General features: G+C 46.5%; 73 protein-coding genes and 2 pseudogenes (2 of these 75 running past the window's edge). 57 read left to right on the forward strand and 18 right to left on the reverse strand.

Going from position 1 to position 54,004, the window contains the following annotated elements; genetic code table 11:
* The 37 genes in view from rpsG to CTN_RS05070 are tightly spaced (at most 59 nt apart) and all read left to right on the forward strand, a layout consistent with a single transcriptional unit that may run on beyond the window.
* Positions 1-366, forward strand: partial view of a 30S ribosomal protein S7 gene (gene rpsG / locus CTN_RS04890; protein WP_015919482.1) — the 3' portion only. Its footprint begins 102 nt before the window's first position; 366 of the gene's 468 nt are visible here — the last part of the coding sequence; its start codon lies beyond the left edge, outside the window; the stop codon is at positions 364-366.
* A gap of 4 nt (positions 367-370) precedes the next feature.
* Positions 371-2,458, forward strand: a complete 2,088-nt coding sequence (fusA, locus tag CTN_RS04895) for an elongation factor G (protein WP_015919483.1) — start codon at positions 371-373, stop codon at positions 2,456-2,458.
* Between the two features lie 11 nt (positions 2,459-2,469).
* Positions 2,470-3,672, forward strand: a complete 1,203-nt coding sequence (gene tuf, locus CTN_RS04900; protein WP_015919484.1) for an elongation factor Tu — start codon at positions 2,470-2,472, stop codon at positions 3,670-3,672.
* 53 nt (positions 3,673-3,725) lie between these two features.
* Positions 3,726-4,034, forward strand: coding sequence for a 30S ribosomal protein S10 (gene rpsJ / locus CTN_RS04905; RefSeq protein ID WP_015919485.1), 309 nt, complete (start codon positions 3,726-3,728; stop codon positions 4,032-4,034).
* Positions 4,035-4,052: 18 nt separating this feature from the next.
* Positions 4,053-4,676, forward strand: coding sequence for a 50S ribosomal protein L3 (gene rplC, locus CTN_RS04910; protein WP_038067423.1), 624 nt, complete (start codon positions 4,053-4,055; stop codon positions 4,674-4,676).
* A gap of 20 nt (positions 4,677-4,696) precedes the next feature.
* Positions 4,697-5,404, forward strand: coding sequence for a 50S ribosomal protein L4 (gene rplD / locus CTN_RS04915; protein WP_015919487.1), 708 nt, complete (start codon positions 4,697-4,699; stop codon positions 5,402-5,404).
* Positions 5,376-5,678 carry a 50S ribosomal protein L23 gene (gene rplW, locus CTN_RS04920; RefSeq protein ID WP_015919488.1) on the forward strand — a complete coding sequence of 101 codons (303 nt, stop codon included), beginning with the start codon at positions 5,376-5,378 and terminating at the stop codon, positions 5,676-5,678. Before rplD ends, rplW begins: the two co-directional genes overlap by 29 nt.
* 13 nt (positions 5,679-5,691) lie before the next feature.
* Positions 5,692-6,522 carry a 50S ribosomal protein L2 gene (gene rplB / locus CTN_RS04925; RefSeq protein WP_015919489.1) on the forward strand — a complete coding sequence of 277 codons (831 nt, stop codon included), beginning with the start codon at positions 5,692-5,694 and terminating at the stop codon, positions 6,520-6,522.
* A gap of 13 nt (positions 6,523-6,535) precedes the next feature.
* The gene (gene rpsS, locus CTN_RS04930) at positions 6,536-6,823 is read left to right on the forward strand and encodes a 30S ribosomal protein S19 (RefSeq protein ID WP_015919490.1); all 288 of its coding nucleotides are present in this window, start codon (positions 6,536-6,538) and stop codon (positions 6,821-6,823) included.
* 11 nt (positions 6,824-6,834) lie between these two features.
* The gene (gene rplV / locus CTN_RS04935; RefSeq protein ID WP_038067426.1) at positions 6,835-7,314 is read left to right on the forward strand and encodes a 50S ribosomal protein L22; all 480 of its coding nucleotides are present in this window, start codon (positions 6,835-6,837) and stop codon (positions 7,312-7,314) included.
* 9 nt (positions 7,315-7,323) lie between these two features.
* Positions 7,324-7,953, forward strand: a complete 630-nt coding sequence (rpsC, locus tag CTN_RS04940; RefSeq protein WP_015919492.1) for a 30S ribosomal protein S3 — start codon at positions 7,324-7,326, stop codon at positions 7,951-7,953.
* 14 nt (positions 7,954-7,967) lie between these two features.
* Positions 7,968-8,396, forward strand: coding sequence for a 50S ribosomal protein L16 (gene rplP, locus CTN_RS04945; protein WP_015919493.1), 429 nt, complete (start codon positions 7,968-7,970; stop codon positions 8,394-8,396).
* Positions 8,393-8,593: a 50S ribosomal protein L29 gene (rpmC, locus tag CTN_RS04950; RefSeq protein WP_015919494.1), complete on the forward strand. Its 201-nt coding sequence runs from the start codon at positions 8,393-8,395 to the stop codon at positions 8,591-8,593. The genes rplP and rpmC overlap by 4 nt, the downstream gene beginning before the upstream one ends.
* Positions 8,594-8,597: 4 nt before the next feature.
* Positions 8,598-8,936 (forward strand): 30S ribosomal protein S17, encoded by a 339-nt coding sequence (rpsQ, locus tag CTN_RS04955; RefSeq protein ID WP_015919495.1) that lies wholly within the window; start codon positions 8,598-8,600, stop codon positions 8,934-8,936.
* Entirely contained in the window at positions 8,933-9,301 is a 369-nt protein-coding gene (gene rplN / locus CTN_RS04960) for a 50S ribosomal protein L14 (RefSeq protein WP_015919496.1), read from the forward strand. Before rpsQ ends, rplN begins: the two co-directional genes overlap by 4 nt.
* 6 nt (positions 9,302-9,307) lie before the next feature.
* Entirely contained in the window at positions 9,308-9,631 is a 324-nt protein-coding gene (gene rplX / locus CTN_RS04965; RefSeq protein ID WP_015919497.1) for a 50S ribosomal protein L24, read from the forward strand.
* 13 nt (positions 9,632-9,644) lie between these two features.
* Entirely contained in the window at positions 9,645-10,199 is a 555-nt protein-coding gene (gene rplE, locus CTN_RS04970) for a 50S ribosomal protein L5 (protein WP_038067434.1), read from the forward strand.
* A 14-nt stretch (positions 10,200-10,213) separates the two neighbouring features.
* Entirely contained in the window at positions 10,214-10,399 is a 186-nt protein-coding gene (locus tag CTN_RS04975; protein ID WP_008195018.1) for a type Z 30S ribosomal protein S14, read from the forward strand.
* A gap of 15 nt (positions 10,400-10,414) precedes the next feature.
* Positions 10,415-10,819 carry a 30S ribosomal protein S8 gene (gene rpsH / locus CTN_RS04980; RefSeq protein ID WP_015919499.1) on the forward strand — a complete coding sequence of 135 codons (405 nt, stop codon included), beginning with the start codon at positions 10,415-10,417 and terminating at the stop codon, positions 10,817-10,819.
* A gap of 13 nt (positions 10,820-10,832) precedes the next feature.
* Complete coding sequence (gene rplF / locus CTN_RS04985; RefSeq protein ID WP_015919500.1) at positions 10,833-11,387, forward strand: 50S ribosomal protein L6; 555 nt, start codon at positions 10,833-10,835, stop codon at positions 11,385-11,387.
* A 14-nt stretch (positions 11,388-11,401) separates the two neighbouring features.
* Positions 11,402-11,770 (forward strand): 50S ribosomal protein L18, encoded by a 369-nt coding sequence (gene rplR / locus CTN_RS04990; protein ID WP_015919501.1) that lies wholly within the window; start codon positions 11,402-11,404, stop codon positions 11,768-11,770.
* 32 nt (positions 11,771-11,802) lie between these two features.
* Positions 11,803-12,321, forward strand: a complete 519-nt coding sequence (gene rpsE / locus CTN_RS04995) for a 30S ribosomal protein S5 (RefSeq protein WP_038067547.1) — start codon at positions 11,803-11,805, stop codon at positions 12,319-12,321.
* Positions 12,314-12,517: a 50S ribosomal protein L30 gene (gene rpmD / locus CTN_RS05000; RefSeq protein WP_015919503.1), complete on the forward strand. Its 204-nt coding sequence runs from the start codon at positions 12,314-12,316 to the stop codon at positions 12,515-12,517. The genes rpsE and rpmD overlap by 8 nt, the downstream gene beginning before the upstream one ends.
* Positions 12,514-12,957, forward strand: a complete 444-nt coding sequence (gene rplO, locus CTN_RS05005) for a 50S ribosomal protein L15 (RefSeq protein WP_015919504.1) — start codon at positions 12,514-12,516, stop codon at positions 12,955-12,957. Before rpmD ends, rplO begins: the two co-directional genes overlap by 4 nt.
* Complete coding sequence (gene secY, locus CTN_RS05010; protein ID WP_015919505.1) at positions 12,958-14,253, forward strand: preprotein translocase subunit SecY; 1,296 nt, start codon at positions 12,958-12,960, stop codon at positions 14,251-14,253.
* On the forward strand, positions 14,250-14,912 hold the full coding sequence (locus CTN_RS05015; RefSeq protein ID WP_015919506.1) for an adenylate kinase: 663 nt from the start codon (positions 14,250-14,252) through the stop codon (positions 14,910-14,912). The genes secY and CTN_RS05015 overlap by 4 nt, the downstream gene beginning before the upstream one ends.
* Positions 14,909-15,661, forward strand: a complete 753-nt coding sequence (map, locus tag CTN_RS05020; RefSeq protein ID WP_015919507.1) for a type I methionyl aminopeptidase — start codon at positions 14,909-14,911, stop codon at positions 15,659-15,661. Before CTN_RS05015 ends, map begins: the two co-directional genes overlap by 4 nt.
* Position 15,662: 1 nt before the next feature.
* Entirely contained in the window at positions 15,663-15,887 is a 225-nt protein-coding gene (infA, locus tag CTN_RS05025; RefSeq protein ID WP_015919508.1) for a translation initiation factor IF-1, read from the forward strand.
* A gap of 18 nt (positions 15,888-15,905) precedes the next feature.
* Positions 15,906-16,022, forward strand: coding sequence for a 50S ribosomal protein L36 (gene rpmJ / locus CTN_RS05030; protein ID WP_038067439.1), 117 nt, complete (start codon positions 15,906-15,908; stop codon positions 16,020-16,022).
* A 15-nt stretch (positions 16,023-16,037) separates the two neighbouring features.
* Positions 16,038-16,415 (forward strand): 30S ribosomal protein S13, encoded by a 378-nt coding sequence (rpsM, locus tag CTN_RS05035; protein ID WP_015919510.1) that lies wholly within the window; start codon positions 16,038-16,040, stop codon positions 16,413-16,415.
* Between the two features lie 13 nt (positions 16,416-16,428).
* Positions 16,429-16,824: a 30S ribosomal protein S11 gene (gene rpsK / locus CTN_RS05040; protein WP_015919511.1), complete on the forward strand. Its 396-nt coding sequence runs from the start codon at positions 16,429-16,431 to the stop codon at positions 16,822-16,824.
* 12 nt (positions 16,825-16,836) lie between these two features.
* A complete protein-coding gene (gene rpsD / locus CTN_RS05045; RefSeq protein ID WP_015919512.1) occupies positions 16,837-17,466 on the forward strand; it encodes a 30S ribosomal protein S4 in 630 nt (209 codons plus the stop codon).
* 5 nt (positions 17,467-17,471) lie between these two features.
* Positions 17,472-18,485: a DNA-directed RNA polymerase subunit alpha gene (locus CTN_RS05050; protein WP_038067442.1), complete on the forward strand. Its 1,014-nt coding sequence runs from the start codon at positions 17,472-17,474 to the stop codon at positions 18,483-18,485.
* Between the two features lie 3 nt (positions 18,486-18,488).
* Positions 18,489-18,884: a 50S ribosomal protein L17 gene (gene rplQ, locus CTN_RS05055; RefSeq protein WP_015919514.1), complete on the forward strand. Its 396-nt coding sequence runs from the start codon at positions 18,489-18,491 to the stop codon at positions 18,882-18,884.
* A gap of 59 nt (positions 18,885-18,943) precedes the next feature.
* A complete protein-coding gene (gene rho, locus CTN_RS05060) occupies positions 18,944-20,227 on the forward strand; it encodes a transcription termination factor Rho (protein WP_038067549.1) in 1,284 nt (427 codons plus the stop codon).
* Positions 20,228-20,239: 12 nt separating this feature from the next.
* On the forward strand, positions 20,240-21,193 hold the full coding sequence (locus CTN_RS05065; RefSeq protein WP_015919516.1) for a glucokinase: 954 nt from the start codon (positions 20,240-20,242) through the stop codon (positions 21,191-21,193).
* Positions 21,194-21,196: 3 nt separating this feature from the next.
* A complete protein-coding gene (locus CTN_RS05070) occupies positions 21,197-22,063 on the forward strand; it encodes a DegV family protein (RefSeq protein ID WP_015919517.1) in 867 nt (288 codons plus the stop codon).
* On the opposite strand, the gene CTN_RS05075 is transcribed toward CTN_RS05070, so the two are convergent.
* The 3 genes from CTN_RS05075 to yihA form a co-directional block, all read right to left on the reverse strand.
* A complete protein-coding gene (locus tag CTN_RS05075; protein ID WP_038067446.1) occupies positions 21,999-22,505 on the reverse strand; it encodes a DUF5317 domain-containing protein in 507 nt (168 codons plus the stop codon). The two genes, CTN_RS05070 and CTN_RS05075, sit on opposite strands and share 65 nt — an antisense overlap.
* Entirely contained in the window at positions 22,502-23,776 is a 1,275-nt protein-coding gene (locus CTN_RS10260; RefSeq protein ID WP_015919518.1) for an HD domain-containing phosphohydrolase, read from the reverse strand. The genes CTN_RS05075 and CTN_RS10260 overlap by 4 nt, the downstream gene beginning before the upstream one ends.
* A 279-nt stretch (positions 23,777-24,055) precedes the next feature.
* Positions 24,056-24,643 carry a ribosome biogenesis GTP-binding protein YihA/YsxC gene (gene yihA, locus CTN_RS05085; protein ID WP_015919520.1) on the reverse strand — a complete coding sequence of 196 codons (588 nt, stop codon included), beginning with the start codon at positions 24,641-24,643 and terminating at the stop codon, positions 24,056-24,058.
* Positions 24,644-24,692: 49 nt separating this feature from the next.
* Here yihA and cobO point away from each other — a divergent pair, with 49 nt between their 5' ends.
* From cobO to rpoD, 16 genes are all read left to right on the forward strand, one after another.
* Positions 24,693-25,205 carry a cob(I)yrinic acid a,c-diamide adenosyltransferase gene (gene cobO, locus CTN_RS05090; protein ID WP_038067449.1) on the forward strand — a complete coding sequence of 171 codons (513 nt, stop codon included), beginning with the start codon at positions 24,693-24,695 and terminating at the stop codon, positions 25,203-25,205.
* Positions 25,206-25,216: 11 nt separating this feature from the next.
* On the forward strand, positions 25,217-26,071 hold the full coding sequence (psuG, locus tag CTN_RS05095) for a pseudouridine-5'-phosphate glycosidase (protein ID WP_015919521.1): 855 nt from the start codon (positions 25,217-25,219) through the stop codon (positions 26,069-26,071).
* 62 nt (positions 26,072-26,133) lie between these two features.
* Positions 26,134-26,268 carry a 50S ribosomal protein L34 gene (gene rpmH / locus CTN_RS05100; RefSeq protein ID WP_038067454.1) on the forward strand — a complete coding sequence of 45 codons (135 nt, stop codon included), beginning with the start codon at positions 26,134-26,136 and terminating at the stop codon, positions 26,266-26,268.
* Positions 26,265-26,618: a ribonuclease P protein component gene (gene rnpA / locus CTN_RS05105; protein WP_038067457.1), complete on the forward strand. Its 354-nt coding sequence runs from the start codon at positions 26,265-26,267 to the stop codon at positions 26,616-26,618. The genes rpmH and rnpA overlap by 4 nt, the downstream gene beginning before the upstream one ends.
* Positions 26,615-26,854 (forward strand): membrane protein insertion efficiency factor YidD, encoded by a 240-nt coding sequence (gene yidD, locus CTN_RS05110; RefSeq protein ID WP_015919523.1) that lies wholly within the window; start codon positions 26,615-26,617, stop codon positions 26,852-26,854. The genes rnpA and yidD overlap by 4 nt, the downstream gene beginning before the upstream one ends.
* Complete coding sequence (gene yidC / locus CTN_RS05115) at positions 26,851-28,188, forward strand: membrane protein insertase YidC (RefSeq protein ID WP_015919524.1); 1,338 nt, start codon at positions 26,851-26,853, stop codon at positions 28,186-28,188. The genes yidD and yidC overlap by 4 nt, the downstream gene beginning before the upstream one ends.
* Before the next feature lie 17 nt (positions 28,189-28,205).
* Positions 28,206-28,871: an RNA-binding cell elongation regulator Jag/EloR gene (jag, locus tag CTN_RS05120; protein ID WP_015919525.1), complete on the forward strand. Its 666-nt coding sequence runs from the start codon at positions 28,206-28,208 to the stop codon at positions 28,869-28,871.
* Positions 28,849-29,193, forward strand: coding sequence for a cupin domain-containing protein (locus CTN_RS05125; protein WP_015919526.1), 345 nt, complete (start codon positions 28,849-28,851; stop codon positions 29,191-29,193). Before jag ends, CTN_RS05125 begins: the two co-directional genes overlap by 23 nt.
* Before the next feature lie 126 nt (positions 29,194-29,319).
* Positions 29,320-29,634: a 50S ribosomal protein L21 gene (gene rplU / locus CTN_RS05130; RefSeq protein WP_038067462.1), complete on the forward strand. Its 315-nt coding sequence runs from the start codon at positions 29,320-29,322 to the stop codon at positions 29,632-29,634.
* The gene (locus CTN_RS05135; protein WP_015919528.1) at positions 29,631-29,915 is read left to right on the forward strand and encodes a ribosomal-processing cysteine protease Prp; all 285 of its coding nucleotides are present in this window, start codon (positions 29,631-29,633) and stop codon (positions 29,913-29,915) included. Before rplU ends, CTN_RS05135 begins: the two co-directional genes overlap by 4 nt.
* Complete coding sequence (rpmA, locus tag CTN_RS05140; RefSeq protein WP_015919529.1) at positions 29,905-30,156, forward strand: 50S ribosomal protein L27; 252 nt, start codon at positions 29,905-29,907, stop codon at positions 30,154-30,156. Before CTN_RS05135 ends, rpmA begins: the two co-directional genes overlap by 11 nt.
* Positions 30,146-30,712, forward strand: a complete 567-nt coding sequence (locus tag CTN_RS05145) for an ECF transporter S component (RefSeq protein ID WP_015919530.1) — start codon at positions 30,146-30,148, stop codon at positions 30,710-30,712. Before rpmA ends, CTN_RS05145 begins: the two co-directional genes overlap by 11 nt.
* A complete protein-coding gene (gene rplM, locus CTN_RS05150; RefSeq protein WP_038067470.1) occupies positions 30,705-31,154 on the forward strand; it encodes a 50S ribosomal protein L13 in 450 nt (149 codons plus the stop codon). Before CTN_RS05145 ends, rplM begins: the two co-directional genes overlap by 8 nt.
* 15 nt (positions 31,155-31,169) lie before the next feature.
* Positions 31,170-31,574 (forward strand): 30S ribosomal protein S9, encoded by a 405-nt coding sequence (rpsI, locus tag CTN_RS05155; protein WP_015919532.1) that lies wholly within the window; start codon positions 31,170-31,172, stop codon positions 31,572-31,574.
* 79 nt (positions 31,575-31,653) lie between these two features.
* Positions 31,654-33,351 (forward strand): DNA primase, encoded by a 1,698-nt coding sequence (gene dnaG / locus CTN_RS05160; protein WP_038067551.1) that lies wholly within the window; start codon positions 31,654-31,656, stop codon positions 33,349-33,351.
* 4 nt (positions 33,352-33,355) lie between these two features.
* Positions 33,356-34,534: an RNA polymerase sigma factor RpoD gene (gene rpoD / locus CTN_RS05165; RefSeq protein WP_015919534.1), complete on the forward strand. Its 1,179-nt coding sequence runs from the start codon at positions 33,356-33,358 to the stop codon at positions 34,532-34,534.
* Positions 34,535-34,542: 8 nt separating this feature from the next.
* Here rpoD and mfd read toward each other — a convergent pair whose 3' ends face one another.
* From mfd to CTN_RS05220, 11 genes are read right to left on the reverse strand one after another with little or no spacing between them, the layout of a single operon-like run.
* Positions 34,543-37,230, reverse strand: coding sequence for a transcription-repair coupling factor (mfd, locus tag CTN_RS05170; RefSeq protein ID WP_015919535.1), 2,688 nt, complete (start codon positions 37,228-37,230; stop codon positions 34,543-34,545).
* Complete coding sequence (locus CTN_RS05175) at positions 37,223-37,645, reverse strand: tetratricopeptide repeat protein (RefSeq protein ID WP_015919536.1); 423 nt, start codon at positions 37,643-37,645, stop codon at positions 37,223-37,225. Before CTN_RS05175 ends, mfd begins: the two co-directional genes overlap by 8 nt.
* Entirely contained in the window at positions 37,632-39,218 is a 1,587-nt protein-coding gene (locus CTN_RS05180; RefSeq protein WP_015919537.1) for an NHL repeat-containing protein, read from the reverse strand. Before CTN_RS05180 ends, CTN_RS05175 begins: the two co-directional genes overlap by 14 nt.
* A 4-nt stretch (positions 39,219-39,222) precedes the next feature.
* Positions 39,223-39,813, reverse strand: a complete 591-nt coding sequence (plsY, locus tag CTN_RS05185) for a glycerol-3-phosphate 1-O-acyltransferase PlsY (RefSeq protein WP_015919538.1) — start codon at positions 39,811-39,813, stop codon at positions 39,223-39,225.
* A gap of 4 nt (positions 39,814-39,817) precedes the next feature.
* Positions 39,818-41,137, reverse strand: a complete 1,320-nt coding sequence (der, locus tag CTN_RS05190; RefSeq protein ID WP_015919539.1) for a ribosome biogenesis GTPase Der — start codon at positions 41,135-41,137, stop codon at positions 39,818-39,820.
* Positions 41,138-41,140: 3 nt separating this feature from the next.
* Positions 41,141-42,769 (reverse strand): 30S ribosomal protein S1, encoded by a 1,629-nt coding sequence (locus CTN_RS05195; RefSeq protein ID WP_038067475.1) that lies wholly within the window; start codon positions 42,767-42,769, stop codon positions 41,141-41,143.
* Positions 42,744-43,583 (reverse strand): 4-hydroxy-3-methylbut-2-enyl diphosphate reductase, encoded by an 840-nt coding sequence (gene ispH, locus CTN_RS05200; RefSeq protein WP_015919541.1) that lies wholly within the window; start codon positions 43,581-43,583, stop codon positions 42,744-42,746. The genes CTN_RS05195 and ispH overlap by 26 nt, the downstream gene beginning before the upstream one ends.
* Positions 43,580-44,242: a (d)CMP kinase gene (cmk, locus tag CTN_RS05205; RefSeq protein ID WP_015919542.1), complete on the reverse strand. Its 663-nt coding sequence runs from the start codon at positions 44,240-44,242 to the stop codon at positions 43,580-43,582. Before cmk ends, ispH begins: the two co-directional genes overlap by 4 nt.
* Before the next feature lies 1 nt (position 44,243).
* Positions 44,244-44,576 (reverse strand): STAS domain-containing protein, encoded by a 333-nt coding sequence (locus CTN_RS05210; protein ID WP_038067478.1) that lies wholly within the window; start codon positions 44,574-44,576, stop codon positions 44,244-44,246.
* A gap of 1 nt (position 44,577) precedes the next feature.
* Positions 44,578-46,317: an aspartate--tRNA ligase gene (gene aspS, locus CTN_RS05215; protein ID WP_015919544.1), complete on the reverse strand. Its 1,740-nt coding sequence runs from the start codon at positions 46,315-46,317 to the stop codon at positions 44,578-44,580.
* A complete protein-coding gene (locus CTN_RS05220; protein ID WP_015919545.1) occupies positions 46,311-47,021 on the reverse strand; it encodes an eIF2B alpha/beta/delta subunit family protein in 711 nt (236 codons plus the stop codon). The genes aspS and CTN_RS05220 overlap by 7 nt, the downstream gene beginning before the upstream one ends.
* A gap of 205 nt (positions 47,022-47,226) precedes the next feature.
* Here CTN_RS05220 and CTN_RS05225 point away from each other — a divergent pair, with 205 nt between their 5' ends.
* The 4 genes and pseudogenes from CTN_RS05225 (at position 47,227) to CTN_RS05240 (ending at position 50,850) form a co-directional block, all read left to right on the forward strand.
* A complete protein-coding gene (locus tag CTN_RS05225; protein WP_015919546.1) occupies positions 47,227-47,967 on the forward strand; it encodes a DUF4912 domain-containing protein in 741 nt (246 codons plus the stop codon).
* Between the two features lie 4 nt (positions 47,968-47,971).
* Positions 47,972-49,557: pseudogene (locus CTN_RS05230) on the forward strand (glycoside hydrolase family 57 protein).
* Entirely contained in the window at positions 49,554-50,336 is a 783-nt protein-coding gene (rsmA, locus tag CTN_RS05235; RefSeq protein ID WP_015919549.1) for a 16S rRNA (adenine(1518)-N(6)/adenine(1519)-N(6))-dimethyltransferase RsmA, read from the forward strand. The pseudogene CTN_RS05230 and the gene rsmA overlap by 4 nt, the downstream one beginning before the upstream one ends.
* 17 nt (positions 50,337-50,353) lie before the next feature.
* Positions 50,354-50,850, forward strand: a pseudogene (locus tag CTN_RS05240) (glycerol-3-phosphate responsive antiterminator).
* On the opposite strand, the gene CTN_RS05245 reads toward CTN_RS05240, so the two are convergent.
* The 4 genes in view from CTN_RS05245 to CTN_RS05260 are tightly spaced (at most 1 nt apart) and all read right to left on the reverse strand, a layout consistent with a single transcriptional unit that may run on beyond the window.
* Entirely contained in the window at positions 50,807-51,202 is a 396-nt protein-coding gene (locus tag CTN_RS05245; RefSeq protein ID WP_038067491.1) for a CoA-binding protein, read from the reverse strand. The pseudogene CTN_RS05240 and the gene CTN_RS05245 sit on opposite strands and share 44 nt — an antisense overlap.
* Positions 51,153-51,569, reverse strand: a complete 417-nt coding sequence (locus CTN_RS05250; RefSeq protein WP_038067492.1) for a DUF1667 domain-containing protein — start codon at positions 51,567-51,569, stop codon at positions 51,153-51,155. Before CTN_RS05250 ends, CTN_RS05245 begins: the two co-directional genes overlap by 50 nt.
* Before the next feature lies 1 nt (position 51,570).
* Positions 51,571-52,782, reverse strand: a complete 1,212-nt coding sequence (locus CTN_RS05255) for an NAD(P)/FAD-dependent oxidoreductase (RefSeq protein ID WP_015919553.1) — start codon at positions 52,780-52,782, stop codon at positions 51,571-51,573.
* Positions 52,779-54,004: the 3' portion of an NAD(P)/FAD-dependent oxidoreductase gene (locus CTN_RS05260; protein WP_038067493.1), read on the reverse strand. The gene runs 214 nt beyond the window's last position; only the last 1,226 of its 1,440 coding nucleotides appear in the window; its start codon lies off the right edge, out of view — the gene reads right to left on this strand; it ends in the stop codon at positions 52,779-52,781. Before CTN_RS05260 ends, CTN_RS05255 begins: the two co-directional genes overlap by 4 nt.

Below are 54,004 nucleotides of genomic sequence, written 5' to 3' on the forward strand. Positions count from 1 at the left end.
AAGACGATCGCCCAGAAGATCGTCTACGGTGCCTTCGATATCATCAAGGAAAAGATGAAGAAAGATCCCCTTGAAGTCTTCAGACAGGCTGTGGAGAACGTAAAGCCTGTTCTTGAGGTGAGGCCAAGAAGGGTTGGAGGTGCCACGTATCAGGTTCCCATTGAAGTTCAGGAACCAAGAAGAACCTCTCTTGCTATAAGATGGATCGTTGAAGCTGCAAGAGCTAAGAAAGGACGTCCCATGAAAGAAAAACTGGCTGAGGAGATCATGGCAGCCTACAACAACACGGGTACGGCCATCAAGAAAAAGGAAGACACCCACAGGATGGCAGAAGCAAACAGGGCCTTCGCACATTACAGGTGGTGAGAGTATGCAGAGTGTAGAAGCAAGGTATGTTGACCTGGATAAGATTAGGAACATCGGTATAATGGCCCATATCGATGCCGGAAAGACAACCACAACAGAGAGGATCCTCTACTACACGGGAAGGAAACACTTCATCGGAGATGTGGATGAAGGAACAGCAACCACAGACTGGATGCCCCAGGAGAAGGAAAGGGGCATTACGATACAGTCCGCCGCTACAACGTGCTTCTGGAAGGGATACAGGATCAACATAATCGATACACCCGGGCACGTTGACTTCACGGCTGAGGTTGAGAGGGCACTTCGAGTGCTCGACGGAGCGATCGCCGTTTTCGATGCAACGGCAGGTGTTGAACCACAGTCAGAAACCGTCTGGAGACAGGCAGATAAATACAACGTTCCCAGAATAGCCTTCATGAACAAGATGGACAAGGTCGGTGCAGACTTCTACATGGCAGTCGAGACTCTCGTTACAAAACTCAGAGCAAATCCCATACCCATCCAGATGCCGATTGGAAGCGAAAAGGACTTCCAGGGAGTGATAGACCTCATAAAGATGAAAGCGATCTACTGGACCAGCGAGGATGGATCTGTGTACGAAGAAAGAGAAATCCCGGACGAATTGAAAGAAGAAGCAGAACTCAGAAGAGAAGAGATGCTGGAAAAAGTGGCAGAACTGGATGAAACGATACTCGAGAAATACCTCGAGGGTGAGGAAATCACCGAGGAGGAAATCAAGAAAGTTCTGAGGAAGGCCACCATAGAGAACAGAGCAGTTCCCGTTCTATGTGGAGCGGCGAAAATGAACAAGGGAATACAGCCATTACTGGATGCCGTAATAGACTATCTCCCATCTCCTCTGGATCTTCCTCCTGTTAAGGGATGGAGACTCTCAGACGGCGAGGTCGTCTACAGGAAACCAGACGAGAATGAGCCGTTCACGGCCCTTGTTTTCAAGGTTCAGGTGGATCCGTACATAGGAAAGCTGGTGTACTTCAGGGTGTACTCTGGAAGACTGGAAAAGGGAAGTTACGTCTACAACTCTACCAAAGGACAGAGAGAGAGAATCTCGAGAATCGTTTTCATGCACGCAGACAAGCGCGAGGAAGTTGATTACGTAAGACCCGGTGATATAGCCGCAGGAGTTGGATTGAAGGCATCTCAGACGGGAGACACTCTCTGTGATGAGAAAGAGCCAACCGTCCTGGAAAAGATCGACTTCCCGGAACCGGTCATATCTCTTGCCATTGAACCAGCGACGAAGAGCGACGAAGAAAAGCTGGTGAAAGCACTTCTGGCACTTTCTGAAGAGGACCCCACCCTTCAGGTGAAGGTGGACAAAGAAACTGGTGAGACGATCATCTCCGGTATGGGTGAACTCCATCTTGAAATAATCGTCGACAGGTTGAAGAGAGAGTTCGGTGTGAACGTTAGAGTTGGTCAACCTCAGGTTGCCTACAGAGAAACCATTAAGAAAGCCGCTGAAGCAGAAGGTAAGTACATCAGGCAAACCGGTGGTAGAGGTCAGTACGGTCATGTGATACTCAGGATAGAGCCTATTCCAGAAGAGGAAGGTAAAAACTTTGAATTCATCGATAAAACCGTTGGTGGTGTGATACCAAAAGAGTTCATGCCAGCCATAGAAGCGGGAATCAAAGAAGCAATGATGTCTGGTCCTCTTGCTGGCTATCCTGTTGTGAGAATAAGAGCGATTGTGCTCGACGGATCGTATCACGAAGTAGACTCTTCAGAGATGGCGTTCAAAATTGCAGCCTCTCTGGCGTTCAAAGAGGCAATGAAGAAGGCACAGCCAGTTCTTCTTGAGCCGATCATGAAGCTGGAGATCACCACTCCAGAAGAGTACATGGGTAACATCATCGCCGATCTCAATTCCAGAAGGGCAAAAGTAGAAGCTCTTGAAACAAGAGGCCATCTGAAAGTCATAGTGGCAAAAGTTCCACTCTCTGAAACGTTTGGATATGCTACAACACTGAGATCTCTGAGTCAGGGAAGAGCAAGCTACATCATGCAATTCTCTCACTATCAAGAGGTCCCGGAGAAAATCGCCGAGAAGATCATTAAAGTTGTTTAAGGAGGGAGAACATGGCAAAGGAAAAGTTTGTAAGAACAAAACCCCATGTTAATGTTGGAACCATCGGGCATATCGACCACGGAAAATCCACGCTGACAGCCGCTATAACAAAGTACCTTTCTCTCAAGGGTCTTGCGCAATACGTTCCCTACGATCAGATCGACAAGGCTCCTGAGGAAAAGGCAAGAGGTATCACTATCAACATCACGCACGTTGAATACGAAACCGAGAAAAGGCACTACGCACACATTGACTGTCCCGGACACGCTGACTACATCAAGAACATGATCACCGGTGCTGCCCAGATGGATGGAGCCATACTCGTTGTTGCAGCAACGGATGGACCTATGCCACAGACAAGAGAACACGTGCTTCTTGCAAGACAGGTTGAGGTTCCTTACATGATTGTTTTCATCAACAAAACAGATATGGTCGACGATCCCGAACTCATCGAACTCGTCGAGATGGAAGTGAGAGATCTTCTGAGTCAGTACGAATACCCCGGTGACGAAGTGCCTGTTATAAAAGGATCCGCTTTGAAAGCTCTCGAAGCCCCAGACGATCCAAACCACGAGGCTTACAAACCCATTCAGGAACTGCTCGACGCCATGGACAACTACATTCCAGATCCTCAGAGAGACGTTGACAAACCGTTCCTCATGCCCATCGAAGACGTTTTCTCCATCACGGGAAGAGGAACGGTTGTTACAGGAAGAATCGAAAGAGGAAGAATCAGACCCGGTGACGAAGTCGAGATCATAGGACTCAGTTATGAGATCAGAAAGACAGTCGTTACAAGCGTTGAAATGTTCAGAAAAGAACTCGACGAAGGTATCGCTGGTGACAACGTGGGATGTCTGCTCAGGGGAATCGACAAGGACGAAGTCGAAAGAGGTCAGGTTCTTGCAGCTCCTGGTAGCATTAAACCCCACAAGAGGTTCAAAGCAGAGGTCTACGTTCTGAAGAAAGAGGAAGGTGGAAGGCACACACCGTTTACAAAAGGTTACAAACCTCAGTTCTACATAAGAACAGCTGACGTTACTGGTGAAATAGTGGGACTTCCGGAAGGAGTCGAAATGGTTATGCCTGGAGACCACGTTGAGATGGAAATAGAGCTCATCTACCCCGTTGCTATTGAGAAAGGGCAGAGATTCGCTATAAGAGAAGGCGGAAGAACAGTTGGAGCTGGCGTTGTCACAGAAGTTATCGAGTGAGGGGGAGTTATTCTCCCCCTCCTTCTTGAGAGAAGAGGGAGGGTGCTTAGAATATGCCTGGACAGAGGATAAGGATAAAACTCAAAGCTTATGACCACGAACTGCTAGATGAGTCGGCAAAAAAGATCGTCGAAGTTGCAAAATCAACAAACTCCAAGGTGTCCGGTCCAATTCCTCTCCCAACGGAGCGGACGCTTTACTGTGTGTTGAGATCTCCTATGAAGCACAAAGACTCCAGAGAACACTTTGAGAAGAGAGTGCACAAGAGACTCATAGACATTATAGACCCGTCTCCAAAAACCATTGATGCCCTGATGAGGATAAACCTCCCAGCAGGTGTCGACGTTGAGATCAAACTGTAATCCCTGGAGGTGTCTTTGATGAAGATGATAATAGGAAGAAAAATCGGTATGACAAGGGTTTTTATCGGTAATGAAGCGGTCCCGGTTACCGTCATAAAAGCCGGGCCCTGTGTTGTCGTGCAGAAGAAAACAGTTGAAACGGATGGTTACAACGCCGTACAACTTGGATTTGAGAAAGCAAAAAAAGTGAACAAGCCCCTTGCTGGTCACTTCAAAAAATTCGGTGTTGAACCGATGAGAGTGCTCAGAGAATTTAGGGTGGACAACCCCGACGAGTACGAACCTGGTCAGGTTATAAAGGTCGATATATTCGAAAAAGGCGAATACGTGGATGTCACCGGCTGGTCCAAGGGAAGAGGATTCGCGGGAGCAATGAAAAGATGGGGGTTTAGTGGAGGTCCAAAAAGCCATGGTTCCAAATTCCATAGAGAACTCGGTTCTGTAGGTCAGCACACCGAACCTGCGAAGATATGGAAAGGCAAGAAGATGCCGGGAAGATATGGAAACGAAAGGGTAACTGTTAGAAACCTGCAGGTTGTAGATGTCGATCCAGAAAACGATCTGATAGCGGTCAAAGGTGGTGTCCCTGGAGCGAGGGGCGGGCTCGTTTTGATAAGGAGCGCCAAGGCCCCGAAAAAGTAACAGTGGAGGAGGAATAGAAAATGGCTCAGGTGGATCTTCTCAATGTGAAGGGAGAGAAAGTTGGAACTCTTGAAATCAGTGATTTCGTCTTCAACATCGATCCTAACTACGACGTGATGTGGCGATACGTGGACATGCAGCTCTCCAACAGGAGAGCAGGTACCGCTTCCACAAAGACAAGAGGAGAGGTTTCCGGAGGCGGTCGAAAACCATGGCCGCAGAAACACACGGGAAGAGCCAGACACGGATCCATAAGATCTCCTATCTGGAGACACGGAGGAGTTGCCCACGGTCCAAAGCCCAGAGACTGGAGTAAGAAACTCAATAAGAAGATGAAGAGACTCGCTCTCCGTTCTGCGCTGTCTGTCAAGTACAGAGAGAACAAACTTCTGGTGCTCGAAGATCTAAAACTTGAAAGGCCAAAAACAAAATCTTTAAAAGAAATCCTTCAGAACCTTGACCTTGCTGACAAGAAGGCGTTGATCGTTCTACCCTGGAAAGAAGAGGGTTATGTCAATGTGAAACTCTCTGGAAAGAATCTTCCAAACGTAAAAGTGATAATAGCGGACAATCCCAACAACAGTAAAAACGGTGAAAAAGCCGTAAGGATAGATGGTCTCAACGTTTTTGACATGCTCAAGTATGACTATCTGATTCTCACCAGGGATATGGTTGCTAAGATAGAGGAGGTGCTCGGAAATGAAGCAAGAAAAGCTCTCACTGCATGATGTGCTGGTCAGACCCATAATCACAGAAAAGGCTCTCAGACTTCGCGAGCAGAGGAAATATGTCTTTGAGGTGAACCCTCTTGCGAACAAGAACCAGATAAAAGAGGCCGTGGAGAAGATATTCAACGTCAAGGTGGATAAGGTCAACGTCATCAACATGAAGCCCAAACCGAAGAGAAGGGGAATATTCGAAGGAAGGACCCGCAGCTGGAAGAAGGCAGTGGTGACTCTCAAAGAAGGCTATACCATTAAAGAACTGGAAGGCGAACACTGAGAGGGGTGAAGTTATGGGACTCAAAAGATTCAAACCAGTTACCCCGGGCAGGCGTTTCATGGTAATCTCCGATTTTTCTGACATCACGAAAACAGAACCGGAAAAATCTTTGCTTGCGCCTCTCAAAAAGACCGGTGGAAGGAACCACCACGGAAGAATTACGGTAAGACACAGAGGTGGCGGACACAAGAGAAGGTACAGGATCATAGATTTCAAAAGGTACGACAAAGCAGGCATTCCAGCAAAAGTTCTGGCCATCGAATACGATCCAAACAGATCCGCAAGAATTGCCCTTCTCCTCTACGCAGATGGAGAAAAGAGGTACATTCTCGCTCCAAAAGGAATAAAAGTTGGAGATACACTCATGAGTGGTTCTGATGCAGAGATAAAGCCCGGGAACGCTTTGCCACTGGAAAAGATCCCTGTTGGAACACTCGTGCACAATGTTGAGTTCACTCCTGGAAAAGGAGGACAGATCGCAAGAGCAGCCGGGACTTACTGTCAGATCATGGCAAAAGAAGGAGATTACGCTCTTCTTAGAATGCCATCTGGCGAGCTGAGAAAGGTACATATCAAATGTTACGCAACGGTGGGTGTTGTTGGTAACGAAGATCACAAGAACGAAGTCCACGGAAAAGCAGGAAGGGTAAGGTGGCTTGGCAGAAGGCCTCATGTCAGAGGTGTTGCCATGAACCCGGTGGATCATCCACACGGTGGTGGTGAAGGAAGAGGTAAAGGACACCATCCAACCAGTCCATGGGGTCTGCCCACCAAGGGTTACAAGACAAGACGCGGAAAGAGACCTTCTGACAAATTCATTGTCAGAAGAAGAAACGAGGTATAAGGGGGTGAACTGAATGGGTCGTTCCAAGAAAAAGGGCCCCTATGTAGATAGAAAACTTCTGGAAAAGATAAGAAAACTCAACGAAACTGGAGAAAAGAAGGTCATAAAGACCTGGAGCAGAGCTTCAATGATCATTCCAGAAATGGTCGGACATACGATAGCCGTTTACAACGGTATGAAGCACATACCTGTTTACATTACGGAAAACATGATAGGACACAGACTGGGAGAGTTCGCTCCAACCAGAAGGTTTGGGGGTCATGCCGATAAAAAAGCCAAAAAAGGCGAGTTGAAGAAGTGAGGAGGGAAACGATGAAACTCCAGATACCAAGGAACGGACTGAAGCGTTCTCTTTTCCATAAAAAAAGAAAGGAACTTCTGGATTCTCTTCCAAAGATAGAGGCCAGAGCTGTTGCAAAATACATCCGCATTTCTCCAAGAAAGGCGAGGGCTGTTGCGAACACGATAAGAGGAAAGTCCGTTGAAGAGGCGTTCAGAATACTCGCCTTCTCACCGAAGAAGGCTGCCAGGATCATCGAAAAAGTCCTGAGATCGGCTGTTGCGAACGCCGAAAACAACTTCGGACTCGATGCTGCCAATCTTTATGTTGCCGAGTGTTATGTGAACGATGGGCCAAGACTGAAGAGAATCTGGCCCAGGGGACGAGGAAGGGCGGACATAATCAAAAAGAGAATGTCCCATATCACCGTCGTTGTAAGAGACCGCACCAGAGAAGAAGAGTACAGAAAGGCTTTGGAAGAACTGGAAAAAAGGATATCATCAGAAGAGTGAGGTGATAAAGTGGGTCAGAAGGTGCATCCTCGAGGATTCAGGCTCGGGCTGAGCGCCGATTGGCAGGCAAAATGGTTCAACGAAAAAAATTACAAAGAATGGCTTCTTGAGGATGAAGAGATCAGAAAGATAATAAAGAACAAGTACTACCACGCCGGAATCAGTGAAATATACATAGAAAGACCCGACGCTGAAAGGGTCAACATCACGGTGAAAACCGCAAGACCTGGTATCATCATAGGAAGGAAGGGAGCAGAGATTACAAGCCTGAGAGAAGAACTGGAGAAGAGGTTCAACAGAAGGATGGTCATCAACATCGAAGAAATAAAAACGCCCGAGCTCGATGCACAGCTTGTCGCCGAATCCATTGCTTCCCGTATAGAAAAGAGGGCATCGTACAAAGTGGCCATGAAGAGGGCTATCATGAACGCAATGAGGAAGGGTGCCCAGGGAATAAAGGTGATGGTTGCCGGAAGACTTGGTGGGGCGGAAATAGCAAGGAGAGAGTGGTACCTCAGAGGAAGACTGCCCCTTCAGAAGATAAAGGCAATAATAGACTACGGAACGGCTGTTGCCTGGACGAAATACGGAACCATTGGTGTCAAGGTGTGGATTTACAAAGGAGACGCTGATATTTAAAGGAGGTAATCACCATGTTGATGCCAAGAAGGGTCAAATACAGAAAACAACAGAGAGGAAGAATGAAAGGAAAGGCAAAGGGAGGAACGCTCGTTCAGTTTGGTGAGTGGGGCCTCAAGGCGCTTGAGCCGGCCTGGATAACGGCCCAGCAAATAGAAGCCTGCAGAATAGCGATGATGAGGGTTATGAAAAGAGCCGGAAAGATCTGGATAAGAATATTCCCCGACAAACCTTACACGAAGAAACCCGCTGAATCCAGGATGGGTAAAGGAAAGGGTAACGTGGAAGGTTGGGTCGCCGTTGTGAAACCTGGAAAGATTCTCTTTGAAATAGCCGGGGTCGACGAAGAAACAGCCCATGAAGCCCTCAGATACGCTGCCAGCAAGTTGCCGATAGCCACGAAAGTAGTACCCCGTCACCACATTGGGGGTGAGGCAGTATGAAGGCTTCTGAACTCAGAAATTACACAGACGAAGAACTCAGAAATCTTCTCGAAGAGAAGAAGAGACAGTTGATGGAGTTGAGGTTCCAGCTGGCCATGGGGCAGTTAAAAAATACATCTCTCATAAAACTGACAAAAAGGGATATCGCACGGATAAAGACCATACTGAGAGAAAGGGAGCTAGGTATAAGGAGGTGAAATCATGCCCAGGAAACGAATGATAGGTGTAGTTGTGAGCGATAAAATGGATAAAACAGTCGTTGTGGCAGTAGAAAGACACGTGCAGCATCCCCTCTATAAAAAATACATCAAGAGAACCAAAAAGTACCACGCTCACGATGAGAAGAACGAATGCAGAGTAGGGGACGTTGTTGAAATAGAAGAAACCAGACCTCTCAGCAAGACCAAAAGATGGAGAGTTGTGAAGATCATAAAGAGGTTTGAACCTGAGAGAATCCTGAAGGAAGAAGAGGAAGTTCAGGACGAACTTGAAGAAATCGAAGGGGAAGTGGTTGAGGAAAAAGGAGGGGCTGAGTCATGATCCAGCAGGAAACCTATCTCAACGTGGCTGACAACTCCGGGGCCAAAAAACTCAGAGTGATAAGAGTTCTTGGTGGTTTTCACAAGAAGTACGGAACGGTTGGGGACATCGTTGTATGTTCTGTCAGGGACGCTATTCCCAACTCCGATGTGAAGAAGGGAGACGTAGTAAGGGCTGTCATCGTGAGAACAAAGAAAGAGATCAGAAGAAGCGATGGTACCTACATCAGATTCGATGACAACGCTGCTGTTCTGATCGACAAGTTCAATGCCCCAAGGGGAACGAGAATATTCGGACCCGTTGCGAGAGAACTTCGTGAAAAAGGTTTCATGAAAATCGTATCTCTTGCACCAGAAGTTTGGTGAGGTGATATGAGGATGAGGATAAAAAAGGGAGATCTGGTTGAGGTAATCTCCGGGAAAGATAAAGGTAAGAGAGGAAAGGTGCTCAGGGTTTTGCCGAAGGAGGACAAGGTGATAGTCGAGGGTGTGAACATGGTAAAGAGGCACCAGAGACCCATTCCACAGCTTCGAGAAGGTGGAATCATAGAGAGAGAAGCACCAATTTATGCCTGCAAAGTTATGGTTGTCTGTCCCGCCTGTGACAAGAGAACAAGGGTGGGATACAGGTTTACCGAAGATGGAAAAAAGGTGAGATACTGTAAGAAGTGTGGTGAGATCATTGACAAAGACTGAGGGAGGAATCGGTATGAGATTCGAATACGTTCCTCTGAAAGAAAAGTATGAAAAGGAAATTGTTCCGGCTTTGATGAAGGAGTTCAACTACAAGAACATTCATCAGGTGCCCAAACTGGTCAAGATCGTTGTTAACATGGGAATCGGTGAAGGATCCAGAAACTACGATATCATAGAAAGACATGCAAACGAACTTGCAAAGATCACCGGGCAAAAGCCCGTTGTTACCAGGGCAAGAAAAAGCATATCCAACTTCAAGATAAGAAAGGGAATGCCCATAGGTCTCAAGGTTACTCTCAGAAAAGCCATGATGTACAACTTTCTCTACAAACTCATAAACATCGTTCTTCCAAAGGTGAGAGACTTCAGGGGACTGGATCCGAACTCTTTCGATGGAAGAGGAAACTACTCCTTTGGCCTCTCTGAACAGCTGGTGTTTCCAGAACTAAGCCCCGATGAAGTGAGAAGGATTCAGGGAATGGACATAACCATAGTCACAACTGCCAAGACGGACCAGGAAGCCAGAAGACTGCTTGAACTCTTTGGAATGCCTTTCAAGAAAGGATAATGGAGGTGAGATGAATGGCCAAGAAAGCGATGATAGAAAGATGGAAGAAACCCAAAAAATACAAGGTTCGTGAATACACCAGATGCCACATCTGTGGACGTCCAAGGGCAGTTTATCGAGAATTCGGCCTGTGCAGGGTTTGCTTTAGAAAACTTGCTCTGGAAGGAAAGCTCCCTGGTGTTCGGAAGGCAAGCTGGTAAGGGAGGGATGATGCTGTGTGGAGTGACCCAATCGCCGATATGCTAACGAGGATCAGAAATGCAAACATGGTTTTCAAAGAATACACCGACATACCCGCTTCTAATCTCAAAAGGAAGATATGTGAAATCTTGAAGAGGGAAGGTTTCATAGCCGATTACAAATACATCGAAGATGGCAAACAGGGTATACTGAGAGTTTATCTCAAATACAAAGGCGGCAGGAAAAACAGAGAAAGGGTTATCCATGGGATTGTCAGGGTTTCTCATGCAGGAAGAAGAGTCTACGTTGACAAAGACCATATACCCAAGGTGAAGAACGGTCTTGGAATAGCCATACTCACAACTTCTAAGGGTGTTCTCACGGACAAAGAAGCACGTCAGCTTGGAGTCGGTGGAGAAGTAATCGCTTACGTCTGGTGAGGAGGTGTCTTGAATGTCTCGACTCGCAAAAAAGCCTATAAACATTCCCCAGGGTGTCACTGTGGAAGTAAACGATGGTACCGTTAAAGTGAGAGGCCCCAAGGGGGAACTGACACAAGACTTTCTTCCTTATGTGAAGATAGAAATTGAAGATGGAAAGGTATGGATAAGGCCAAACGAAGCTCAAGTCAGGAGAAAGTCCGACTGGAGAAAAGTGAAGATGTTCCAGGGGACTTACTGGTCTCTCATCAGGAACATGGTGATCGGTGTAACAGAAGGTTACAAAAAAGAGCTCGAAATAGTGGGAATAGGTTACAGGGCCCAACTCCAGGGAAATACCCTTGTAATGAACCTTGGTTATGCACACCCTGTCGTCTACGAGATTCCGAGCGATGTGAAGGTAGAAGTTCCGGCACCGAACAGAATCGTTGTCTCCGGCATAGACAAACAGAGGGTAGGACAGGTGGCGGCCGAGATAAGAGCGTTCAGACCACCGAACGTTTACACCGGCAAGGGTATCAGGTACGTTGGTGAAGTGGTGAGACAGAAGGAAGGTAAGAAAGCATAAAAGGGGGTTGTTGTATGATAAAGAAGGAGTCCAGGAACGAGCGAAGAATCAGAAGACACAGGAGAGTCAGAAAGAAGGTCTTTGGCACTCCCGAAAGACCCAGACTCTGTGTGTTCAGAAGTAACAAGCACATATACGCTCAGATCATAGACGACACGATAGGGCATACCCTTGTTTCCGCCTCAACGCTCGACCCTGAACTCAGGGAAAAACTTCAGAAAACATGGAACATCGAGGCAGCAAAAGAGGTTGGGCTTCTCATAGGAAAAAGAGCCATCGAGAAGGGAATAAAGAAAGTCGTGTTTGATCGGGGAGGATACAAGTATCACGGTAGGGTCAAGGCCCTGGCGGATGGTGCCAGAGAAGCTGGACTCGAATTCTAAAGGAGGGTGATACTGTGGAAACACAGGAAGTCATGAGGGAGATCCAATACGAAGAATTTGAAGAAAAGATAATAGAGATCAGAAGAACTTCCAAGGTTACAAAAGGTGGAAAAAATCTCAGTTTCAGAGTGGTTGCTATTGTTGGAAACAAAAACGGTAAAGTTGGTCTTGGTATAGGCAAGGCCCGAGAGGTTCCAGAAGCCATCAGAAAGGCGATTGCCGATGCAAAAAAGAACGTTATAGAAGTTCCCGTTATCAATGGAACGATTCCCCACGAAGTGATCGGAAGACAGGATGCTTCCAGAGTTCTTCTGAAACCCGCTGCGCCGGGTACGGGTATCATAGCGGGTGGAACAGTTCGAGCGGTCGTTGAACTTGCTGGAATTCAAAACATTCTCACGAAGGCACTCGGTTCTACGAATCCGCTGAACCTGGCGATGGCCACGATAAACGGATTGAAAGAACTTCTCGATCCAAGAAAGGTAGCAAAACTCAGAGACATCACAGTCGAAGAGGTGTACAGAGGTGTAAGGAGGGAGGGCAATGCCTAAGAAGTTGAAAATAAAACTTGTGAAAAGTCCCATTGGCTATCCCTGGGATCAAAAAGACACGGTGAAGAGGCTGGGGCTCAGAAGGATGAATCAGGTGGTTATCAAAGACGATTGCCCGCAGATTAGGGGAATGATAAGAAAAGTAAGGCACCTCGTAGAGGTGGAAGAGGTCGAGGAAGGGGGTAACGAAGCATGAGGCTTGAGGATCTGAGGCCAACTCCTGGTTCGATGAAAAAGAGAAAGAGAGTGGGAAGAGGTCCGGGCTCTGGTCACGGAAAAACCAGTGGAAGAGGACACAAAGGACAGAAAGCAAGGGGAACAGGAAAGGTACATCCCTGGTTTGAAGGAGGGCAGACTCCTCTCCAGAGAAGGCTTCCAAAAAGAGGTTTCAAGAATATAAACAAGAAAGTTTACGCTGTTGTGAACGTCAAAGTGCTCGAGGAAAAGTTTGAGGCAAACGAGGAAGTTACTCCCGCAAAACTCCTTGAAAGGAAAATCGTAAAGGATATGAAGGATGGAATAAAGATACTCGGAGACGGAGAACTCACCAAACCTCTCATAGTCAAGGCACACGCCTTCAGCAAGAGTGCACTGGAGAAGATAGAAAGCGTCGGTGGTAAGGCTGAGGTGATATAAATGTGGCAAGCCCTTAGAAACGCTTTCAAAATACCGGAATTGCGAAGCAGGATAATCTTCACCTTTCTCGCTTTGATCGTCTTCAGGATGGGGATCTATATCCCCGTTCCTGGTTTGAATCTGGAAGCGTGGGGGGAAATCTTCAGGAGGATAGCAGAAACAGCTGGTGTTGCCGGGATTCTCAGTTTCTACGATGTGTTCACCGGAGGTGCTCTCAGTCGGTTTTCTGTTTTCACCATGAGCGTCACACCTTACATCACCGCATCGATCATACTTCAACTCCTTGCATCTGTTATGCCTTCATTGAAAGAAATGCTCAGAGAGGGTGAAGAGGGAAGGAAAAAGTTCGCAGCCTACACAAGGCGCCTCACACTTTTGATAGGAGGTTTCCAGGCGTTCTTCATATCATTTTCCCTTGCCAGATCTAACCCGGATATGGTGGCTCCCGGCGTGAATGCGCTTCAGTTCACCATCCTTTCCACCATGTCCATGCTGGCAGGAACGATGTTTTTGCTCTGGCTCGGTGAGAGGATCACTGAAAGAGGAATAGGTAACGGCATATCCATTCTGATCTTCGCTGGGATAGTAGCAAGGTATCCAAGTTACATCAGAAGGGCATATCTTGGTGGTCTCAACATACTGGAATGGATCTTTCTGATAGCGATTGCTCTCATCACCATCTTTGGTATCATCCTTGTTCAGCAGGCAGAAAGGCGTATCACCATCCAGTATGCAAGAAGGGTCACTGGAAGAAGGGTTTATGGAGGAGCGAGCACTTATCTTCCCATAAAGGTGAACCAGGGTGGAGTGATACCGATAATCTTTGCCAGTGCCATTGTTTCGATACCATCGGCAATTGCTTCCATAACGAACAGCGAAACCCTTAAGAGTCTTTTTAGAGCAGGAGGATTCCTTTATCTGCTCATCTACGGTCTGCTCGTTTTCTTCTTCACCTACTTCTACAGTGTTGTGATATTCGATCCCAGAGAAATATCCAGCAACATTCAAAAATACGGAGGATACGTTCCTGGTCTGAGACCGGGAAGACCAACCGAGCAGTACCTCCACAGGGTTCTGAACAGAGTAACGTTCATTGGAGCCATCTTTCTTGTCGCTATAGCGCTTCTTCCGTATCTGGTTCAAGGAGCCATAAAAGTGAATGTCTGGATCGGAGGAACGTCTGCTCTGATCGCTGTTGGAGTTGCCCTGGACATAATTCAGCAGATGGAGACACACATGGTGATGAGACACTACGAAGGTTTCCTCAAAAAAGGTAGAATAAGGGGGAGAAGATGATGGCTTATCTGGTGTTTCTCGGACCTCCAGGGGCCGGAAAAGGTACGTACGCAAAGCGAATCCAAGAAAAGACGGGTATTCCCCATATATCCACCGGCGACATCTTCAGAGATATTGTGAAGAAAGAAAACGATGAACTTGGAAAGAAAATAAAGGAGATAATGGAAAAGGGAGAACTGGTTCCTGATGAACTGGTGAACGAGGTTGTGAAAAGAAGACTTTCAGAGAAAGATTGTGAAAAGGGGTTCATTCTGGATGGGTATCCAAGGACCGTAGCCCAGGCGGAGTTTCTCGACTCTTTCCTGGAATCCCAAAACAAGCAACTCACAGCTGCCGTGCTTTTTGATGTTCCAGAGGACGTGGTTGTCCAGAGGCTCACCTCGAGAAGAATCTGCCCAAAGTGCGGTAGAATCTACAACATGATTTCACTTCCACCAAAAGAAGACGAACTGTGCGATGACTGTAAAGTAAAACTCGTTCAGCGAGACGACGACAAAGAGGAAACGGTCAGACACAGATACAAGGTTTACCTCGAAAAAACTCAACCCGTGATAGACTATTACGGGAAAAAGGGTATCCTCAAAAGAGTGGACGGCACGATAGGGATCGACAACGTGGTTGCCGAGGTACTCAAAATAATAGGGTGGAGTGATAAATGATAAGGATAAAGACACCCTCAGAGATCGAGAAAATGAAACGTGCCGGAGAAGCAGTAGCGGTTGCCCTGCGAGAGGCAAAAAGAGTGGTCCTTCCTGGAAAGACAGCGTGGGATGTTGAAAAGGTTGTTCTGGAGGTCTTCAAAAAGTACAGGGTGAAACCGGCTTTCAAAGGATACAACGGATACGAATATGCAACCTGTGTTTCGGTGAACGAAGAGGTCGTCCATGGTTTACCGTTGAAGGAAAAAGTTTTCAAAGAAGGAGACATCGTGTCGATCGATGTAGGAGCAGCGTATCAGGGACTTTACGGAGATGCAGCAATCACCTACATAGTCGGCGAGACTGATGAAAGAGGAAAGGAACTGGTGAGGGTGACAAAAGAAGCCCTCGAAAGAGCCATAAAGATCATAAAACCTGGAATCAGACTGGGAGATGTATCTCACTGTATACAGGAATTCGTCGAATCAGCAGGCTTCAACGTTATAAGGGACTATGTGGGACATGGAATAGGCAGAGAACTCCACGAAGATCCTCAGGTTCCAAATTACGGCACACCGGGAACGGGAATCGCTCTTCGAAAAGGAATGACACTGGCCATAGAACCCATGGTGAGTGAGGGAGACTGGAGGGTTGTAGTGAAAGATGATGGATGGACCGCGGTGACTGTGGATGGTTCAAGATGTGCTCATTTTGAACATACCGTGCTGATCACAGAAGATGGGGCAGAGATATTGACCAGGGAGGGATGAAATGGGAAAAGAAGATGTCATTCGGATGGAAGGTACGATAATAGAGGCTTTACCAAATGCCATGTTTAGAGTAGAATTAGACAATGGTCATAAGGTTTTGGCCCACGTGTCCGGCAGGATGAGAAAGCATTTCATAAGGCTGGTACCGGGTGATCGTGTTGTTGTCGAACTCTCTGTGTACGATCTCACCAGAGGGAGAATCGTTTATAGAAAAAAACCAGAGTAACGAAAGGAGTGGAGTGATATGAAAGTGAGAGCTTCTGTGAAGAAAAGATGTGAGCACTGCAAGATAATCAGAAGGAAAAAGAGAGTTTATGTTGTCTGCAAGGTTAATCCAAAACACAATCAAAAGCAGGGTTGAGAAGGAGGGAAATGAATGGCTCGTATCGTTGGTGTCGAGCTACCCAACAACAAGAAAGTCTGGGTTGCACTGACCTACATTTACGGAATCGGCAGGAGCAGATCCTTTGAGATATTGAAGAATACCGGTGTGGATCCAGACAAAAGAGTTGGTGAACTCACCGATGAAGAAATAAGCAAGATAACCAAGTACATACAGGACCACTTCAAGGTCGAAGGTGAGCTGAGAAGCGAGGTAGAGAGAAACATCAGAAGGCTCATAGAAATAGGATGCTACAGAGGCATAAGACACAAACTCGGTCTTCCGGTTAGAGGTCAAAAGACCCGTTCCAATGCAAGAACCAGAAAGGGCCCAAGGCCCAGCAGGATAAAGACCAAAAAGAAGTCTTCATGAGGGAGGGAAATGAATGGCCAGAAAGAAAGGGACATCGACCAGGAAAAAACAGAAAAAACTCAGTTTCGATTATGGCGTTGTCCACATAAAGTCCACTTTCAACAACACCATCATCACTCTCACAGACAAGGATGGAAACACTCTGACATGGGCCAGTGGAGGCACCGTCGGTTTCGAGGGGACCAGAAAGGGAACACCGTATGCCGCTCAGCTGGCCGCTGATAAGGTGGCAAGAGAAGCCCTCAGAATGGGAATAAAGAGGGTGGATGTTCTGGTCAAGGGACCCGGTCCGGGAAGGGAACCTGCCATCAGAACACTTCAAGGAGCGGGCCTTGAAATCAACCAGATAAAAGACGTTACCCCTATTCCCTTCAACGGTTGCAGACCCAAAAAGAGGAGAAGAGTGTAAGGAGGGAAGAAAATGGCAAGGTACACAGGACCTGTTTGCAGGCTTTGCAGAAGGGAAGGCATGAAACTCTACCTCAAAGGTGAAAGATGCTACACGGACAAGTGTGCTTTCGATAGAAGACCCTACGCTCCTGGACAGCACGGCCAGAGGAGAAGTAAGCTCACTCAGTATGGAATACAGCTCAGAGCCAAGCAAACGGTCAAGAGAATATACGGCATCCTCGAAAGGCAGTTCGAAAGGTACGTTGAAAAAGCTATGAAGAGAGCAGGCGACACGCGAGAAAACCTGATTCAACTTCTCGAGGCAAGGCTCGACAACGTCGTGTACAGGATGGGCTTTGCTATCAACAGAAGACAGGCAAGACAGCTCGTCAACCATGGACACTTCCTCGTAAACGGGAAAAAGGTTGACATTCCAAGCTATCTTCTGAGACCGAACGATGTGGTGGAGGTCAGGGAAAAGAGCAGGGACATAGAAGTGATCAAGAAAGCCATAGAGTTCAACAGGGAAAGAAACACGGTGCCATGGATAGAGGTTGATTTCGACAACTACAAAGGAACCTTCCTGAGGTATCCACGTCTTGAAGAAGTCACAGATCTTCCGGTCGATCTGCAGACTGTTATCGAATTCTACTCGAGGTGATGAAAATGGTAGAGTTTGTAATGCCGAAGAAGTTGAAGGTGGAAGAAGAGCGGGAAGAAAAAGATTATTACTACACCAGGTTCTCGCTTTCTCCACTTGAGAGAGGGTACGCCATTACCATAGGAAACGCATTGAGGAGGGTTCTTCTTTCTTCCATACCCTCCCTTGCAATCGTCGGAGTAAGGTTTATAAAGCCTGAAAAATATCACGAGTACGATTACATCGAAGGAGTAAAGGAGGATATACTCGATATCATATTGAACCTGAAAAAGGTTCAGTTCCGTGTGAACGTGACCGTCAAGGACAGAATCAAAATGGAAGTGGAAAAGAAAGGTCCAGGAGAACTCGTGGCCGGTGACATAAAGACACCCGCCGGTATAGAGGTGGCGAATCCAGACCTCCACATAGCAACTTTGAATTCGAAGGCAGATCTCTTTTTTGAAATCTACGCTGAGGTCGGAAAAGGCTTCGTTCCGGTCTCAGAAAGGGATGAAAGGCCTGAAGTGGGATGGATACCGATCGATGGTGTCTTCAGTCCGGTTATGAAAGTGAATTTCTTAACGGAGAATGTGCGTGTGGGAAAGAGGACGGACTACGACAAACTCATACTCGAAGTGTGGACGAAAAAGTCGATAAGACCCGAAGAAGCGTTACGGAAAGCAGCCGACATTTTGATAAACCACTTCAGGATCGTTATGGAAGGCCTTCCGGAAATGAAGATATCCGAAGAGTACATAATCACGGAAGAGGATGAGGAAGAAGCCTTGACCGCTGTCGAGGGCGAGGATCAGGAAAGCGTCGAAAACCTCGATGTGTACAGCAAGAAAATAGACGAACTTGAGCTGTCTGTCAGATCTCTGAACTGCCTCAAGAGGGCAAAGATAGAAACAATAGGCGATTTGATGAGCAAGACAGAGGATGAACTCTTGAAGATCAAAAACTTCGGTCAGAAGTCTCTTGATGAGGTTAAAAAGAAGTTAAAGGAAAAATTCGGACTCGAGCTCAGGAAGGGGGAATGAAAGATGAGGCACAGAATGAAGAGACACAAACTGGGAAGGTACGGTAGTCACAGAAGAAGTCTTTTGAGGAATCTTTCAAGAGAGATTGTTGAGCACGGGTCCATCGTGACCACCACGGCCAAGGCAAAGGCATTGAAGACGTTCATGGACAAACTTGTCAGCAAAGCCATAGAAGCTGCCACGACTGAAGACAGAGCAAGAAGTGTTCATCTGAGAAGGCAGATCAACGCAGTGCTTGGAGATAGAAGACTCACGAACAAACTGGTGGACGAGATAGCGAAAAACTACGTTGGAAGGAGAGGCGGCTACGTGAGAGTTCTCCGAATAGGTTTCAGAAGGGGAGACGCCGCCGAGATGTCACTCGTTCAGCTGGTGGAGGCATCCAGTCAGGAGGGCTGATGCCTCCTTTTTTCTTTCCCGCCTTTTCCTCCTTCCACCAGTTTCCAGGGGGTGAAAAGTTGTCAGAAGAACAGAAAACCATCAGTATATCGGAACTGGAGTCGATGAACATAAAGCAGCTTTACGAGATAGCAAAATCACTGGGTATTCCTCGGTACACCTCTCTGAGAAAGAGAGATCTCATATTCGCAATTCTGAAAGCCCAGACTGAATCTTCCGGTTACTTCTTCGGTGAGGGTGTTCTGGAGATACATCCAGAGGGTTTTGGTTTTCTCAGACGCATCGAAGACAACCTGCTTCCAAGCAACGATGACATATACATCTCTCCCTCTCAGATCAGAAAGTTCAACCTGAACACGGGAGACATCATCTCGGGTGTCATAAGAAAACCGAAAGAGGGAGAAAAGTATTTTGCCATGATAAAAATCGAAGCCATAAACTACCGTCCAGTTGAAACTGCAAGCGAGAGGGTGAACTTTGACAATCTCACACCAGACTATCCGAGGGAGAGATTCATTCTTGAAACGAATCCGAAGATATTCTCCACAAGACTCATCGATCTTTTCGCACCCATTGGAAAAGGCCAGAGGGGGATGATCGTTGCACCACCCAAAGCGGGAAAGACCACCATCCTGAAGGAGATAGCAAATGGCATAGCAGAGAACCATCCAGATACCATAAGAATAATTCTCCTTATCGATGAAAGACCCGAGGAAGTGACAGACATAAAGGAATCCACGAATGCCATAGTCATAGCAGCTCCTTTTGATATGCCTCCTGACAAGCAGGTGAAGGTTGCAGAGCTCACCCTGGAGATGGCAAAGCGCCTGGTTGAGTTCAACTACGATGTGGTTATTCTACTTGACAGTTTGACAAGGCTTGCAAGGGTTTACAACATAGTCGTTCCCCCGAGCGGAAAGCTTCTGACCGGTGGTGTGGATCCTGCGGCACTCTACAAGCCAAAGAGGTTCTTTGGAGCAGCAAGAAACACAAGAGAAGGTGGAAGTCTCACGATAATCGCCACTGCCCTGGTGGAGACCGGGTCGAAGATGGACGAGGTTATATTCGAAGAGTTCAAGGGAACGGGTAATATGGAACTCGTTCTTTCCAGGCAGCTGGCGAACAAGAGAATATTCCCTGCCATCAATCTTCTCCTCTCTGGAACCAGGCGGGAAGAGCTTCTCCTGGACGAGGAGACATTGAAGAAAGTCTGGCTTCTTCGAAGAATGCTCTCTGCAATGACAGAGGAAGAGGGATTGACATTGATCCTTAACAAACTTGCTGAGACATCCTCAAACGAGGAATTCTTAAAATTGATAGACAAGGAAAAAGCAAGGTATTGATCATGCCAGGAGGTGCTGGAGTTGAAACTGATAGGTGTTGATCTCGGTGGAACAACATTCTCTGTGGGTCTGGTCACCGAAGACGGAAAGATCCTGAAGAAAATCACCCGCGATACGCTTGTTGACAACGGAAAAGACGATGTGATCAGAAGGATTGCAGAGGCAATTCTTGAGGTATCTGACGGTGAGGATGCTCCTTATGTTGGAATAGGTTCTCCCGGATCGATAGACAGAGAAAACGGAGTTGTAAGGTTCTCTCCGAACTTTCCAGACTGGCACAACGTTCCCCTAACCCAGGAGATATCAAAACTCACAAAAAAGAAAGCTTTCCTCGAAAACGACGCAAACGCTTTCGTTCTCGGTGAGAAATGGTTCGGTGCTGGAAAAGGCCATGACCACATAGTTGCCCTGACACTTGGAACGGGAATCGGAGGAGGCGTCATCACTCACGGCCAGCTTCTTACAGGAAAAGACGGAATAGGAGCAGAACTGGGACACGTTGTTGTGGAACCAAACGGTCCCATGTGCAACTGCGGAACACGGGGATGTCTTGAAGCGGTAGCCTCTGCAACGGCGATAAGAAGATTCCTCAGGGAAGGCTACAAGAAATACCGCGATTCTCTGGTTTACAAACTGGCAGGCTCTCCAGAGAAGGCAGACGCCAAGCATCTTTTCGACGCTGCAAGGCAGGGAGATCGTTTTGCCCTCATGATAAGAGACAGGGTGGTGGACGCACTGGCGCGAGCTGTGGCTGGATACATTCATATATTCAACCCGGAAATAGTGATCATAGGTGGGGGTATTTCCAGGGCAGGAAGCGTTTTGTTCGATCCTTTGAAGGAGAAGGTAATAGATTACATCATGCCCTCTTTCGTGGGAACCTATGAAATAGTGGCAAGTCCTTTGGTGGAGGACGCTGGGATCCTCGGTGCAGCCTCGATAATAAAGGAAAGGACGGGGGGCTAAACCATGAAGGTAAAGATTCTCGTTGACAGCACTGCTGACATTCCCTTTTCCTGGATGGAAAAGTACGACATGGACAGCATACCTCTCTACGTGGTATGGGAGGATGGAACGTCCGAGCCAGACGAAAGAACCCCTGAAGAAATAGAGAACTTCTACAGGAGGATAAAAGAAGCAAGCAGTGTTCCAAAGACCTCTCAGCCGAGCGTGGAGGATTTCAAGAAAAAGTACCTTAAATATCAGGAAGAAGGATACGATACTGTACTGGTTTTCACCATATCCTCTAAACTTTCTGGAACGTATAACTCCGCTGTTCTTGCAGCCAGAGAAGTTGATATACCTGTACACGTCGTTGACACTCGGCTTGCATCCGGTGCCATTCCCCTTCCGGCACGGGTGGCAAGGGAAATGCTGGAGAAAGGAGTAACTGTTGAGGAAGTTTTGAAAAGGATCGATGAGAGAATGAAAAGCAGTGATTTCAAAGCGATCTTTTATGTTTCGGATTTCAACTACCTGGTCAAAGGGGGAAGGGTGAGCAAATTCCAGGGATTTGTTGGGAATCTTCTGAAAATAAGAGTGTGTCTTCATATCGAAGACGGAGAACTCATACCTTACAGGAAGGTAAGGGGTGACAGGAAGGCCATTGAGGCTCTCATCGAAAAACTCAGAGAAGATACACCGGAAGGCTCAAAACTTCGGGTGATAGGTGTTCATGCAGACAACGAAGCAGGGGTCATGGAACTTCTGAACACTCTCAGGAAAAAGTATGAGGTTGTGGATGAGATAATCTCACCCATGGGAAAAGTCATCACGACCCATGTGGGACCTGGGACGGTTGGTTTTGGAATCGAGGTTTTAGAACGAAGAAAATGAAAACACCGATGAACACCAGGATGTCTCCCAGACTTATCACAAACCTTCTTCCCCACGGAAGATAAACGGGGATGTAATCTGCCAGTATCGTTTTCCAGGAAAACTCGGTGAACACACTGTGTTTGAAATCCAGGCCGAGATTGAGGAGTCTGAGTGTTGGTTCCCAAACCGGCATCTTTCCACCGTTGACACTCATGGTGAATCCGTTCAAAACAGCACCTGCTGCCATGAGTTTAAAGCCAGGCAGGTTTCTGTTCCATACAAAGAAAAGAAACAGCATGAAAAAGGAAACAGGAACGGTGATCTCTTTCCAGGGGAGAAACTGAAGGAAAAACGGAACGGCAAAAAGATAAAGCCCTCTGTAGTTGTACTTCAGGATGTTTTTGATGTTGCCAGTTATCAGTGAAAGGATCAATGCAATGATGAACACGTCAACCATCATTTTTCTTTTTCCTCCTCTCCTTCCTCGTCGAGTATTTCAAAAAGAAGTTTGACGAGATCTGGGTCGAGTACCGTGCCACTCATCTGTTTCATCATGATCTCTCTTGCCTCTTCTTTCGTGAGCGCTTTTCTGTACGGTCTGTCACTTGTGAGGGCCTCGTACACATCTGCAACTGCTATGATTCTTGAGGGAAGGGGTATCTCTTCTCCTTTCAATCTGTCGGGATATCCTGTGCCATCCCATCTTTCGTGGTGGTGTCTCACCCACTTGCTTTCTCTGTTGTTGAATATGTCCACCTCCCTCAGTATGTCTTCACCCATGACCGGATGGTTCTTCACTATGTCCATTTCCTCCTTTGAAAGGATGGTTGGTTTTTTCAGTACGTGATCTGGTATTCCGATCTTTCCTATATCGTGCAGAAATGCTGCGTTGTAGATTCGCTCTACCATTTTGGGAGAAAATCCGAGTTTTCTTGCCATTTTTCTTGCAAGTTCTGCTACCCGTTCACTGTGTCCACGGGTGTACTTATCCTTTTCTTCCAGGCTTTTTGCAAGAAGTTTCAGGTGTTCCAGTTTTGCCTCGTAGTATTTGTACCTGTAGTAGTTTCCTATCTGAATGGAAAGAACGGCAGCAAGAGAGACGGGAATGGCGATGAAGCCCATATATTGATAAAGAATGTAAACGATGATGACCACAGGAATAAATAATGCCATGCTTAAAACAGGTCCTGATATTACCTTTGAAAGAACTTCACGGAGATCTTGTTTAGAAAGCGTGTAAACACCAAAAAATATAAACAGGTTATTCAAGATGAAATAGACCATTGTACATATCATTACAGCAAGAATATTCCACACAAAATTTTGACCAACTATGGAGTGAAATACAATACTAGAGACATATGAAGATACGGCAACTTGTGAAAAATTGAATATATACCGACTCACTGGATATCGTTCTTTGGGTATTTTGATCAGCTTGTATAGAATACCCGAAGAAGCGTTGATCAAAGAGGCTTCCAGAGGCATAAGAAGAAACACCACTGTGATGTGGACGACCATGCTGGCAGAAGTTTCTATTTTTCCTCCTGTAAACTCCAAAGTCTTTATACTTGCGATCTCGAAAATAGAACTGATCAGAAAAAGAAAAAGAACAAATTCCGTGTTTTGCATTCTGGAAAAAGTGTTCTTGAAAATGAAAATTAGAGCAACATAGATAACAAGAACAAACAAAGAATAAATCAGAAATGACTTTTCTCTTTGATTTATCACACTCTCACTCCTTAAGGGAAGTATAATGAGTTACACACTGGGGCAGGGGAATGCCAGATAAAAGAATACTACATTACCAGAGCCTGTTGGTCCCAACCACTGCCATCAGAGCTCCAAAGAGGCTTCCAAGAACGAGGATTATTTTCACGAGTTTTCTCATGGCTTCCCCCCCTTTCATTGCCCAGTCTCAGTGCTTCGCTTGTTACCGGATCTTCGCTGACCACATTTCTTTCTGCGAAACTCCGCTTTTGAAAGATCCCCTGCCCCCATACTATTTTATCAATTTTCTTTCAGGAGTGTTGATATCAGATTCAAAAGATCATCTATTCCCTCACCCGTCACAGAAGAAGTTGGTATAATCGTGTACTCCCCATACTTTGAAAATGCCTTTTTGTGTTCGTCCAGTTTTTTCTTTCTTTCAGACATCTTGACCTTGTCCATCTTGGTGAGGACGATGGTGAAGGGAACGTTCAGGCTTTTCAACCACTCCACCATCATGAGGTCTGTTTCCTGAGGTGGTATCCTACCATCAACAAGCAAAAACACCATCTGAAGGGACCATCTGTTCGTGAAGTAGTCTTCCACCAGTTTTTTCCATTGTACGCGTTCTTTTTTGGAGACTTTTGCGTATCCATATCCCGGAAGGTCCACAAAATAGTACCTGGAATTCACAAGATAGAAGTTTATCGATCTTGTTTTCCCCGGCGTTTTACTCACATAGGCGATTTTTCTGTTGAACAGAGCGTTGAGAAGCGACGACTTTCCTACGTTTGACCTTCCAACGAAGGCGACCTCACCCTTCAAAGGAGGGGGATAATCACCCGGTGTTTTCGCTACCTTGACCAGTTTCACGTCCTTTATGACCATTTTCTCTCACCCTCTTTCTATGCTAGCATACAAAGAAGGAGGGATGAAGTTGAAAGGATACGTGCACGTTTACACAGGAGACGGCAAAGGAAAAACAACCGCCGCCCTTGGACTTTCGGTGAGAGCAGCCTGTGCTGGTTTGAGAGTGTTCATAGGACAGTTCCTGAAGGGAACATCGGTTTCGGAGTTGAAACTGAAGGAGTTCTTCCGTAACATCGAGATCGTCCAATACGGAACTTCCGAATTTGTCGTGGGAAGACCATCTGAAGAACAGATAAAAAAGGCAAAGGAAGGACTTCAAGATGCCAGAGAGAGACTGATTTCTGGAAGATACGACGTCGTCGTGCTGGATGAACTCTGTGTGGCGATTTATTTTGGCTTCTTTTCGAGAGAGGAAATAGAAGACCTGCTGAGTGTCAGACCCGAAAACGTGGAACTCGTAATAACAGGAAGATACGCACCGGAATGGCTGATAGAGAAGGCTGATCTTGTCACGGAAATGAAAGAAGTAAAACATTACTACAGGGAAGGCATCGGAGCGAGAAGGGGCATAGAGTACTAGGAGGGATACCCATGGTTGTGGAAAACAGGCTGGAAAAGGAAAAACCCGCAGTGGGAATGGAAACCACCGTGTTCGTTCACGGTCTGCCCAGAAAAGAGGCAATTGAACTTTTCAGAAAGGCAAAGAAGATCTCCGAAGAAATGGGATTTCAGCTTGCAGTGGTGGGTGTCTTGAAAGGAAAGATCATCTTGGGAATGAATGAAGATGAACTCACCATCATGATGAACGAAGGTTCAGAAAAAATAGGAACAAGGGAGATTCCGATAGCGCTGGCAAAGGGAATGAACGCCGCAACGACCGTGAGTGCCACCATCTTTCTCTGCAAAAGATTTGGGATAGACGTCGTTGTGACGGGTGGTACGGGTGGTGTTCATCCCGGTGGAGTGGACATTTCCCAGGATCTCACGGAGATGGCATCTTCAAGGATCATTCTTGTGTCCAGTGGTATAAAGTCCATCCTCGATGTGGATGCAACGTTCGAGATGCTTGAAACTCTGGAAATACCAGTAGTGGGATTCATGACAGATGAATTTCCCCTCTTTTTCTCAAGAAAAAGTGGGAAAAAGGTGAAGAGAGTAGAGAATGTAGAAGAGATCCTGAGAATCTACAGGACCATGGAGGAACTGAAACTTGAAAAGACTCTCATGGTGCTGAATCCTGTTCCAGAAGAACACGAAGTTCCACGAGAGGAGATCGAACATCTTCTGGAAAACATCGAACTGAAAGTGGAAGGGAAAGACGTAACACCCTACCTTCTCAGAAAGCTTGTTGAGATAACGGGTGGTAGAACTCTGAAGGCAAACCTTTCTCTTCTTGAGGAAAACGTGAAACTTGCCGGAAAGATAGCACTGGCACTTGGAAGGTAACAGATATGGTATACTAAAAATCGATGGTACTCCAGACACCGTGAAGAGGGAGGTCAGGCAAGATGAAGAGAACGTACCAGCCTTCAAGAAGAAAGAGAAAAAGAACACACGGCTTTCTTGCAAGAAAGAGAACCCCAGGAGGAAGAAGAGTTCTCAGGAACAGGAGGAAGAAGGGTCGCTGGAGACTGACTGTATGAACGAGCGTTTCACCAGAAAGGAACGCCTGAGGCTCAGGAAGGATTTTCTTGAGATATTCAAAGAAGGAAAGAGTCTGCAAAACGAGTATTTTGTGGTTCTGTTCTTGAAAAACGGTCTTGATCACTCGAGATTGGGAATAGTGGTGAAGAGAAAGTTCGGAAAAGCGACCAGAAGAAACAAATTGAAAAGATGGGTAAGAGAAACGTTCAGGAAAAACAAGGACAAAATACCGAAAGGTTTCGATATCGTGGTGATCCCCAGGAAGAGATTGTCCGAAGAGTTTGAAAGTATCAACTTCCGGGTGGTTCAGAAAAAGTTGCTCAGTCTCTTAGAGAGGATAGAGGAATGAAAAGATTGCTCATAATGATCGTACGGTTTTATCAGAAATACATCTCTCCTCTGAAACCTCCAACCTGCAGGTTCGAGCCAACCTGTTCGAATTACTTCATACAGGCTCTGGAAAAGCATGGCCTTCTGAAAGGTCTTTTCCTGGGCCTCAGGCGTGTTGTTCGCTGCAATCCCCTTTCAAAAGGTGGATACGACCCGGTTCCCGAAGAATTCTCATTCAAACTGAGGAGGCGATGATCTTGAAAAAGATCGTGGCAGTGTTACTTGTCATCTTGCCTTTCATTCTGTTCGGGATCGAACCCATCAAGGTCACACGCTCTGACGAAGAAATCGTTGTTCTGACCAAGTTCAGGGAGTATCACTTCGATCTTGAAAGAGGCATACTGAAGGATTACTATACGCTCGTTGAAGGCAGAAAACACGTTTTCACATACGGAAACGATGGGTTCGATGTGCTCGATGAGGGAACACCTCTTACTGTCATCGAAGATCCGATAGTAACCGGAAAAGGAAAGACTTCGGAAGGATTTTCAGAAGAAGTGAGTATCGTGTACAACTACGGATACGTGAAGAAGATTTTCACCATAAAAAATGATGAAAATTATCTCTTTTTTGTGGGCATAGAAAGTTCCAGGCCCGTGGAAGTAACGCTTCCCAGAGTTTCATTGGATCCCTCCACAGACAGATACATGGAGAACTACTTTGCCTCTTTCAACTCGAAATCGAGGACACTGGTTCTTGTCAAACATGATGAAGGGCTTCGCTTCGAAGGGACTCTGGAGGTGAACGGTCAAAAAAGGCTCACCGTCTTCATGGGACCGAACAAGAGAACCTTGATCAAGAAGGCATTTCCTGAAGATTATGAATCCCTTATGAAAGCCCTTGGAAACATCCCTGGATTCAACAGATGGTACGATACTGTGTTCTATGGACTTGTCTGGTTTTTCTGGTGGCTAAAAGATCTGACAAAGAGTTTTGGATGGGCGATAGTACTGTTCACACTGATAGTCAGGCTGATACTTTACCCGTTGTACCATGCTCAGACAAAGTCGCTCATAAACATGAGAAAACTCCAGCCGCAGATAGAGGCGATCAAGAAGAAATACAAAGACCCTGCAAAACAGCAGGAAGCTCTCCTGAAACTCTACAAAGAAGCGGGTGTGAACCCTGCCAGCGGATGTTTGATGCTCCTCATACAGCTGCCGATCTTCATTCTTCTGTGGTCTGTTATCAGGTATTACGTGGAGGAGTTTGCCTACAGCGGTGGTTTTCTCATCTGGAAAGATCTTTCAGCTGGTGGTTTTGCCAACAACTGGATTTTCCTTGTGATCACGATAGTGTCAAGTTACTACACCACCCTTCTCACGAGTCAGGATGTGAGAACGGCCTGGCAGGGTCTCATAATGTCCATCATCTTTCCGTTCTTGTTCGTGGGACTTCCAAGCGGTCTGTTCCTTTACTACACAACGAACACGCTGATTCAACTCGCTGTTACCTACTACACTTATAGAAGGTACAAGATCAAGGGAATCACAACCAGGGAACTTCTGGGACTTCCGAAAAAGGCTTGAGGAAGAGGGGGGATTAGATGAAAAAGGTCATCGAAAGAGCTCCTTCTGTAAACGAAGCCATTGAGAAGGTGGTCAAAAGGTACGGACTCGAAGAAAACGAGTACACGGTGAACGTTCTGGAAAAAGGCTTTCAGGGCATATTCGGGCTCTTTTCAAAGGAGGCCGTCGTTGAGGTTTCAATCAAAAAGTCCTATTTTGAAAGGAGATTGAGAGAGTTTTTGGAAGACATACTGAGTGTGGTGGATAATAACGTCAAAGTTTCTGTGAGATCTTCTGGAAGGAGTTTCTTTGTTGACGTGGACAGTGAAAACGTGGGAAGGTTGATAGGAAAACATGGAAAAACACTGGGTGCTCTTCAGCACATCACGATGATTTTTCTGAACAGACTGAGTGATACGAAACTGAACGTGATCCTCGACATGGGAGATTACAGGGAAAAGAGGAGGAAATCGCTTGAAAAGATAGTTGAAGAGGCGGTGAAGAAGGCCCTTTCGGAGAAGACGAAAGTGATGCTCGATCCCATGTTTGCCTTCGAGAGGAGACAGGTTCACAAACTGGTTAAGAAATACAAGGGAGTTACGAGTTACTCGGTGGGAGTGGAGCCTTACAGACGGGTTGTTATAGAGTACGTCGGAACAAAGAGGGAGGGAAGAAGAAGACATGATATTAAAGAGAGCATATGATGTCGCTCCCCAGGAGATCTCCACAGACAGTGTAAAAGGTGTTCAAAAGCGAGTTTTGATAGGTCTTAAGGAAGCGAGAAATTTCGTCATGAGGCTCTTCACAGTGAAGCCATCTGGCGTTATAGAAAGACACACACATCCCTGGGAGCATGAAATATTCGTTCTGAAGGGAAAGTTGACGGTTCTGGATGAGAAAGGTGAAAAAGTGGTGGAAGAAGGGCACTGCATCTATGTGGAACCCAATGAGGTTCATGGATTCAGAAACGACACGGACAGCGATGTGGAGTTTCTCTGTTTGATACCCAAAGAAGGCGGAGAGTAATTCTTTTTTAAAGAACACGAAAAAAAAGAGTAGTAAAATACTCCTCTGGCGCTTGAAGTGCGTCGAAAATCCCTTTTTGGGTACGTACTTCAGCGCCTGTATACCAGCGGATGGGAGGTGAAGGTTTTGTACGCCATCGTGGAGACGGCAGGAAGGCAGTACAAAGTGGAGGAAGGAAAGATCCTTTACACCGAAAAGCAGACGGAGTACGCACCTGGAGACGAGATCGTTTTTGACAGAGTGGTACTTCTCAGAAAGGACAACGAAGTGCTCGTGGGAAAACCCTATGTTGAAGGTGCTAGGGTCGTTGGAAAGGTGCTCGAACACGCCAAAGCCAGAAAGGTGAAAACGGTGAAGTACAGACCCAGGAAAAACAGCAAGGTGGAAAAAGGACACAGGCAGTGGTATACTGCCATCAAGATCGAAAAGATTGAGGTATGATAGAAGTAACCATCACCGATACTTTCTTCGAAGTGAAAGGCCATGCATCGAACGAAGTTGCCTGTGCGTCCGTGAGTGTCCTCACTCAGCATGTGGCGAACTTCTTGAAGGAAGAAAAGGTTGCCAGAATAGAGAAAGGATCGGGTTATCTGAAAGTGGAATTTGAAAAACTGGAACCGTGTGAAGTAAAGGTACTCGCAGCGATGGTGAGATCTTTGAGAGAACTGGAGAAGAAGTTTCCTTCCCAGATTAAAGTGGAGGTGATTCTGAATGGCGCATAAAAAGAGTGGCGGTGTTGCAAAGAACGGCAGAGACAGTCTTCCAAAGTATCTTGGGGTTAAAGTGGGAGACGGGCAATTCGTAAAAGCAGGGAACATACTTGTGAGGCAGAGGGGTACAAGGTTTCACCCAGGAAAGAACGTCGGAATGGGAAGAGATTTCACGCTCTTTGCTCTGAAGGATGGTAGGGTGAAGTTCGAACAGAAAAACAACAAAAAGTATGTGAGCGTCTATGAGGAGTGAAAGGGTGAACAGCATAAAGCGTATCTCCTTTGTTGGGGTGTTTTCTGCCCTTGCAACACTCATGATGTTTCTGGAATTTCCCATATTTCCACAGGCAAGTTTTTTGAAATACGATCCCAGTGAGATCCCAGCACTCATTGTGAGTTTTCTGCTGGGACCAAAGGTGGGTATGCTTGTAATCTTGATCAAGGATATTCTGTTCTTTCTGGTGAAATCCGGTGATCCTGTGGGAATAGCGATGAACGCAGTCTTGGGAATGTCCTTTGTTGGACTGGCTGGACTCATTTACCACAGAAATAAAAGCAAGATAACGGCCATAAAGGGAATGACCATAGCCACTCTATTCACAACAGGATTTGCGCTTGGTTTGAACGCGTTGATCGTTCCACTGTACTTCAAGGCTCCTTTCGATTTGTACTTGAAGTTTTTTCCGTTCATTCTGGCTTTCAATCTCGTGAAGTTCGGGGTTGACTCGATGGTTACTTTCTTCGTCTACAAGAAGGTTTCGAGTATTTTCAAGTTAGAAATAGTAGAAGGGAGGAACAGCAATGGCTAGATACTTTCCCGTTCAAAAAACGACGATGGTGAAACCTGAAGAAGTGGAGAGAAAATGGTACGTCGTCGACGCTTCCGGAAAGGTTCTTGGAAGGTTGGCGACACGTATAGCAAAGATTTTGATGGGGAAACACAAACCAACTTACACTCCCCACGTTGACACAGGAGATTATGTGATCGTTGTGAACGCAGACAAAGTGGTGCTCACAGGCAAGAAGTTGGATCAGAAAGTGTACTACTGGCACTCCGGATACCCTGGTGGTCTCAAATCGATGACCGCAAGGCAGATGCTCCAGAAGCATCCAGAAAGACTCATATGGCTTGCGGTCAAGAGGATGCTTCCAAAGAACAAGATGGGCAGAAGGATGCTCAGAAGGCTCAAAGTGTACGCGTCTTCCGAACATCCTCATCAGGCTCAGAAACCAGAACCCATTGAATTGTGATGAGGAGGGAATAGAATGGCCAGTGTTATCGGATATTACGGAACGGGAAGAAGAAAGACTGCGGTTGCAAGAGTTTACCTGAGGCCTGGTGATGGAAAGGTCAAAGTGAACGGAAAAGAGTACGAAAGTTTGAATGACTATTTCAAAAACATCGCCTGGACGAAGCACGCCATAGAACCTCTTGAGGTGACGAACACCATTGGAAAATTCGATCTTGTGATCAGAGTAAACGGTGGAGGTCTTTCTGGACAGGCCGGTGCTGTGAGACTGGGTATAGCCCGTGCTCTGCTTCAGTACGATGAAAACCTGAAACCTGTTCTCAAAAAGTACAAGATGCTCACAAGAGATCCGAGAGAAGTCGAGAGAAAGAAGTACGGTTTGAAGAAAGCAAGAAGGGCACCACAGTTCTCCAAGAGATGATCTCCTGGAAAAGAAAGCAACTCGGGGGGTCCGGTTGCCCCGGACCTCTCTTTTTCTCTGCATTCCAGGGAGTGAGAGTGTGATTCCTCGAGAGGTGATCGAGGAGATAAAGGAAAAGGTTGACATCGTTGAAGTGGTTTCAGAGTACGTGAATCTCACAAGGGTTGGTTCCTCGTATCGGGCACTCTGTCCCTTTCATGCAGAAACGAATCCTTCCTTTTATGTCCACCCGGGTTTGAAGATATACCATTGTTTTGGATGCGGTGCAAGTGGAGACGTCATCAAGTTCATTCAGGAAATGGAGGGAATAACCTTTCAGGAAGCTCTGGAAAGGCTTGCAAGAAGGGCTGGTGTAGATCTTTCCGCGTACAGATCAACTGGAAGTTCTGATTACGCCAAATACGTTCATCTGTACGAGAGGGTCTGGAAGAGATATGTTGACGAACTCAAAAGATCACACCAGGCAAAGGAGTATCTGTTGTCCAGAGGGTTCACCGAGGAAGAAATGGAGAACTACGGATTCGGTTACGTTCCTGAAGGCTCGGAAATAGCTGTTGAAGTCGGAAAAGAGTTGAATCTGAAGGAAGACGAAGTGGTGAAGTACGGGCTGGCCTTGAAGAAGGGAAACAGGCTGGTCGATAGATTCGAAGGGAGGTTGATCGTTCCAATAAAAAACGACAGGGGACAGATCGTTGCCTTCGGAGGTCGTTTGTTGGGAGACGGTGAACCAAAGTACCTGAACTCTCCAGATACCAGATACTTCTCCAAGAAAAAGACACTGTTTCTCTTCGATGAGGCAAAAAAGGTGGCGAAAGATGTTGGTTTTTTCGTTGTAACTGAGGGATATTTCGATGCCCTGGCGTTCAGAAGAGACGGTATACCAACCGCGGTGGCAGTTCTGGGAGCAAGTCTTTCGCGCGAGGCCATACTGAAAATTTCTGCATATTCAAAGAACGTGATCTTGTGTTTCGACAACGACAGGGCAGGTCTCAGAGCCACTTTGAAATCTCTAGAAGATCTTCTGGAATACGAGTTCAACGTTTTGATAGCAACACCTGATCCCTACAAGGATCCGGATGAGCTCTTTCAAAAAGAAGGAAGAGGGTCTCTCAAAGATATGCTCAAAAAATCTGTTTCTTTTGAGTATTTCCTGACAAAGGCGGGAGAAGTTTTTTTCGATAAGGGTAGTCCTGCAGGTATGAGGTCCTATCTTTCCTTCCTGAAAAGATGGGTCCAGAGGATGAGAAGAAAGGGATACCTCAAGAATATAGACAATCTCGTGAAAGAGGTTTCCAGTTCGACTCAAATACCAGAAAACCAGATCTTGAACTTTTTCGAAAGCGATAGGTCTAATAATGTGCCTGTTCAAGAGGCAAAGGTGCAAAAGGTCTACGACGAAGGAAAAGGGCTTGCCTATCTGTTCTTGAACTACGAGAACTTCAGAGAAAGGATACTAGAACTCGACCTGGATGTTCTGGAAGATCACAATGCAAAAGAGTTCTTCAAGAGAGTATCTTCGATTGAGAACATAAACGAAGCAATAGAGACACTTCCGAAAGAGATGAAGGACTGGATCTTCAGAGTCCTGGAAGAAGTTCCCCCTCCAAAGGATCCGGAAAAGTTCTTTTGCGATCTCTCCGAGAGATTGAAAACTCGTCAGTTGAAGAAACGCCTGGAGGAGATAGAAAAGTTGATAAAACAGAGTGTCGATGAGGAGGAAAAGCGCATCCTCTTGAACATGAAGTTGGACCTTTTGAGAAAGATCAAGGGGAGGTGAAAGTATGGCGGAAAAGAAGGAAGCAATCATGAAAGATGAACAGATCACTGAAAATGAACAGGAAAAGAAGTTCCCACCCCAGATAGAAAAGCGGATAAAGAAACTCATAAACCAGGGAAAGAAGAAAGGATACATCACCTATGAAGACATAGACAAGGCGTTTCCTCCAAATTACGAGGAGTTCGATACGAACCTGATAGAAAAGATATACGAAGAACTTGAAAAGCACGGAATAAACATAGTCGAGAGTGATTCAGAAGAGGAAACAGAAACTTCCACAGAAGAACTTGAAGAACTCCTTGAAAAGGAATCACCCGAAATACACGACGCCAGCAACGTGAGGGATTCCATAAAGATGTACCTCAAAGAAATTGGCAAGATACCGCTTCTCACACCGGCTCAGGAAAGAGAACTTGCAAGACGAGCTCAAATGGGTGACAAGAAGGCCAAGGAAAAGCTCATAACGTCGAATTTGAGGCTAGTTGTCAGCATCGCAAAGCGTTACATGGGTCGTGGACTTTCTTTCCAGGATCTGATACAGGAAGGAAACATCGGACTTCTCAAAGCGGTGGAAAAATTCGACTGGAGGAAGGGTTACAAGTTCAGCACGTACGCTACCTGGTGGATCCGACAGGCTATTACAAGGGCAATAGCAGACCAGGCAAGAACTATCAGAATCCCTGTTCACATGGTTGAAACGATAAACAAGTTGAACAGGCTGAGAAGAGAATACTACCAGAAATACGGAGAGGAACCATCTGTGGAGGAACTTGCCAAGATGATGGGGAAACCACCAGAAAAGATAAAGGAGATACTCGAAGCGGCAAAAGAAACCATTTCGCTCGAGTCTCCGATTGGTGAAGATGAAGACTCCTCTATAGAAGATTTCGTGGCGGACGAATCGGTGCCTTCTCCAAAGAAAGAGGCCATGAGGATGCTCATGCGCGAAGAACTGGAAAAAGTTCTGAAAACCCTCAGTCCAAGAGAAGCCATGGTTCTCAGGATGAGGTATGGTCTGCTCGATGGGAAGCCAAAAACACTGGAAGAAGTGGGACAGTATTTCAACGTCACAAGGGAAAGGATCAGACAGATCGAAGTCAAGGCCCTTCGAAAGTTGAGACATCCTTCAAGAAGCAAATACTTGAAATCTCTGCTTTCATTGATGGATGAAAACGAAGGGTGAGCGAAAGCTCACCCTTCATTTTTCAAAATCTTCAGAAGATACTCTATCGGATCACCCCTTTTGTACAGGACGACAGTACCGGATCTTGGATTGTACCCTGGATGTTTCAAAAGTGGAGAATTTTTACCCGGAAGGAGTTCCACCATGAAGTGGTCGAATCTGATTTTTCTTATACCCAGTTTTGATGCTCTTATTCTTATTCTGAAGTAATCCAGAAGCAGTTTCACCTCTTCTGGCGGCTCTCCGAATCGATCCCTCATTTCTTCCAGTATCTCTTCTATTTCCCCCTCTTCAGAAGCGGACGCAAGTCTTCTGTACATTCTCAGTCTTTCCACGGGGTTTGAAATGTAATCCTCAGGTATGAAGAACCTGCCTGGAGGATTTTCTATCTCAATTTGAACGGTGTGCTTTCTCTCTACCCGTTTTTTCTTCACCTTTGTCACAGTTTCCCTCAGGATTTCGTTGTACAGTTTCAAACCAATGGAGATGATGTTTCCGTGCTGCTCCAGTCCCAGAACATCTCCGATACCCCGCATCTCCATGTCTTTCATGGCAATCTGCAGACCACTGCCTGGACCTGTGTGTGCCTTGAGCACCCTGAGTCTTTCCAGAGCACTTTTTGGAACCCCTTTTGGATACAGAAAGTACGCGAAAGCCCTCCTATCACTCCTTCCCACCCTTCCCCTGAGCTGATAGAGCTGGGCAAGACCGTACCTGTGAGCATCGTCGACGATCAGCGTGTTGGCGTTCGGTATATCAACGCCGTTTTCGATGATCGTTGTACACAAAAGAACGTCGATGTTTCCACTGTAGAACTCATGAACGACCTTTTCCATGACTCTTCTGGACATCTTACCGTGTGCCATTGCTATTCTGAGTTCTGGAAACATCCTCTTCAGGTTTTCGAGCACCTCTGGAAGTTCTTCCACCCTGTTGTGGACGTAGATCACCTGTCCTCCTCTGTTCACCTCTCTCACGACGGCCCCTTTCACCAGTTCTTCGTTGTATTCAGCAATGTAAACGTGCACAGGTTTTCGACCAGGTGGAGGAGCGTTTATCACAGAAAGGTCCTTCATCCCGGAGAGCGCCATGTGGAGCGTTCGCGGAATTGGCGTGGCACTCAGGGAGAGAACGTTCACAGAAAGTCTCATCTTTTTGAATTTTTCTTTCTGTTCAACACCGAACTTTTGTTCCTCGTCGATGATGACGAGTCCAAGATCTGAAAATTCCACTCTTTCGTTCAAAAGAGCATGCGTTCCTATTACGACGTCTATTTCACCCTTTTTCAGTCCTTCCAGTATCTCTTTTCTTTCCCGCAGCGTTCTGGAACTGTCGAGAAGTTCAACTCTAACACCGAAAGGCTCGAGTCTTTCTTTGAAGTTCTCATAGTGCTGTCTGGCAAGCACAGTGGTGGGAACAAGTACTGCCACCTGTTTCCCGGATACCACAGCGCGAAAGGCAGCACGAAGTGCCACTTCCGTTTTGCCCACTCCAGCATCACCACATAACAGTCTGTCCATGGGTTTCTCCGATGACAGGTCAGTCAGAACTTCTTCTATGCATTTCTGCTGGTCAGGGGTTTCTATGTATGGAAAGGTTTCCGCGAATTTTTCTTCCAGTTCGGGATCACCGGGAAGTAGTGTTCCTCTCACTTCTTCTCTCTTCAGGTAAAGTTCAACGAGTTCTCGTACCCTTTTTTCGATGTCTTCCCGTACTTTTTTCAGCGTTCTCTTCCATCTTCCCCTGTTCAATCTGTCGAGTTTTACCTGAGATGGGTCACCTATGTATCTGTGTACCCTGTCAATTTTTTCAACTGGAACATAAAGAACCGCATCTTCGTACTTCAGTTTTAGATAGTCCCGCTCTCCAAGAACACTCTTCAATCTGATCATGCCTTCGAAGATGGCGATTCCGTGTTCTTTGTGAACGACGAGTTCTCCCTCTTCTATTTCGTCGATGTCCACCAGGGGAAGCGATCTCTCCTCGATACCAGAAGAGACGGTTGCACCGGCGGATGTCTTCTCCACGTTTTTCAGAACTCTTTCCAGGACACCTTCATCGAAGAACAGATCGTATTTTTCCTTTAATAGGTCTTTCAACTCTTTTCTTATCTTTCGGTATTCCGTCAGGGCTTTCTCCAGATTCTCACAGGTGAAACGTACATCCTTTACAAAGTCGAGCAGTGAACTGTCTCCGTATTCATCGAGAAAGGGTAGAATATAAACCTCGTCGACTTTCTGGAAAGATCTCTGAGTGGAAACATCGAAGAATCTGATGTCTTCCACGACTTCTCCAAAGAGTTCTATCCTCACGGGAAAGTCGTATCCTGGAGAGAAGATGTCCAGGATTCCACCTCTGATGGAGAACTCCCCCGGCATTTGAACGGTGAAGGTCCTTTCGTATCCCATTTCCACGAACCTTTCGGGGGAAAGATAGAACGAAGCAGAACGTCTGACTTCGATGGTTCTTTCCTTCAAAGATTCCGGTGAGAAAATCTTTTCGGTAAGGGCTTTCAGGGTGGTGACGATTTTTAGATTTTCACCTTTGAGAAGCCTCCAGAGGATCTCCATCCTCTTCTTTTTCACTTCAGGTGATAGAGGAACATCTTCGAGAGGCAGGTTGTCTCTCGAGGGATAGAAGAGATATCCTTCTAGATGTATCTCTCTTTCATTTGGAACCAGAAGTATTTCAACCATCTTTCAACAGATCTTTCACGAGTTTCCTTTCATCATCACTGAGACCCTCAAAAGGATTGGGAAGGTTGAGTTTTACCCTGCACAGGGCCTTCACGATTTTCAACTTCGGGTCCTTTAAACCGAGATTCTCTGCTTTTTTCAACAGGTTCAGCGCTTCAAAATACTTTCCCATCTGATAATAGGTACACCCCATGTTGAACAGAGCTTCTGCGCTCTTTGGATTTATCTCCATAGCCCTTTTATAGCTTTCCATGGCTTTTGCCAGGAGATTCTTTCTCCTGTATATGTTTCCGATGTTGATCCACACTTCAGCAGATGGTTCTTTCTCAACCAGTTTCAAGAACTTTTCCAGGGCGCTATCCAGTTTTCCGCTCTTCATATCGAGGTACGCTTCTTCGAACTCATTTGAGTTCAAGTTCTATCACCTTCTTTGTGACATAAACGGTGTCCGAATAGTTCATCTCAGGTGTTCTGAAGGCCGCAGAGATGGGGATGATTTCCTCAGTGATGGGTTTGACGTAGGAAAAGCTGAACACCCAGAGGTTGTGATTCAGAAAGTGTGGCGTCCCCACTCCTCCACCCGACCTGTAGCAAAACTCCTTCAGTCCAGGTGGTGCATCGGGCGTGGAGTGGAGTTTGACGTTTTTCAGTTTCAGAACGGCGAGTTGTTCGTTTGAAAAGTTCGTATCGGGTGGCACCAGCACGCAGTATCCTTTTCTGTCGTTCATCCGGTATATCTTTTCTGAAAGAAATTCCTCATCACTTATGTAGAATGTATACTCCCTCGTTTTGTAGGACACCTCAAAAGGAACTCGACCGCGTGCTTCAAGTAAATCTGAAAAGAGATGAACAAGGTCTATATCTCTCCCAAAGGCATTTTCCACTCTCGCATAGAGGAGCATCCTGTCAGTTGTGAATTCAAAAGAATCAATGTGTACGAATATCGGCTCTGAGGATTTCAGGATACTGATCTCTATCCTGTGGTTCTGCCAGTCCATTCCAAAAAGATAGGGATAGTCGTATTCTATGTTCACATACTGAGGAACTGATCTGATCTTCAGGAGTTTTCTTCCGTCGAAGTGGTAGATCGTTCCAAACTGGTCGAGTAAAAGGTACGATCCATCGTAGAACATCTCAAAAGAACGTGTTGGAACGGGAAGGGAGATCCTTTGCTGTTCTCCACCGTCAACGTTTGTCACTATGAGAGAGTTGCTCCAGGTATCAAGAACTATTACCCGATTTCTGTAAACTTCTGCATCCGTGATCAGTGGATTGCCACCGAGTGGTATTTCATCAAAACCGCTGTTTTTCATCAGAACTATCCTGTTTACATCAGCCAGCACGAACTCTCCTGAGTCCAGAATCCCTGCTCCAATAGGATGAAGAAACGATCCTATCTTTTCCTCGTTCCGGTAGACATCCCCATTTTCTGAGATCAGAAAGATGTTTCCTTCTCTGTCCACGAAAGCCTGCTCTGGTCGAAACGAAAGATTCTTCACTCTGTAAGTATATCCATCGGTTTCTATCAAACGGCTGTTCGGTGGATCGACGACGTAGATGGTTTTTCCCAGAACGGCTACATCTGTTGGGGAAAAGAAATATTCAACTCCATTTTTGAATCCATCCAGAGTACGAAGGGTTTTCATATAGAAGGAACCTGTTTTTTTGCCCTGAAGGATGAATTCGAGGTTGTGAACAAGCGAAAGAACTTCCGGCTGATCTGGAACAACAACAAGAAGATTCTTCAGATCTTCATAGGCCTCTCTGACACGCCCGGTTTCTATCATCAACTTCGCCCTCAAATACCAGAACTCCGCCAGATCCTCTGCCGGAACAGGCTTGTAGAAGATCTCCTCCATCTTCTGCAAGGCGGAGTCCACATTTCCCTTTGCCCATTCCACTATCGTCTCTGAGAACATTTCCCTGACACTCTGTGGAAAGACAGCAAGAGTTATGAGTAAGAAAAAAAGAACGATGTGTTTTTTCACGGTTTCACCTCTTGAAGAGGGTCACCTTTCTTTCTGTTCCAGAGAGGAGTCTCTGTATGTTCTCCGAGTGACGAAGGGTTGACAGAACGGCGAGTATCAGGATCAACATACCGGCGTCGTAACCCTTCAAGAGATACCCCAGGAGTGCAGAAGTGTAAAGTCCAATGAGAGATCCAAGGGAAGCGTAACCGGTGATCATCACCACGAAGAACCAAACGAGGGAAAACACAACTCCCGTGGGCCATGACAGATAGAAGATGACACCGAGCGTTGAGGCAACGCCCTTTCCTCCCTTAAACTTCATGAAGACAGGAAAGTCGTGACCAAGGACGGTCAAAATCGCCGTCAGGGAAACAAGTTTTGGATTCCCGGAAATATACCCTGCCAGGAAGGCGGGGAAAAATCCTTTCAAAGCATCAAGCAAAAGGCAGAGTCCACCAACCACAGGTCCTGTTGTTCTGATCGCGTTCGTTGCCCCTACGTTCCCACTTCCGACTTTTCTCACGTCCACACCCTTGAGCCACTTTGGAATCAGGTAACTGAAGGGAATCGATCCTATCAGATATCCAAGCAGGGGAAGAACCCACCATTCCACGCTATCACCTGCTCTTTTTGAATTTCAGGAATATGGGGGATCCCTCAAACGGGAACACGTATTCTCTGATCAACCTTCTCAGAAAGACTTTCTGTGGTTCTTTGATCTTTTCTGTGTTGTTCACGAAGAACAGAAAGGTGGGTGGTTTTATGTCAACCTGGAGCCCAAAGAAGATCTTAAGACCGCGCGGCAGGTTGGTGAACGCCAGTACCTTCTGAAGAGCAGAGTTCAGGGCACTGGAAGGTACTTTGGTCGTGTAGGAAGAGTACGCCAGGTTGATGGCATCGATTATCTTTTCCACTCCCCATCCTTTGTCCGCAGAAGTGAATATCAGAGGACTGTAGTCAACAAAGTAAAGTTTTTCCCTGAAGAGTTTTGTGAATTCATCGTATCTCTTCTCACGATGTTCCACCAGGTCCCATTTGTTGAACACAACAACGCTCGCTTTTCCCTTTCTTTCAACCAGACCCGCTATTCTCTGATCCTGTCTTGTGATACCCTGTGTGGCATCGAGAACGATGACGGCGACATCTGCTCTCTCTATACTCTCAACAACTCTGTACGTACTGTACCTTTCCACAGTTTTTGGTTCTATTCTTGACTTCCTTCTGAGCCCTGCCGTGTCCACGAAGATGTATTTTTTTCCATCGATGAACACTTCGTCATCCACGGGATCTCTGGTGGTTCCGGGAATTGGTGAAACCAGTGCCCGTTCTTTGTTCAAAATTGCGTTGAAAAGAGTGGATTTTCCAACGTTCGGACGTCCAACGATGGCGATCTTTATCGCTTCGGTTATCTCTGGTTTCGTTTCTAGATCCAGGCCCTTTTCCTCCAGTTTCTGAATGATCTTTTCCATCAGTGTATCGAGGTTGATACTGTGTTCGGCCGAGACAGGTATGGGATCCCCGAATCCCAGTCTGTAGAGTTCTGGTTTTATCTCCCTTTCAAACCTGCGCTGATTCTCCGTTTTGTTTGCCACCAGAATAACATCCACTCCCGATTTCCTGAGAAAATCGGCAAGGGACTCGTCTTCTTTCGTTATACCGTTTTTTCCATCGACGACGAACAGAACAAGGTCCGCTTCCCTGATCATGTTCAGGGTCACTTCTTTCATCTTCTTCGAGATCACGTCCTGTGGGTTGTCGAACACACCACACGTGTCAACCAGTCTGAAGGTTTTTCCGTACCATTCCACAGTATCTTGAACGGGGTCACGAGTGACCCCTTCTTCATCCTCAACGATCGCCTTTCTCTTTCTCACCAGTTTGTTGAAAAGAGTAGACTTTCCAACGTTGGGTTTTCCAACAATCAAAACGGTTGCCATACTTCACTCTCCATTCTTCAACAGGTCACCAAGCGATTTCTGATAACTTTCTTCTTCCACCTTTTTCTTGTACTCCTCTATGTTCATCCTCTCTTCAAATCTTTTTTCGCTCAGGATCATTCTTCCACCGAATATCTCATCTGGATCGATCCTGAGAACAACAAGGTTGAGCAACTTTCCTTCCTCAGGTTCACTGACAAGGTGGTTGTTCGGCACAAAACCTTCCACGTCGTATTCTTCGACCTGAACGATCACACCCGAGTTCACAACCTTTTTCACGGTTCCCCTGACTATCGAATCTTTTTCCAACTCTTCCAGGGCACGTTTCCACGGGTTCTCCTGAGTCCTCTTTATACTCAGAGAAAGCCTTCTGTTTTCTTTGTCCAGGTTCATTATCTTCACTTTCACCTTTTCGCCCACTTTAACGACCTCTTCCGGACTGTCGACCCTCTTCCAGGAAAGTTCAGAGATGGGGACAAAACCTTCAATTCCTTCCTCAAGTTCGACGAACACACCCTGTCTTATGATGGAAATGACCCTTCCTGCCACCGTGTTTCCAACGTGGTATCTGTCTTCGATGTTCTCCCATGGATCTCCCTTTGCCTTTCTGTAGCTGAGGGTGAGCTTTCTGTTTTCTCTGTCCACGTTGATTACTTCAACTTTTACGAGATCACCAACTTTTACAACATCTTCCAGGTTCTTTCGGCTGTTTCCCCAGAAGACTTCCGAACGTGGAACAAGCCCTTCCACCCCAGGCTCGAGCCTCACAAAGAAACCGAACGGATGTATGGACGTGACTTCACCGCTCACAACTTTTCCAACGGGGTATTTTTCCTCCACTTTGTTCCAGGGATCAGGCATGAGTTGTTTCAGGCTGAGAACCACACTTCTTCTGTCTTTGTCCAGTTCGATGATCTTTGCTGTAACTTTCTGACCAACCTGCACCACATCTTCAGGGGTGATTCTTGTGTCATAGCTGAGCTCACTTCTTGGAATGAAACCTCTTATTCCGTCTGAAACTTCAACTTCAATCCCCGAAGGATTGATTCTTCTCACCGTGCATTCCACCACGTCTCCTGTTTTCTTTTCGGAGAAGAACTCATCTACTTTTCGCTCCTGTATGGCCTTTCTCGAGACCACGATTCTTGTTCCCCTGCGTGTATGAGCCATGTCCAATATGAGAACCTCTATCTCTTCTCTGGGGAAGGGTTCTTCTCTTTTCAGCAGAGAGTGCGATCCTGGCAAGAAGGCTGGCACCACTCCCTTTAACACCACGTTGTATCCACCTTTTGCCTGCGAAACGATTCGTGCTTTAACCGGTTTTCCTTCTTCGTAGAGTTTTCTCAATTCTTCCATTGTTTTTCTGAAGATGGGTCTTTTCTCTGAGAGTGTGGATCTTTCCTCGTAGTTCAGGTTCAATATTTGAAGGGTGAGTTCCTCCCCTATTTTGTAATCGTCCATCGGTCTTATCAGCTCACCCTCTGGAACGAAGCCTTCACTTTTTCCACCAAAATCCACTACGATACCGTCCTCTTCCTTTCCGATGACCGTTCCTTTCACTATCTGACCCCTTCTGAACTCACCGGGTTCATACTGATTGAGAATTTCATCGTTGAATTCCATTGGTTCCATAGTACTTCCCCTCCATCTCTTCCAGTTTTCTAACAACGTTCTCTATCAAGGAAACAGGTGTGGAAGTTCCACTGAACACACACACCGTACCATATTTTACTACGTCTTCTGGTATTTCGTCGGGGGACTCCACCCAAATGGCTCTGGAATTTCTGGATGCAAGACGGAACAGTTTTCCTGTGTTAGAACTGTGTTTTCCCCCGACCACTACGGAAAGATCGCAGATTTTCGAAAGTTCTTTCACTTCCCTTTCCCGTTCTACAGTCACAGGGCATATTGTGTTCAGATAGATGGCCTTTTCGAAGTTGTTCATTTTGATCATCTCTGAGACGAATTCCCTGTATTCATCCAGAGAGGAGGTGGTTTGGGACAGGAAAACCACGTTCTTTTCTTCTGTTTTGAAGGGCTTCTTAGTTACGATCGCGGGAGCGTATCCCATCAGAGCCACCATCTCGGGATGATCCCTTTTTCCAAACACTATGAGCTTTCCTCTGGAAGAATACTCTCTGGCTGTCCTGAAAAGTTGAAAGACAATAGGACAGGTGAGATCCACAACTTCTGGGTAAATCTTTCTCAATTTTTCAAGCTTTTCTTCCGGGATTCCATGGGCTCTTACAACGAAGACGTCTCCGTCGGTGGGATCGGAGGAGATCTTCAAGCCCTTTTTCAACAGATCTTCCATTACCTGCCTGTTGTGAACGATCTCACCGTCTGTTACAACCCTTTTTCCTTCATTCAGAAGGTTTTCAACGGTTCTTATAGCCCTTTCCACTCCAAAGCAAAAACCGACGTTCTTTGCAACGATGATCTTCAAGCCTTCATCCTCTCCTCGACGAGTTTCAGTATTTTCTGAAGAACTTCGTTCACACTCATGCTGGTTGTGTCGATGACCACGGCATCTTCCGCTGGTTTGAGTGGAGCAATTTTCCTGCTGGAATCCTGTGTGTCCCTTGAGATCAATTCCCTTTCAACCTCTTCCCTGCTGACGTTCAAACCTTTTTTCTGATATTCTCTGAGTTTCCTTTCGATGCGAGCCTCCAGGGAGGCTGTGAGAAAAATCTTGAGCTGAGCATCTGGCAAAACGACGGTTCCGATATCCCTTCCTTCAACTACTATGTTTTTGTCATCACAGATCTCTCGCTGTATTCTGACGAGGTGCTCTCTCACAAGATCGAGCTTTGCAAAATCTGAAGCAAGAATACCCGCTTCTGGACTCTGAATCTTTTCCGTGTAATCTTTTCCGTTGATGAACACCCTTCCATCTCTGTAATCCACTTTCACATCTTTGAGAGCCTTTTCCAGTTCCTCTCTGGGTGAGGAGGGATTCAGTCCTTTTTCTTTCAGGTAGACAGCAACAGCGCGGTAAGTGGCTCCCGTGTTCAGATGTTCAAAGCCCAGCCTCTCTGCCAGGAGTTTTGCGATGGTGGACTTTCCCGAGGCTGCTGGTCCGTCTATTGCTATCTGAAACCCCATCCTACACCTCCTCCGTGGTGTCGACGATCTTGAAAATCTTGTCCAGGTGTGTGAGTTTGAAGATTCTCAGAATGCTCTCCTTCAGAGAACTGAGAATGAATTCCTTTCCATTGATCTTGGCATCCTTCAAGATGACGACCAGAGTACCAAGACCTGCACTGTCCATGTAGGAGACGGAAGAAAGGTCCAGAACGATCTTCTTTTTGTCTGTCGATGAGACAAGGTTTCTCAACTGCTCTTTCAACTCTGAGGAATTGTACGCATCGATTTCTCCATGAACCTTCACGATTATCTTGTCTTCCTGCTCTATCTTTTCCAGTTTCAGGCCTTCCACACTATCCCTCCTCAACACGGATTCTGAGTTCTCTAAGTTGTTTTTCATCGACCGATGAAGGTGCCCCTGTCAGAAGACACACACCGTTTCCTGTCTTCGGAAACGGAATGACCTCTCTTATGGAGTTTTCTCCAGCGATGATGGCCACCAGCCTGTCCAGTCCAAATGCGATTCCACCGTGTGGAGGAACACCGTATTTGAACGCTTCGAGGAAAAATCCAAACTTCTCCCGGGCTTCTTCTTCTCTCATTCCAAGTAGTTTGAAGATCTTTTCCTGTATCTCTCTTTTGTGTATCCTTATGCTTCCTCCTCCTACCTCGTATCCGTTTATAACGATGTCGTAGGCTTTTGCCTTTACCTTCGTATGATCATCACCGAGGGTTTCTTCAACCGGCATGGTGAATGGATGATGCCTTGCCACGAACCTTTCTTCTTCTTCGCTCCACTCGAAGTATGGAAAATCGACCACCCAGAGGATGTCGAATCCCTTTGCCAGGTGTGAAAAGTACTCTTTTCCTATTTCCAGTCTGAGTGTTCCAAGGGCTTCATTGAGGAGGTTTCTATCCTTATGGGCAGCTATCAGACAAACGTCCCCTTCCTTCAGATTCTCCTTTTCTACTATCGTTTTGAACTCCCTTTCGAGATGCTTCAGGTGTGGTGAAACGATCTTTTCTTCCACTTTGAACCAGATGAGCCCTCCAAGTCCGAGTTCTTTTGCCCTCTCCATCAACTCGTCACCTTTTTTTCTTGTCATCTCAGAAGCGAACTCTGGAACGACGAATCCCTTTACACTTCCTCCCTCTTCCAGAACGCTTCTTATCACCCTGAAGGTGGTCCCTTCGAAGGCGTATCCCAGATCTCTCAGTTCCATGCCGTACCTTCTGTCGGGCTTGTCCGTTCCGTACTTTTCCATCGCCTCGCTGTATGTTATTCTGTCAAACGGTGTTTTCAGATCCATTCCGATGGCTTCTCTGAACACCCGGGCGATCATACCTTCGCTCACTGAAAGAACGTCCTCTACATCAACAAAAGACATCTCCACATCGACCTGGGTGAACTCTGGTTGTCTGTCCGCTCTTAAGTCCTCGTCTCTGAAACACCTGACTATTTGAAAGTACCTGTCGAAACCAGATATCATCAGAAGCTGCTTGAAAAGCTGTGGAGATTGTGGAAGAGCATAGAATTTCCCTGGTCTGAGGCGGGAGGGAACCAGAAAGTCCCGCGCTCCCTCCGGTGTGCTCTTCGTGAGAAAGGGTGTTTCTATCTCCAGGAAACCCAGTTCATCGAAATATCTTCTGATCACCCTTGTGATGTTGTATCTCAGAATTATGTTGTCCCTCATTCGTTTCGACCTCAGATCTATGTACCGGTACCTGAGTCTCATCTCTTCTTTCGGTGTTTCGTTGGGATAGAAGGGAAGAGGTTCCGCTTTGGAGAGGATTTCTATTCTTTCGGCGACAACTTCTATCTCACCGGTTGCTATGTTTGGATTTTCCGTGCCTTCTGGTCTTCTCCGTACGGTTCCTTCGACCAGAACAACGGACTCCCGTGTGAGTTCGTCCACCGTTTCGTAGGCTTTGCTGTTCACATCGCACACGATCTGTGTTTCACCGTATCTATCCCTCAGATCGATGAATCGAACCCCTCCAAGGTCCCTTATTCTGTCCACCCATCCACAGAGTTTCACTTTCTTTCCTTCGTCCTCTACTCTGAGTTCGCCACAGGTATGAGTTCTCAACATGCTGTCCCTCCCTCTGGATCTGTTATTATCGCAGTTATCAACTCAGATGGAATCACCTCGAACAGATCTGTCTCTTTCAGGGATCTTGAACCGAACTTGAAAGGATCTGCCACCACCAGAAAGGGCTTTTTCTGCTCTCTGCACAGAATCGCAAGCGTGGTTGATCCCACTTTGTTCAGAACATTTCCTGCTTCATCGACATAATCGGCTCCGACAAGGCACAGATCCACTTCTTTTAGGGTTCTATACGCCATAAGGTCTTCGATGAGTTCGACCTTCAAGCCTTCCCTTCTCAAAGATTCTACCAGTATCCTTCCTTCGCTTCCAGGCCGCGATTCCAGAACGTGAACACAGACTGGTTTCGCCCTGATGAAGGTTTGTTTTAGAGTCTTGCTGTTGCTCAGTGTTATTATCCTTTTTCCTCTGCAAAAAGAAGACGCGTATTCGACTGTGCGCTCCAGTGCTTTTTTTAAAAGGCGACGAAACTCCGATAGTTCTTTCTTTGGTGGATTTGCTTTCAGAAAACGCGCCAGTTTTTCCAGAACCGCCATGGGTTTTTCATCACAGAAAAGGTCTATATCCCTTATCACCTCATCCATGTTCAGAGATTCGAAATTGTTCTCGATGAAGTTGATCAGACGTTCTGCTACTTCCTGCGATCCTTCTGTTTTCATCTGGCTCAAAAATTCCCGTACCCTGTGCACTCCGGTACCACCTCACATAAGTATTGTATCCCAATTTCCTTCCGTTCCAAATAAGTAGTTGTAATCGGTGTTTTTCTGGTGTTTTCGGAAATTTTCAGAAATTATCTGGAAATAAATTGAGAATTCTCCGAAAATCTCTCGTTTACAACCGAAATCATTGGTGTTATAATTTTCTAAAACGAAGATTAACAAGGGGGCGAAGATCATGAAAAGAGAAGAGATAATCAAGTGGCTCGATACGGATCCCACCATACAGGAACTCAAGAGATTCGCAAAGAGTCTGGGACTCAGAGTGAGAAAGGCTATGAAGAAAAAAGATGTCATAAAACTCATAAGAGAACATGTGGAAAACACCTCAGTGACGAGTGCATCCTCCGGTGCCCCTGCTTTGAAGCAGGAAACACCCGCAGATCTCACGCTTCCCAGAACTTACAACAAGAACAAACTCGTTCTCATGCCCGTCAATCCCTACGTGGTGTTCTCCTACTGGGATTTCGATGATGAAACAAGAAATTTGATGAAACAGAAAGCGAGAGAAGGAAAGGCCGTTATCAGACTTTACGATGTCACCTTCATAATGTTCGATGGAACAAACGCCCACAGGACCTTCGAATACAGACTCGATGAAACCACGCTTGAAGCGGGAAACTTCTACTTCCAGGTTCCCATGCCCAAGGCGGACTATCTCTCGGAGATGGGCTATCTCGATGACGAGGGAAGGTTCTTTCCTGTGATGAGGTCCAATGTGGCAAGGACCCCGGCTGCTTCTCCTTCGACTTCTTCCAGAGAAAGATGGTATGATCTGCGTAGCAAAAAGAGGAGTGTGATCCTCTCCGAAGGAAGTCTGGTGAAACCGATAGAAAAGCTGAGAGGTGTAACCTCTCCTGGTTGGCCTTCTGGACAGGGAATAGGTATAATGTGGGAGATCTTCAGAAGCGGGAGGTAATCACATGCGTGGAAAAATTTTGATATTTCTGCACGCCCATCTTCCATACGTTCATCATCCAGAGTACGATCACTTTCTGGAGGAGAGGTGGTTGTTCGAGGCCATAACGGAGACCTACATACCCCTTTTGATGATGTTCGATGAGATAGATGATTTTCGGCTCACCATGTCCATCACTCCACCGTTGATGGAAATGCTCTCCTCCAGAGACCTTCACGAAAAGTACAAAAAACATATGGAAAAGCTCATCGAACTTGCAGATAAAGAGGTGGAAAGGACAAAATCCGAGCACCCTTTGAAACACAAGATGGCAAAGTTCTATCGGGAACATTTCGAAAAGGTGCTGAACGTCTTCCTGTCTTACGACGGGAACATACTCGATGGTTTCAAAAAACACCAGGAGACGGGCAAGTTGGAGATCGTGACATGCAACGCGACACACGCTTTTCTACCGCTCTATCAGATGTACCCGGAGGTGGTGAACGCTCAGATCTCGGTTGGTGTAAAGAACTACGAAAAACACATGGAAAAACACCCAGGGGGATCTGGCTTGCCGAGTGCGGTTATTATCAGGGGCTGGACCTGTATCTTGCCCAGAACAACATAGAGTACTTCTTCGTTGATTCACACGCGTTCTGGTTTGCCGATGAACAGCCAAGGTACGGTGTCTACCGTCCTGTTATGACACCGAGTGGCGTGTTCGTCTTCGCCAGAGATCCAGAATCGAGTGAGCAGGTGTGGAGTGCGATGGTTGGATATCCTGGAGATCCGAGGTACAGGGAGTTCTACAGAGACATTGGATTCGACAGGGAAATGGAATACATAAAAGATTATATCGATCCATCCGGTGTGAGGGTGAACACGGGGATAAAATACCACAGAATCACATCGAAGAGTCTTGATGCATCGCAGAAAGATTACTACGACATAGATGTGGCCATGGAAGCGGTTGAAGAGCACGCAAGGGACTTTCTCCATAAAAAGGAAAAGCAAGTGAAAAGATTGGTAGATGTGATGGGAGTCGAACCTGTGATCGTAGCACCGTTCGATGCGGAACTCTTTGGTCACTGGTGGTTCGAAGGTGTTTTCTTTTTGAAGAGGTTCTTTGAACTTGTGAACGAATCCAGAACCCTAAAATTAGTCACCGCTTCGGAAGTCATAGATACACTCGAAGAGGTCCAGATCGTCACACCTGCCGATTCCAGCTGGGGAGCCGGTGGATACTACGAAACGTGGCTCAACGGAACAAACGACTGGATTTACAGACATCTCCACGAGATGGTAGAAAGGATGGTAGAGCTTGCCAGAAAATACTACGACAGTTCCGATCCTCTCACAGAGAGAGTGCTCAATCAGATGCTACGAGAACTTTTCCTGGCACAGTCCAGCGACTGGGCCTTCATCATGACAACAAGAACGAGTGTTGAATACGCAGAAAACAGAACGAAGCTCCACATAAAGAGATTCTTCGACCTCTATGATCAACTCACCAGCGGAAATATAAACAAAAAGGTCCTTGAATACTACGAGTGGGTGGATGCGATATTTCCGGAGATAAACTTCAGGGTGATGGCGAGGGATGTGGTTTGAAGACGTCTGATTATCTGAAAAAATACGGCATAAGACTCAAAAAACATCTTGGGCAGGTGTTTCTCTCGGACGACAGAATAGCAAAGCGCATAGTGAAAGAGGCCGATCTGAAACCAGATGATGTTGTCGTTGAGATAGGAGCAGGTGCGGGTACGCTTACCGAAGAGCTTGCAAAAACAGGAGCGAGGGTGATCGCCTACGAAATAGATGAAGGCCTTGCACCGATCCTTCAGGAGAGACTTTCAAAGTATCCGAACGTGGAGTTGAGATTTGAAGATTTTCTCAAAGCCAGAGATGTACCGGAAGAGGCCATCTGCGTCTCTAACATACCGTACAGTGTAACAGGGCCCATCATGGAGAAGATCATAGAGTGGCGATTCAAAAAAGCTATCGTGATGGTTCAGAAAGAAGTCGGAGAGAGGATTCTCTCTAAGCCTGGAAGAAAGTCTTATGGATATCTTTCTGTGGTGGTTCAGACGTTCTACGAAGTGAGAAAACTCTTCGATGTTTCAAGGTCCTACTTTGTTCCAAACCCGGAAGTGGATTCCGTCGTGGTTGAGATGAAAAGAAAAGCGGTGGAGATCGACTTTCCACAGTTCAAAAAGTTCGTTTCAATGATATTCTCAAAGAAAAGAAAGACACTCAAAAACAATCTCAGGCCGTTCCTTTCTGTTTTTGAAGGTGTGGACCTTTCAAGAAGGGCAGAACAACTCAGCATCGAGGAGATAATTGAGCTCTACAACATCTGGAGGAGGGCTCTTGAATGTTCAGAGGAATAATAGCCGCGATCTGGGATATGGAATCTCTTGGGGAAATAGGCCCGGACGTTGTTTTTCTTTTGAAGAGTGATATTTTGAATCTGAAGTTCCACCTGAAGATTCTCAAAGACAAAGGGAAAACCGTTTTTGTTGACGTGGACTTTGTGAGCGGTCTGGGAGAAGGTGAAGAGGCCGTCCTGTTCGTCAAGAAAGCAGGAGCCGATGGGATCATCACGATAAAGCCAAAAACTACCTTGCTGCGAAGAAAAACAATATCCCTGCTGTTCTCAGATTCTTCGCACTCGACTCCAAAGCAGTTGAAAAGGGAATCGAGCAGATCGAGTCCCTTGGAGTGGATGTGGTGGAGATCCTTCCGGGGCTTGTTGCTCCGAAGGTGGCAAAGAAAATACCCGGCAGGACCGTCATCGCCGCCGGGCTTGTTGAAACAGAGGAAGAGGCAAGAGAAATACTCAAGCACGTGAGTGCGATCTCTACAAGTTCAAGAAGCCTCTGGAGGATGAAGTTTCAACCATGATGCATTTCTCGGCCGAATACTCCATATCGTCCAGAGCGTTCAAGAACTCTTCGATCTCTCTGGAAAACGCACCAGGCTGGTACCAGAACTTCCTAAAGCCTGCTTTGTAGGCCTTTTCTGTTTCCTCGAGGGCCACCTCTGGTGGTACGACAAAGACTATCACGTCCACATCTTTCGGGAGTTCTTCCACACTCCTGTGAGTTTTGAAACCTTCTATCTCGTCGTATTTGGGATTCACCGGCAGAACTTCGAATCCCTTGGAAACCAGATCTTTGAGAATTATGTTGCCGTACTTTCTGGGGTTAACCGTTGCTCCCACGAGCGCTATCTTTTTGAACTTCTTTGGATCCATTTTCCAACCTCCTCACTGTTCTTGTCACAACCAGATTCGCTCCCGTTCCAAACAGATCTTTCAGAACGATATCACCAGATTTCACGGGTGCTTCCACTTTTATCTCTCTGACGATCTTCATCAACTCCGGTATGAACCTTTTTGGAATCGGTCTGTCGGTTTTGACCGACGCAAGAGGCAGCTCCCCGTTGAGCACCCTTATACTGGTTGGAACCACCCTTTTCGGATCTCTGATTTCGTCTTTTGCGTATTCTACACCTCTGGGGCATCTGTTTCCACTGATCGATTTTATATGACCCTCTTCATTTAGTTCCACCTTAATTTTACACCCGATCGGGCACTGAACGCAAACGACGTTTTTCAGCATCTCATTCCACCTCCTCGACGGACACAACGATCTCATCGAAGCCTTCAAGATCTCTATCTGGGATCTTCACCCTCAACATCTCGCTCGGTACAAGATCTTCAAATTCTTTCTCGAACCTTCCCACGGTGAGTTTTCCCTTTTCCATGGGTTTCTTCACTCTCAGATAGAGTGTGAGAGGTTCGATGGGTGTGTACCAGATGGGATGGACCACCATCACGTTCTCTCCAGGTTTTACGGGTATCTTCTCCTGGGGAACCTCTCCCTTTACAAACTTTGCGGCGTATCGTCCTGCCATTTCTCCTTCGTAACTCACGTAGTCAACAAGATCGAAAATCACGGTGCAGTTTCCCGCCGAGAATATCCATTCTTTTGAACTCTGACCTATATTGGATACTCCAATTCCCCTTGAAGTGGGGTTTTTGATCACGAGGTTTTCTATCAACTCCACCTGTGGAATGAGACCAACGGACAACACCAGGGTGTCAACCTTGAAGACCTTCTCAGTCCCCGGAATCGGTTTGAAGTTCTCGTCCACTTTTGCAACGACGACTTCTTCCAGTCTCTCTCTTCCTCTCACTTCAACCACAGTGCTGGAAAGGAACAGGGGTATGTTGTAGTCTTCAAGACACTGAATCACGTTTCTGAGAAGTCCCCCAGCGTAGGGTAGGCGCTCCACCACCCCCACCACTTCCATTCCCTCCAGGGTGAGTCTTCTTGCCATGATGAGACCGATGTCTCCAGAGCCGAGGATGAGTGCCCTTTTTCCGGGCAGGCGATTTTCGATGTTTATCAGTCTCTGGGCAACTCCCGCTGTGAAGATACCGGACGGTCTGTCTCCCGGAATCATGAGGCTGCCAAATGGTCTTTCTCGTGCCCCTGTTGCGTACACCAGAGCACCAACCTCTACTTTTTCAATTCCTTTTTCTGTAACCAGGATCACCTCTCTGTCACCGATCTGCTTCACGTAGGCGTTCACCAGGGCCTTTACTCCCATCTTTTCCATTCTTTCCTGGAACCTTTCGGCGTACTCGGGTCCCGTCAGTTCCTGTCTGAAGTAGTGAAGGCCAAAACCGTTGTGAATACACTGGTTCAGTATGCCTCCTGTTCTTTCGTCACGCTCGACAAGAAGAACCTCTGCTCCTTCCTCTTTTGCCTTCAGGGCTGCTGCCATTCCGGCCGCACCGGCCCCTATCACCATCACGTCCACCCTCATTCTCTCACCTTCCCGTTCACGATCCAGCTGTTTTTCGATTTCATCCTGATCTCAGACATATCCGTGTTGAGTTCTCGCTCGAGGATCTTTAGAATCCTTGCCATACAGAATCCCCCTTGACACCTTCCAAACATCGCCCTTGTTCTGAATTTGACTCCATCGAGCGTTCTTGCACCCCTTCTGATCGCTTCCACGATCTCTTTCTCGGTTACCTCGTTGCAAAAACAGACCAGTTTCCCCGCACGTGGATCTTTTTCTATCTCCCTTTTCCACTCCTCGATGGGCAAGGATGAGTAGCGTTTTATTCCTTCCCTCAGTGGGTTGAAATTTTTCTTTCTGATGAGCGGAAGCCTCATTCTTTCCTGGATGAGTTCTTCCACCACGTACTCCGCCACGGCGGGTGCTGCCGTGAGTCCTGGAGATCTTGTAGCCATGACGTTCACGAAGTTTTCCACCGTTTCACTTTTCTTTATGAAGAAATCCTTCTGGGGGCTTTCAGGTCTGAGACCGGAGAAAGTCTTCACAACAAGTGAGAAATCAAGAGATGGCACGAGCTTCCTTGTGAACTCTCGCACCTTTTCGAGGCCCTCTCTGGTGGTAAGGGGCCTGTTTTTCATTTCTTCCGGAAGATCTTCGGCGGTTGGGCCAAGGAGGATTCCACCATCGACGGTGGGAAGAACGAGAATTCCTTTTGAAATCTTCGTGGGCGTTGGGAATATCACCCTCTTCACGAGCCCCTGAAGTTTCTTGTCAAGAAGGATGTACTCCCCTTTTCTGGGATGTAAAGGAACGTACTCCGCTCCGGCCATTTTCGCTATCTCGTCTGCGTGAAGCCCCGCACAATTTATCACGATGTCTGCCTCGTACTCGTGTTTATCGGTGATCACTTTCTTTATACGGCCGTTCATCTTCACAAAACCCAGAACCTGTTCACCTAGAACGAGTTTCAGACCATTTTGAAGGGCATTTTCCACGGCCGAGATGGCGACCATCCAGGGTTCTGTGATACCAGCCGTTGGTGCATAAAGAGCGTATCTGATCTCTGGATTGAGATTGGGCTCCATCGAAAAGATCTCGTCCCTTTCCAGGATGGTTAAACCAGCGACACCGTTTTCCTCACCTTGCTTGAGCAGGTGCTCGAGCTCTTTCAGCTCTTCGTCGTTGAACGCCACCACGAAAGAGCCAGTTCTTTTGAACTCAAAATCCAGTTCTTTCGAGAGTT

The organism is Thermotoga neapolitana DSM 4359 (genome assembly GCF_000018945.1).
Classification (GTDB): domain Bacteria; phylum Thermotogota; class Thermotogae; order Thermotogales; family Thermotogaceae; genus Thermotoga; species Thermotoga neapolitana.

Bases quoted from the DNA above. Each gene is read 5' to 3' on its own strand.
- fusA (WP_015919483.1), top strand. From the start codon at position 371: ATGCAGAGTGTAGAAGCAAGGTATGTTGACCTGGATAAGATTAGGAAC.
- tuf (WP_015919484.1), top strand. From the start codon at position 2,470: ATGGCAAAGGAAAAGTTTGTAAGAACAAAACCCCATGTTAATGTTGGA.
- rpsJ (WP_015919485.1), top strand. From the start codon at position 3,726: ATGCCTGGACAGAGGATAAGGATAAAACTCAAAGCTTATGACCACGAA.
- rplC (WP_038067423.1), top strand. From the start codon at position 4,053: ATGAAGATGATAATAGGAAGAAAAATCGGTATGACAAGGGTTTTTATC.
- rplD (WP_015919487.1), top strand. From the start codon at position 4,697: ATGGCTCAGGTGGATCTTCTCAATGTGAAGGGAGAGAAAGTTGGAACT.
- rplW (WP_015919488.1), top strand. From the start codon at position 5,376: ATGAAGCAAGAAAAGCTCTCACTGCATGATGTGCTGGTCAGACCCATA.
- rplB (WP_015919489.1), top strand. From the start codon at position 5,692: ATGGGACTCAAAAGATTCAAACCAGTTACCCCGGGCAGGCGTTTCATG.
- rpsS (WP_015919490.1), top strand. From the start codon at position 6,536: ATGGGTCGTTCCAAGAAAAAGGGCCCCTATGTAGATAGAAAACTTCTG.
- rplV (WP_038067426.1), top strand. From the start codon at position 6,835: ATGAAACTCCAGATACCAAGGAACGGACTGAAGCGTTCTCTTTTCCAT.
- rplP (WP_015919493.1), top strand. From the start codon at position 7,968: ATGTTGATGCCAAGAAGGGTCAAATACAGAAAACAACAGAGAGGAAGA.
- rpmC (WP_015919494.1), top strand. From the start codon at position 8,393: ATGAAGGCTTCTGAACTCAGAAATTACACAGACGAAGAACTCAGAAAT.
- rpsQ (WP_015919495.1), top strand. From the start codon at position 8,598: ATGCCCAGGAAACGAATGATAGGTGTAGTTGTGAGCGATAAAATGGAT.
- rplN (WP_015919496.1), top strand. From the start codon at position 8,933: ATGATCCAGCAGGAAACCTATCTCAACGTGGCTGACAACTCCGGGGCC.
- rplX (WP_015919497.1), top strand. From the start codon at position 9,308: ATGAGGATGAGGATAAAAAAGGGAGATCTGGTTGAGGTAATCTCCGGG.
- rplE (WP_038067434.1), top strand. From the start codon at position 9,645: ATGAGATTCGAATACGTTCCTCTGAAAGAAAAGTATGAAAAGGAAATT.
- CTN_RS04975 (WP_008195018.1), top strand. From the start codon at position 10,214: ATGGCCAAGAAAGCGATGATAGAAAGATGGAAGAAACCCAAAAAATAC.
- rplF (WP_015919500.1), top strand. From the start codon at position 10,833: ATGTCTCGACTCGCAAAAAAGCCTATAAACATTCCCCAGGGTGTCACT.
- rplR (WP_015919501.1), top strand. From the start codon at position 11,402: ATGATAAAGAAGGAGTCCAGGAACGAGCGAAGAATCAGAAGACACAGG.
- rpsE (WP_038067547.1), top strand. From the start codon at position 11,803: ATGAGGGAGATCCAATACGAAGAATTTGAAGAAAAGATAATAGAGATC.
- rpmD (WP_015919503.1), top strand. From the start codon at position 12,314: ATGCCTAAGAAGTTGAAAATAAAACTTGTGAAAAGTCCCATTGGCTAT.
- rplO (WP_015919504.1), top strand. From the start codon at position 12,514: ATGAGGCTTGAGGATCTGAGGCCAACTCCTGGTTCGATGAAAAAGAGA.
- secY (WP_015919505.1), top strand. From the start codon at position 12,958: ATGTGGCAAGCCCTTAGAAACGCTTTCAAAATACCGGAATTGCGAAGC.
- CTN_RS05015 (WP_015919506.1), top strand. From the start codon at position 14,250: ATGATGGCTTATCTGGTGTTTCTCGGACCTCCAGGGGCCGGAAAAGGT.
- map (WP_015919507.1), top strand. From the start codon at position 14,909: ATGATAAGGATAAAGACACCCTCAGAGATCGAGAAAATGAAACGTGCC.
- infA (WP_015919508.1), top strand. From the start codon at position 15,663: ATGGGAAAAGAAGATGTCATTCGGATGGAAGGTACGATAATAGAGGCT.
- rpmJ (WP_038067439.1), top strand. From the start codon at position 15,906: ATGAAAGTGAGAGCTTCTGTGAAGAAAAGATGTGAGCACTGCAAGATA.
- rpsM (WP_015919510.1), top strand. From the start codon at position 16,038: ATGGCTCGTATCGTTGGTGTCGAGCTACCCAACAACAAGAAAGTCTGG.
- rpsK (WP_015919511.1), top strand. From the start codon at position 16,429: ATGGCCAGAAAGAAAGGGACATCGACCAGGAAAAAACAGAAAAAACTC.
- rpsD (WP_015919512.1), top strand. From the start codon at position 16,837: ATGGCAAGGTACACAGGACCTGTTTGCAGGCTTTGCAGAAGGGAAGGC.
- CTN_RS05050 (WP_038067442.1), top strand. From the start codon at position 17,472: ATGGTAGAGTTTGTAATGCCGAAGAAGTTGAAGGTGGAAGAAGAGCGG.
- rplQ (WP_015919514.1), top strand. From the start codon at position 18,489: ATGAGGCACAGAATGAAGAGACACAAACTGGGAAGGTACGGTAGTCAC.
- CTN_RS05070 (WP_015919517.1), top strand. From the start codon at position 21,197: ATGAAGGTAAAGATTCTCGTTGACAGCACTGCTGACATTCCCTTTTCC.
- CTN_RS05075 (WP_038067446.1), bottom strand. From the start codon at position 22,505: ATGATGGTTGACGTGTTCATCATTGCATTGATCCTTTCACTGATAACT.
- yihA (WP_015919520.1), bottom strand. From the start codon at position 24,643: ATGGTCATAAAGGACGTGAAACTGGTCAAGGTAGCGAAAACACCGGGT.
- psuG (WP_015919521.1), top strand. From the start codon at position 25,217: ATGGTTGTGGAAAACAGGCTGGAAAAGGAAAAACCCGCAGTGGGAATG.
- rpmH (WP_038067454.1), top strand. From the start codon at position 26,134: ATGAAGAGAACGTACCAGCCTTCAAGAAGAAAGAGAAAAAGAACACAC.
- rnpA (WP_038067457.1), top strand. From the start codon at position 26,265: ATGAACGAGCGTTTCACCAGAAAGGAACGCCTGAGGCTCAGGAAGGAT.
- yidD (WP_015919523.1), top strand. From the start codon at position 26,615: ATGAAAAGATTGCTCATAATGATCGTACGGTTTTATCAGAAATACATC.
- yidC (WP_015919524.1), top strand. From the start codon at position 26,851: ATGATCTTGAAAAAGATCGTGGCAGTGTTACTTGTCATCTTGCCTTTC.
- jag (WP_015919525.1), top strand. From the start codon at position 28,206: ATGAAAAAGGTCATCGAAAGAGCTCCTTCTGTAAACGAAGCCATTGAG.
- CTN_RS05125 (WP_015919526.1), top strand. From the start codon at position 28,849: ATGATATTAAAGAGAGCATATGATGTCGCTCCCCAGGAGATCTCCACA.
- CTN_RS05135 (WP_015919528.1), top strand. From the start codon at position 29,631: ATGATAGAAGTAACCATCACCGATACTTTCTTCGAAGTGAAAGGCCAT.
- rpmA (WP_015919529.1), top strand. From the start codon at position 29,905: ATGGCGCATAAAAAGAGTGGCGGTGTTGCAAAGAACGGCAGAGACAGT.
- CTN_RS05145 (WP_015919530.1), top strand. From the start codon at position 30,146: ATGAGGAGTGAAAGGGTGAACAGCATAAAGCGTATCTCCTTTGTTGGG.
- rplM (WP_038067470.1), top strand. From the start codon at position 30,705: ATGGCTAGATACTTTCCCGTTCAAAAAACGACGATGGTGAAACCTGAA.
- rpsI (WP_015919532.1), top strand. From the start codon at position 31,170: ATGGCCAGTGTTATCGGATATTACGGAACGGGAAGAAGAAAGACTGCG.
- rpoD (WP_015919534.1), top strand. From the start codon at position 33,356: ATGGCGGAAAAGAAGGAAGCAATCATGAAAGATGAACAGATCACTGAA.
- mfd (WP_015919535.1), bottom strand. From the start codon at position 37,230: ATGGTTGAAATACTTCTGGTTCCAAATGAAAGAGAGATACATCTAGAA.
- der (WP_015919539.1), bottom strand. From the start codon at position 41,137: ATGGCAACCGTTTTGATTGTTGGAAAACCCAACGTTGGAAAGTCTACT.
- CTN_RS05195 (WP_038067475.1), bottom strand. From the start codon at position 42,769: ATGGAACCAATGGAATTCAACGATGAAATTCTCAATCAGTATGAACCC.
- cmk (WP_015919542.1), bottom strand. From the start codon at position 44,242: ATGGGGTTTCAGATAGCAATAGACGGACCAGCAGCCTCGGGAAAGTCC.
- aspS (WP_015919544.1), bottom strand. From the start codon at position 46,317: ATGTTGAGAACTCATACCTGTGGCGAACTCAGAGTAGAGGACGAAGGA.
- CTN_RS05225 (WP_015919546.1), top strand. From the start codon at position 47,227: ATGAAAAGAGAAGAGATAATCAAGTGGCTCGATACGGATCCCACCATA.
- CTN_RS05245 (WP_038067491.1), bottom strand. From the start codon at position 51,202: ATGGATCCAAAGAAGTTCAAAAAGATAGCGCTCGTGGGAGCAACGGTT.
- CTN_RS05250 (WP_038067492.1), bottom strand. From the start codon at position 51,569: ATGCTGAAAAACGTCGTTTGCGTTCAGTGCCCGATCGGGTGTAAAATT.
- CTN_RS05255 (WP_015919553.1), bottom strand. From the start codon at position 52,782: ATGAGGGTGGACGTGATGGTGATAGGGGCCGGTGCGGCCGGAATGGCA.